We start from the raw sequence: 57,303 nt of genomic DNA, 5'->3' as shown, positions 1-57,303 counted from the left end.
TTGCTGCGTTTTGTCCGGCCATCCACGGCGCTGCCTTTTTCCTTGGCGGCCGTATGCGGCTTGATGCCGAGGGCCTTCAGTGCCTGCTGGTGATCTGCCACGTCATAACCTTTGTCTTCGGCCAGGGTGCTGCCTGGGTTCAATGTGCGCTGGGCCATTGTTTCCGCAGCCTCCCGCTCGGCTGTACCGGTGGCCTTTGTGGTTTCCACATCCACCACCAGCCCGTTGCGGTTTTCCATGATGATGTGCGACAAATGCCGGAGCTTGGCTTCAGCAAACTTCGCTTTCTTGTACAGGCGTGCATCCGGATCGGTCTTCGACTCGTGCGTGGTATTGCTGCGCTTTTCGCCTTTGAAATCCACTTCGGCATTGCGACCATCGCCTGCACTGTCACCATCTTGGTCGTCCGAGCCATCCTTGCGCACAAAGCTTTTGTGCGAGGCCCAGGCTTCGATCATCGTGCCGTCCACGCTGAAATGCTCGTCCGAGGTCAGTCCTGCCCAGTCGGCCAACACCAGCACCCGCCTGAAGAAATCCCGCAACAGGGTTTGCTCCAGCAAGCGGTCGCGGTTGGCACAGAACACCGTACGTTCCCACACCCGGTCATCCACACCCAGCCCGACAAACCAGCGAAACAGCAGGTTGTAATCCAGTTGCTCCATCAACTGCCGTTCACTGCGGATGCTGTACAGCACTTGCAACAGCAGCGCACGCAGCAAGCGCTCGGGGGGAATCGACGGGCGACCAATCCGGGAATAGCGCCGGTCAAACTCGGTACTCATCGACACCAGAATCGCATCCACCGCGATCTTCAATTTGCGAAGCGGATGAGCCGCAGGAATCCGGTCCTCCAGATCCACATAGCTGAACATCGCCCCTTGAACAAAATCACTGCCGCGCATCGTCGTAAACAGAAAGTTGGGTTGCTCGAATTATCTCAGCCTATGCCAGGCCGCGTTTTGATTGGGGTCGTGCCTTTTTCACCACCCTGTTAAACAATAAGGAAACGAACAAAATGGATTGCAGCCGCAAACATACCGATGCAGCCGCAATCCTTCATATTAAAAATAATCAAATTCGTCGGCACTGACTATGCGGACTGGCTTTTTTCCTGCGCCGCACGCATTTCAGCCACTTTTTTACCAAAAATAAGTTGGCAAATGAGCAATGTGCCGAAGCTTGCACCTAGAACCGGCAAGGCAGGCAAACCAGCGGCACCCTTAATCAGCATTGAGCCGGAAGCAATCAGCAAGATAAATACCATCTTGCGGAAAACAGGTGTAGGAAGACGCTTATGCACCATTTGCCCAACCAGAGATCCCAAGATCATTGTTGGAATAGCAAAGATAACCAATTTCACCGTAGAAACCGTCAGAATTCCACTGGTAGCCAATCCGCCAATAATTGTGATGTTATTCGCAGTAAAGAAGGCATTCAGTGTTCCGCGAAATGCTGCTGGACCCAAATTACGCAACATGCCATAAATCACAACAGGTGGGCCATTGGTGGAAAATGCCGCACCCAATGCACCAGCAATAGCACCCATCGGAGCAGCGACCCAGCGTTTATCGTAAACTGGCAGGCGTGGGATGAAAAGGCTATAGAAAGAATAGACGATCAAAAATATACCCAACCCCATTTTCATAATACTGTCTGGCAAGTTGGATAGCGCATAGATGCCAACAGGCACACCAAGAAATGAAAATGCAATTAAGACTGCAGCCGATTTCCAATCCGTATCTTTACGAGACAGCCATGTAGCATACAAAGCTGTTGCCGTACCAACAATGACTGACATTGGAGCAGCCATTTTCACCGGCAATAGCATGGATACCAACGGCATAGTTGTAAGACCGCCACCAAACCCAGCACAAATACCCACAAAAGTGTACATAAACATCAAACCAACAACAGTAATGATTGTTGTTGAATCCAGAGCTACCCCGTCAGGGGTTGAAATATCAAAGAACGACATTGCCAATACTCCTTAATTTAATGTCAAGCCGGCATCAACAATAAAATCTTGCCCAGTGCAGCCATTAGATTCATCAGATCCGAGGAAAAGCGCCAGACGTGCGCAATGCGTGCCATCCAGGCGGAATTTCAGCGCCTGCATCTCGATGAATTGATTTACTTGGGCCGGATCCATCTTGGCCCACATGGCATCCTGCTTCGGGGTGCGGATCGCCCCCGGGACCAGGCTATTGACGCGGATATTACGTGCGCCCAGTTCCTGCGCCAGCGTACGGGTAAAACCGTGAATCGCGGCTTTCGAGAGCGAATACATCACCCGGCCCGGGCGACCGCGCATCCAGTTAATCGAACCCATGTTGATGATGCAGCCACCACCTTTCTTGGCCATGCCGTCAATCACGGCCTGGATGGCGAAGATCTGGTGGCGGAGGTTCACGTTGACACGGTTCTCAAAGTACTCTTCGGTGATGTCCTCAATCTTGTGGTGGTCATCACTGCCCGCATTGTTGACAAGAATGTCGACTGTTCCGAGTTTTGCTTCGATCTGCTTGAAGCAATCCTTGAATTCCGCCAACTTGGTAACGTCGCAAGGCAGGAATAGGCAACCCAACTCGCTGGCCAGCTTTTCGCCGGCATCGCGATTGAAGTCCATGAATGCCACTTTGGATCCCTGGCTGACAAATGCACGAACCAGCTCTTCACCAATTCCGGATGCACCCCCCGTTATTGCGACCACTTTGTCCGTCAGTGATGCGTACTTCACGTTTTCTAGGTAGTTCAATTTACACCTCCTCTTGATTCGAAATGCTTCTGATCCCGCCAAATTCAGGAACTGGTCTTTTATTTATAAATTGATGTTTTGCTTGACCAGCTTGAAGGTAGCGCAGAAATCTTCCGCACCAATACCTGCCGCCATGCCTTGGTCATATATCTTCTTCACTTGCTCTACACCCGGTAGATTGAGGTGTTTTTCCTGCATCATGCTATGCATGATGTTCACGTCTTTTGCCATGTTCTCCAGCGAGAAGGCCGGTTTGAAATCGGCATTGATCAGACTGTTGATTTTGCTGGTCAGATAAAAATTACTGCCGCCGCCGTAGGAAATGGCTTCGTTGAAACTAGACTTGTCGATGCCATAAGCCTCAGCAGCAGCCAGCATTTCGTTGACACTATTCTGGATACTTGCAACCAGCACGTTGTGAAGCATCTTCATGACTAGTCCTCGGCCGTTCTCTCCGAGGTAAATCTGGTTGCAGCCCATCATCGCGAGAATTGGGCGTACTTTTTCATGGGCCTCGCGGCTACCACCGACATAGATACCCAGTTCAGCCTTGATGGCCGCCGGAACCGACTTCACCACTGGGGCATCAAGCATTTCCGCGCCCTTGGCCCGCACCTGCTCAGCCAGCGAACTGGAAACGCCGGGATCAATCGTCGACATGTCGATGGTGATCTGCCCCGCATGCAGATGCGGCAGCATTTCTGCATAGACCGCGCGCACATGTTCGGATTTCGGCACCATGGTAATCACGACGTCGGTCACCTGCGCGATCTCGGCAATCGACGAAGCAGCTTTGGCGCCCGCATCCACGATCTTGGCCACAGCATCCTTGTTGAGGTCGTAAACCCAGACTTCACCATCAAACTTGGCAACGATGTTCTTGGACATGGCTTCGCCCATAAGGCCCAGTCCAATGAAGCCGATCTTTTTCATGTCAGTTCTCTTTGAAGGTTGGTTTGTGCATACCGGCTACTTGGGTACGCAGGGTAAAAATCGCGCCAGAAAGCGGACGCTCGGAGATTTCTTCTGCAGACATGTTTTCACGCGTAGTGGTGATGAACAGCGTTTTCATGTCGTCACCGCCGAAACAGACCATCGTCGGGCAGCGCACTGGCAGACGGTGTTCTTCGAGGATTTCGCCGGTGGGCGATATCCTCACTATGCGATGGCCGTCGAACAGTGCCGACCAGTAGCAACCCTCAATATCCATCGCAGCCCCATCAGGACGACCATTGCCTTGAGGGAAGCGCTTGAACACTTCGCGCACACCCGGTTCACCGTTTTCCGAGTCGAGTGGGGTGCGGTACAACACATGGTTCGGCGTATCAGTGGTGTACATCCAGCGCTTGTCCGGACTGAAGGCAAGACCGTTGGCGCCGAGGATGTCGCACTGGAGGACCTTGACCTTCAACGCGGCATCGACGCGGCAGAGCATTGCGCCATTGAAATCGCGCGGCCCCCAGTAGGTGCCAGCATAGAAACGGCCATCCTGGTCCACGCCACCATCGTTAAAGCGGGCGATGGCCGGATTGCTCGGGTTGTCGCACACCTTCTTTTCGATCTGGCCGGCTGCATCGGCGAGATAAATACCGCTGCGCATAGCCAGAATGAAGCCGCCCTTCTCGCGCAGAGCAAAACAGCCGACTTCTTCATCGAAACTCAGGGATTGGTGTTCCACAGTTTTTGGCTGATACCAGTGAACTTCTTTCCTGATGATGTCGGTCCAGTACAAGCGACCGGTTTTTTCGCACCAGGTCGGGCATTCGGGCAGGATGCCGATGTAATCGAACAGGATTTCAGGCTTATTCATAATGAGATGCCTTGATAGTCATGGTGACAGACATGGTTTCACCCGGGCCAACGCGCTTCATCGCGCCATTACTGGAGTCGATGGTCAGATCATTGATAGCGTTATTGACGTTAGTGACCGGTTCGATGGCAACGAAATTCTTTTCGATGCCAGGTACGAAGAACACAGCGTTGTATGCATCCGGCGAGCTGATTTCGGCTTTGATCTTGTCATCTGGCCAGCAGATTTCGGATTGGCGATTCCAGCCAGCGAAGCAGTTATCGACCGAACCAGCTACCGGGGAGCGCATTTCCCGGTAGTCCCAATGAGCCGGTACATTTTCAATGGCAACAGGCAAGCTATTCACGTCGTTGATCAGCACTTTTTCCGCAGAGAAACGCACCAGTGCACGGTCAGCTCGGGCGAAATAGGGATGGAACCCCAACCCGACCGGCACATCCTGCTTGGCGAGATTGGTGTAGCTCAGTGTGATGCTGACGGCATCATCCGCAAGTTCGAATACCTGGCGGGCGAGGTAGGGCCAGGGCCAATGGTGGGCGGCATCGCCACTGGCATCGTGCTGCAATTTCAGCACGATGCGGCTTTCCGATTCGTCCTCGACTTGCCAAGCGCACTGCCAGCCGTTGCCGTGAATCGAGTGCGGGTGCTCGCCGAAGTTTTTGGCGAGTTCATATGTCTGGCCGTCGAACTCGAACCGACCATATGCAATCCGGTTGGAATATGGCGCCAACGGAAAGCTGCCAGCCAAGTTCACGCGCTGTTCACCTTGCTCCGGAAGCGGACGCAGGATGTCCACACCGCGGAACTTTAGTGCCGCTACTGCGCCGCCCAATTCCGGGGCCAGGGAGAGCGAGATGTCTCCCCGGGTTTTGTGGACAAGCGTGGTCATCAGTACACCTCGCCGCCTGAAACGGTGATTTTCTGGCCACGAATGGCTGCCAGTTGTTCCTTGGCACGCGCCATCAGCATGCTCATATCAGAACCAATTGCCACGAAGTTGAAACCCCACTCCTGGTATTTGTTCACCAACTCCGGGTTGCCGCCAACGATGCCGCACGGCTTACCCAATGCGCGGCACTTGTCGATGCCTTCCTTGATCTTGGCCTGCACCTCGGGATGCGACGGATTGCCGATATGACCCATTGCACAGGAAAGGTCGCCCGGGCCGATAAACAGACCAGTTACGCCTTCAATCGCGGCGATTTCTTCCATATTGTCGATTGCCGTCGGTGTTTCCAGCTGCAGGATCAGGCACAGCTCTTCGCGTGCTTCTCGCACAAAGTCTGTATTGATGCCGTACTGACTGGCGCGGTGAACTGCTGCGAATCCGCGTTTGCCGAACGGTGGGTAATAGGCGGCATCGACAGCTTTACGTGCATCGGCGGCATTCTCAATGAATGGAATCATCAGACTCATAGCACCGCCATCAAGGGCCTTTTTGATCAGCACTACGTCATTCCAAGCCAGGCGATAAAGCGGTGTGACACCAGCCTCAGCCGAGCGAATAGCGCGGTCAATGCGAATAACATCTGGTGCTTCCATCGGCACATGTTCTTGATCAAGCACCAAGAAGTCATAGCCAACACGGGCGATAGCTTCAGCAACGACTTCACTGCCAGTCATAAACCAGGTACCGAGCTGCGTGTTGCCGTTTTCAATGGCGTGTTTGAAAGTGTTCATCAGTTAAATCCTCAGTAAATTGCTGGCTCGGGCATATCGCCACCCGCCTGCAGAAAATCGAAATCACACCCTTCATCTGCTTGGGTGACATGCTGTTGATAAAGGGCTGAGAAAGAACGCTCGTATTTGCGATGGGTTGGCTTCAGGTTCTGTCTGCGGATCGCAAGTTCTTCTTCGGAGACCCGCATGTTCAGTGTGCCGGCCTCAATGTCGAGTTCGATGATGTCACCGGTCTGTACCAGTGCCAGTGGCCCACCGGCAGCCGATTCAGGCGCAACATGAAGCACACACGCGCCATAGTGGGTGCCGGACATGCGGGCGTCCGAGATGCGTACCATGTCGGTTACGCCCTGTTGCAGCAGTTTCTTCGGAATCGGCAGGTTGCCCCACTCCGGCATGCCGGGCGCACCAATCGGGCCGGCATTACGCAGAATGATGACGGAGTCCTTGGTGACATCCAGATCCGGGTCGTCGATCTTGTCGGATAGTTCTTGCGGGTGGTCGAACACGATGGCCGGGCCGCTGTGCTTGTGCAGTCCAGGTTTCGCAGCCGAGGATTTCATCACCGCACCATTCGGGCAGAGGTTGCCGCGCAACACAGCGAGCGCACAGCCTTGTGACAGCGGAATTACCGGGTTATCCATGCCACGAATCACGTTGTCGTCATAGCAGGTGGCATTTTCAATCCAGGCAGAAACCGGCTGGTTGGTGATGCCGACGACTTCCGTATTCAGGAACGGTTCCACCTTCTTCATCAGGGCCATCAAGCCACCGGCAAAGTAGAATTCTTCCATCAGCCGGTCACCGGACGGGAACAGGTTGGCGAGTACAGGCACTTTGCGAGCGATGGCGGCCATGTCGTCGAGCGTGATCTTGATCTTGGCGCGATTGGCCATCGCGATCAGGTGAATCGCGGCGTTGGTCGAGCCACCGAGCGCCATATAGGCAACGATGCCGTTGAGGAAGTTTTCCCGCGTCAACCACTTCGACGGCTTGTGGTCGTACCAAACCATATCGACGATGGTTTTGCCACATTGCGCTGCCATCTGGGTATGGCGCGAATCAGCCGCCGGAGTCGAGCTTGCGCCCGGTAGCATGAAGCCGATGGCATCCGCAATCGAGGTCATTGTCGAGGCGGTACCCATGGTGTTGCAGGTGCCGATCGAGCGGGTCATTGCACCTTCAAGCTCGATCCAGTCGTGTTCCTTGATCGTGCCGATGCGCAGTTGGTCCCAGTACTTCTTGGTATGCGTGCCGGCACCGGTGGTGTGGCCGTGCCACTTTCCGCTGGACATCGGGCCTGCCGGAAGGAAGATCGTCGGGATATCCATGCTCAGCGCCCCCATCAACAGCGCTGGCGTTGACTTGTCGCACCCCCCCATCAGGACGGCACCATCGATCGGATGCTGACGGAGCAGCTCCTCGGTTTCCATGGCCAAAAAGTTGCGGTAAAGCATGGTGGTCGGCTTGACCATAACTTCACCCACAGACAGCGCCGGCAATTCGACCGGGTAGCCACCGGCGGCCCAGACCGCACGCTTCACCGCTTCGGCGCGTTCGCGCAGATGAATGTGGCAGGCACTGAGTTCGCTCCAGGTGTTGATGATGCCAATAACGGGCTTGCTCATGAATTCATCACGCCCCAAACCCATCTGCTGGGTGCGTTGGCGGTGGGCAAAGGCACGGATCGTGTTCGGCGCATACCAGCGCTGGCTGCGCAGTTCCGATATATCCATCCTCTTCAAATTGGTACTGTCGAACATGTTTTTATCCTGCGATCTGGTTGTCGAGAAGTTGAGTGAACTTTACGATCGTAGCGCTACGATTGCAACACCGTATATCTGCAAATTATTGATGCTAATCAAACCAGCCTAACTTTGATTTAGTAGTGAAAACAGGTACTCTACTGCACAATCATAAACAAAATTCATTCAATGTATTGTTTATAATCAGTATTTTTAAACATAAAACAGTGAGACAAAATGATTTCGCAGTGAACGAAACACACTTAAATGATTTTCACACATTCGCAGCGTTACAATAAATATCAAACAATTGGTGTAATGTTTGTCACAAGGGATTCAAATGAACCACTTCCGCATGTGTGCGGAAGGTGCACTCCACTTGGGTGTATCATTGCGAACTGACTTGCTGCAGCCCACCGCGCAGTACGATTGTGGTTAATCGTTATTCGATTCAGGCTCATTGCATATGCGACAAAGATTCAAACAAACCGTCAAACTGGACGATGTGGCCGCACTGGCCAAGGTGTCGCCGTCAACGGTATCCCTGTATGTACGCCACCCGGATAAGGTGTCATCCAAGACTGCGGCCAGAATCAAGCAGGCCATTGAGGAACTTGGTTATGTACACAACAAGATTGCAAGCCAGTTCACCGGCGGACGCCGCCTATCGATGGCTGTAGTAGTGCCATCCGTCTCAAACATCATTTTTGGTGAAGCTATTCAGCGGATTGAGGACATCGTCAGCGCTGCGGGGTTTCAGTTATTGATTGCCTCACACAACCACAGTCTTGAAAAAGAAGAAAACCAGGTGCGCTCGATTCTAGAGTGGTCGCCAGCCGCCATTGCAATTGCCGGCCCAGAGCACACGGAGGCTACGGTCAAGATGCTGCTCAATAGCGGCATACCAGTGGTACAGATGTGGCAGGTGGAAGGTGGGATTTTTCCGGCACAGGTTGGGATTAATCATTACGAGGCCGGTTATCAGGCAACTTGCTATCTACACGAATCCGGTTGCAAAAAAATCGCTTTTTTCACAACACGCTTCAAAGATGACGTTCGAGCACGCAAACGCTACAGCGGCTATCTCAAAGCTGTTGAGGAAAAAGGTATGGGGCCTATTGTGGTAGACGTGCCGCGTGATGGCGATGTCTACGAAGAAACACGCCCGCTATTACTGAAAACAATGGTAAAGGAACGCGGTCTGGATGGCATCCTAGCATCCAGCGATGCCATAGGTGCGGCATTGCTAATGGAGGCTGCAGACAAGGGGATTGCCGTACCGGATAAACTGAGCGTGCTGGGTTTTGGTGATTTCCCCGTTAGTTCGCACCTACAGCCTGTATCGCTCTCCACAATCAGCATCAATGCTGATGTGATTGCTGAAACCACAGCGAGAATGATGATTCGGATGAGTCAGGATATGGATTACGTCGGCGAAGCAGTAAATGTCGGGTTTGAAATCATCCCCCGCGGAAGTACTCGCCTAGTTGTTTGATCGGTCGAGCGCGTACCCACAAAATTTCGGACACCCCCGCATGCAGGCTGTGCCTTTGTTGCAATAGTTCCGTCAAGCGATCGGCCAACGGCTGCAAGGCAAATCCGATCCTGCCAATCCACTCACTCAGGGTGCTACGAGCCAGCGTGACATCCTGACGCGCCGCAATCTGTTCTAGGTTCTGTTGACGTTTTGCCGTGGCGGTAGAATTTGCCGCTTTGCGCAGATGGACAGAACGAAGCTGAGTGATGACGAGTGGGAGCGGCTACTGAAACTGCTACGTCAGGTTGGAGGCATCCACGTTGGCTCACCACTCGTTTGCCGGATATATGTTGAGTCCGTGCTGTGGATATTACGCACCGGTGCGCAATGGCGGGCGCTGAATCAACGCTACCAGCGCGATGATCGCCGCAAGGATATGAAGAACGTACCTGCTCCGATGCCAAACGCAGCTGCAAACCCAGCACGCCATCCGTGGGTTGCACTACACGTCATGATTAGCAGGGAATCCGGCTCAAGCGCGATGTTGAGTAACAAGCTGGAGACGATGAAAAGCGCTAAGTCTTGCGTTCCAAACATGGGCTTTATTATGTTCCAACGAAGCAAGTGCCCCGAGCATCAATCCCCTAAAAATACCAAGAGATGACTTCTAGTCACTTTATTTCTTGACCTGCTCAGCTTCATACCATTGCTGCAAAATCTTGCTGACAACCCAAGATAAGCTACGTTCCTGTTCTTGCGCCTTTTTCTGCAAAGCTTCGCCTATCTCTTTCGGAACCCTGCACGATACCTGCGTTGTAGAGCCATCCTTAGCTTGTGCCATACCTCACCACCGTTTCAGCTCAAAGTCACTTGAAGTATATCTAATTAAAAAAAAATCAACAAAAACTTGACGCACTTTCATCAAGTGACTAAAGTGAATAAAGACGGCGGGCATTGTGCCAGCTCAGGACAAAATAAGTACCGGGAGGAACAAATTATGCAGAACCCAAGCAAACCACAAAGACGATGTGTCAGATCAGACAAATACGATCAATGCATTAACTATAAAAATGAAGGTGGCCAACCAGCCCTTGTATCAATCGCACAGCAAGAATACTACGTTCACAACGGCTCAATCCTCTTGCCCTGCGCATCATACCGGATCGGCATTTCCTCAATCGAACCGTTCTGGTCTTGGCTGCGCACCTTCTTCGGCTTGGGCGCTTCAGGGAGGTATTCCACCAATGCCGAGATGTCGCACCTGAAATACCGGCACAGCGCATCCAGATTGTCGGTCACCGTGCTGTACCCGCGCTTGCCGGCAATCTTCGACAAGGTCATGCGGTTGATGCCGCACGCATCTGCCACTTCGGTCAGAGTGATGTGGCGACCTTCTCGAAACTCCTTGTCTGCTATGAGTTCCTTGACCCGGAATCTGAGCATCTTTCCCTCGGTGCGTTTGCGACTATAACGCGATGATACTTTATTTGTGTGATCGATTAAATTTTTTAGCAGTATGCGATTGTTTTTATCATCATTTGATTATTTTGTTATAGGAGATTCACCATGAACGCTACCCCTTCCCTTTCTCTCGACCAGGCTGCTGAACTCCTGCAGGCCTCTCCGGATTACCACGTGCTGCGCCGGCTGCAACCGCGTGAGGTGTTTACAGCGGTTCCGCTGGACCAACCGCTGCTGCGGGGTCTGGTGCTGGATTGCGAAACGACCGGCAAGAACCATCGCAAGCATCGTATCCATCAATTGGGTCTGATCCTGTTCGAGTACACCCCCGATGGTCAGGTGGTACGCGTGCTGGATCGTTATCTGGGCGAGGAAGATCCCGAGGCGCCGTTGCCGCAGCGTGCGCCTGAGCCGGGGGGATTCATCTACCCGTATTTCGATGAAGCACGGGTGCTGCAGATGCTGGACGGGGTGTCGATCGTCATTGCGCACCATGCCGGCTTTGATCGTCCTTTCGTGGAGAAACGCTTTCCGGCATTCAGCAAGGTGGCATGGGGATGTTCCTGGAAGGACGTCGATTGGTACCGCGCTGGCATGGAGTGCGGCAAGTTGGCCTATCTGGCTGCGGAGTTCGGTTTCTTCTATACCGCACACGATGCTGATCAGGACTGTGAGGCGTTGCTGGAGATCCTGTCACGCGCCTTGCCGGATCATGGCCAGACGGTACTCAAGGCAGTGCTGGAACGGGCGGCGTCACCGATGGTGCGGATATGGGCGACCGGGGCCACGGGCTGTGGCGGGTTGTTGGCGGACCATGACTATCACTGGGGGCGTCATAGCAAGTGCCATTACAAGGAAGTCCCCCTTGCCGCGCAGGAAGCGGAACTGGCGTGGTTGCGGCGCACGGTGTATCTGGGGCGCAGCCGTTCGAGTTTCATCATCCTTGAAACCCTGCCCGCCAACGTGCGCTATGCCGATCGCCGCTATCGCGGTCAGCAACGGCCGTTGGTGACTGACGCACCAGCTTCTGTGTCGGAGGTGCGTCATGTTGCTCGATAAAGCCACGACGATCGGCCAATATTCCGAGCCGGAAGCACTGCTGATGGAATGGGAACATGCCGCCGCGGCCGCCGCAGCGCTTGAAGACGACGAGTCGCTGGTGACGGTGTACCCGGAAGAAGAGAATCCGCCCGGTTTCGATCTGCTTGCGTGCTGGCTGTTGACGCAATGCCGCCTGATGGATACCGATGAACCGGGTGGCATGTTGCTGCAGGTGTGTGTGCCGGATGAGGTGTATCAACCCTGTGATCTGCGCGTCCTAGCAGCGGCCGCCGGTTGTCGGCTGCACTTGGCCGAGTGGATGTTGCCGGAGACCAGAGGTAGCGACATTGAATTGATGGTGCTACCGCGTTCGCGCCAGCAGGCCGCTACGCTACTCCGGGCAGCAGGGCAACCCTCGGGGCGGCGGATCTGGTTATGGCTGACGGAAGACACCCAGCCGTTACTGGAGTCCGGCTATCTGCCACAGACGTGCTTCGATCTGACCACGCCGGCCTGGCGCTGGGCGCTGGTGCGCTATGTCTGGCAGCAGTACTGCCTGAAGCTGTGGCAGCGTGAGGTCTGGCTGGCGGAACCGGTACTGGCCGAGTTGTGCAGTTTGCCGCTGCCGAGTTTGCGCCCCGCCTTGTATCTGTTGCTCGCGCAGGGGCTGGCCGAGGGGGATCCGGAAGCACTGGTCTCGCTGGCGAATCTGGGACCCATGAACTTCCTGAAGGAAGCCGAGCGTTTGCCGCAGGCGACGGCTGCCGTACAGGACTGGGTGATCGAGACATTGCAGACACGCCTGGCGAGCCAGTCGCTGTATTTCGCGAGCAATCTGGGCGATCACGAACTGGTGGTGTTATGCGAGCAGGCGCAGATCAATTTCGAGATCGTCTGCAAACACACCCTGGACGGGATCTTTCTGGAAAGTCGCTGCGAAACCAGTTTGCCGGCCGAGTGGCTGGGTGTGCTGGTGGGGCTGGCGAATCGCTGGAATGGTCGGGGTGGTCCGGCGGTTGTGATTGAGCAAGATGAGGATGGCGGTTTGCAGATCCTGTTGCGCCAGCGGCTGGATTTCCCGCCGGAGGCGTCCCTGAGTTGGGCCAAAACCTATCTGTTGCGCAGTCTCGACCACATCTGTGGCTTCTGGGTGGTGGAGATTGGTCTGTTGCAGCGAGGTCAGTCATGCCGTCACTGAGCGAACGGCTGGCGGGCCAGACCGCCACCCTGCTGCCCCTGCTGCCCCTGCTGCCGCGCCATGTCGCTGCGGCGGCACGGGGGCGGCTACGGCAGCGTCTGCCCACCTTCGACCCACCAGAGGAAACCTCGCCGGCAGTGGCGGCAGCACCGTGCCGGCAAGTGCAGTTGGTTGATGCCGTGGCGCTGCAGCAGCGGCTGGGCAGTGAGCGTGGGCGTGATCGGGTCGGTCTGGTCGAGCAATTGAGCGGGCTGGCCCAACCCAAAGAGTTGCGAATCCCCAATCATGATCATTGGCAGCAATTGCAAACGTTACAGCAGCAGCTTCCGCATATGGCGGCCGTGCTGACCTCGTTGCTGAATCGGATCAAGTTGCAAGTCGCGACACAGCAGCCACTCAAGCTTTCCCCCACTCTGCTACTGGGTCCGCCCGGTAATGGCAAGAGTCATCTCATGCACTGTCTGGCCGAGATCCTGGCCTTGCCGACGCTGGAAATCCAGTTGGGTGGCAATGCAGACAATCTGGCCCTGATTGGCACTTCCCGCCACTGGGGATCCGCCGCGCCCGGAAAACTGGCGCTGTTTCTGGCGCAAAGTACGATTGCCAATCCCCTGGTACTGCTGGAAGAGATCGACAAGAGCGCCTTGGGCAATCATGGCTGGACGCTCGATATCTTGCTGGTGCTGCTCGAACCGGAAAACGCCCGGCGCTTTGAAGACAAGTTTGTCGAAGTGCCGATGGATTTGCGTTATTGCACCTTCCTCGCCACCGCCAACAGCAGTGCAGAACTGCCTGCGCCACTGCGGAACCGTTTCCAGTCCTATCCGATCAGCGCGCCACAGCGCCAGGCATGGCCGCAGATCTTGCAGCAGCTGTACACCCAACTGCGGCGGCAGGAGGGGCGCGACCAGTTGTTTCAGGCCGAGCTGCCCGAGGCGGTGCAGGCTGCGTTTCTGGCCCACTGTCCGAACATTCGCGAACTGCGCAAGCGGCTGGAAACGGGCTTTGATGCAGCGCTGGCTCGCTTCGATTCGCCGGACGCCTTATTGCAGCACAAGGGCAATCTGTTGCCGCAGCCACCGGAAATAGAGGTGGATGAAGACAAGCCGCGCATAGGCTTTTTTTAAGGGGGCGTCAAATTGTAGGCCGAGGGTGTGAAGTAGATCACACATACAGGAATTGACCGGCCTTCAATTTGCCGACTGCTGATACATCGTGATTACATACTTTCACCAAGCAACTTGAAAGGAATAAAGCGATGTCATGTAAACAAACGCAACTGAAGACTTTGCTGGACGGGCTGGATCGTCTTAACCGCTTGTCACAAGAACATGCCGACCATGGCATCCGATGGCATGAACAGGCTACATCTCATGAGTCAGATCACTTCACGGTCTGCATGGATGCGATGGAGCGCATTCAACGTTTAGCGGGGCAGCGGCGTGCTAGTCGCAGCATGGCGGAATTAATCGTCAGCCACCTGAAACAACCTGCTGCCGCAGAGCCGAGCCTGCTCGCAACAACACAATCCACCAATTCGGAAAAACAGGAGTAAACCATGAAAAGCGTTCAGCCTCTCATTGCAGCCATTTATGCACGTAAATCGACGGATGATTCTGACAAGGCCGCTGCCAATACTTCGGTGACACGTCAAATCGACCATGCCAAAGCCTATGCCGAATCGCAAGGCTGGGTTGTGCCCGAACACCTGATTTTTTTCGATGAGAAAACTTCAGGTGCGGAATTCATCCATCGTCCAGGTCTCAAAAAATTGCTCGCTGCCACCGAACAGTTTCAGATCTTGGTGGTATCAGAACTCTCGCGCTTGGGCCGGGAGGCTTTTGCAACGCTGGAAGTGATGTACTCCCTCAAAGAAGTCGGTATTTCGGTCCATTCTTACCTGAGCAGGCAAGAGGAAAAAATTTCTAGCAATATGGATGCGCTGATTCTGTTCGTCAAATCCATTCTTGCAGCAGAAGAGCGCGAAAATGCCAGCAAGCGCTCACGGGATGCACTGATTCGCCTGGCCATGCAAGGGGTGGTCACCGGGGGACGGGTCTATGGCTATGAGAACATTCAGATCAACAATCTTTCGGCGCTCGGCTTCTCTGTCCGCGCCTTTACCGATCACAAAATTTACCCTGATCAAGCAGAAGTGGTGCGCGGGATCTTTGCGATGTATCTGGCAGGATATGGTTATGACTCGATCGCCAAAACATTGAATGGTGTCGCCCAGGATACTTATGTCAATTGTCTGACTCGCTATTTTGGCGGCAAAAAACCCCAGGCACCGAGTAAAGCGCTTTGGGCACCCAGTGGCATCCGGGAGATGCTACGCAATGAGCGCTATGTGGGAAAAGTTGTTTATGGGAAATATCGCAACACCTATAAAAACAAGCGCGCGAAGCTTCGCGTACTCCAGAATGATTCCGAATGGATTCGGGTGGAACGACCCGACTTGCGTATTGTGGATGCCAAACTTTGGGAGGAGGTTCAGAAACGTCTTGAAGCGGAAGCGCAGGCCTATAGTAAACAGAGCGCGGGGCGGATTGATAAGCAACGGCAATCCAATTATATGCTCTCGGGCCTCATGGTTTGCGAATGCGGCAGCCGCATGGTCGTCGTACGCGGCAGTTATGGCAGTGGTAGTACGCGCAGGTCTGTAATGTCCTATATGTGCGGTGGGTACAAAACATTCGGGGAGGTTAGATGTAGCAACTCGCTGCGCAAGCCGATCGAGCTTTTTGAGGATCAAGTTGTGCAGGCGCTTCAGTCGGAGTTCTTGTCACCTTACGCTATCAACATGCTGGTTGAGGAAGTGAGCAATCTGCTGAAAGAAGAAAGCGCACCTCGGCAACAAACCATGGAAAACTTGCAGAGTGAAGTAAACAAGCTTGCTCGGCAAATCGAGAATTTATGGACGATGGCAGCCGAAGGCGCTGAAAACACGCCGACTGGGTTGGGCCAGCAAATCAAACAACGCGAAGATCGCAAAACCGTACTGGAAAGACAAATCGCGGAATTGAGTCAGGAGAAAACGCTGGCGCCGAAGGATGTCGAGAAATTGGTTGGGCAGATTAGTACGTCCTTGCACAACATCAAGGCGCTACTCGCACAAGGGGGTGATCAAGGCAGAAAAGTAATTCGGGATTTCTTGGGAGGGCTGCCGATCAAGTGCCAGCCATTCAATGAAGATGGAAAAAAAGGCTATCGCCTTGTTTTGCCATTTTCATTCAAGACTTTTATTTCTGACCCAACCATCCAAAGGTTGGCGTCCCCACGGGGATTCGAACCCCGGTTATCGCCGTGAAAGGGCGGTGTCCTAGGCCTCTAGACGATGGGGACTGAGGCAAGTGGCGCGGCCGAAGAGATTCGAACTCCTGACCCTCTGGTTCGTAGCCAGATACTCTATCCAACTGAGCTACGGCCGCGCTGATTTACTACTTTTTTCCAAATTTACCGTCGCCGGTAAAACCTGGCGGAGACGGAGGGATTCGAACCCTCGATAGAGGTTTTGGCCCCTATGCTCCCTTAGCAGGGGAGTGATTTCAGCCACTCATCCACGTCTCCGTCAAGGGAAGCGGGATCATACGTTGATCATCCCGCAGCGTCAAGCCGGAAACAGGAAATTTATTGGCTGATTACGATGCCTGCTCCAGACCAAATGCCTTGTGCAGTACACGCACTGCCAATTCGAGATATTTCTCTTCCACCACCACGGAAATCTTGATCTCGGAAGTAGAAATCATCTGGATATTGATGCCTTCTTCAGCCAGTGTACGGAACATGGTGGCTGCGACACCAACGTGCGAACGCATACCCACGCCAACGATCGATACCTTGCAAATCTTGTCGTCGCCTTGAATGGTGCGCGCGCCGATATGCGCCTGCACGCCTTCAAGCACCTTGATCGCGCGAGCCAGGTCGTTCTTCGGCACCGTAAACGAGAAGTCGGTCGTGCCATCCTGGCCTACGTTCTGGATGATCATGTCGACATCGACATTGGCATCAGCCACCGGCCCCAGAATCTGGTAGGCGATACCGGGCTTGTCCGGTACACCCATCACATTGATGCGGGCTTCGTCACGATTGAAGGCGATGCCGGAGATGACGGGCTTTTCCATGTTGCTGTCTTCCTCGAAGGTAATCAGGGTGCCCTCGCCTTCTTCCTGGAAGCTGGAGAGCACACGCAATTTCACATTGTATTTGCCGGCGAATTCAACCGAGCGGATCTGCAGCACCTTGGAGCCCAGGCTGGCCATTTCCAGCATTTCTTCAAAGGTGATGGTCTTGAGTTTGCGCGCTTCAGGTACCACGCGCGGATCGGTGGTATAGACACCATCGACATCGGTATAGATCTGGCATTCATCTGCCTTGAGCGCAGCGGCCAGGGCAACACCGGTGGTATCGGATCCCCCACGGCCCAGCGTGGTGATACTGCCTTCGGCATCAACCCCCTGGAAACCGGCGACGATGACCACTTTGCCTGCGGCCAGATCGGCACGCATGTTTTCATCGTCAATCGACTGGATGCGAGCCTTGGTGAAGGCACTGTCGGTCAGGATCTTGACCTGGCCACCGGTATAGCTGACGGCATCGACACCAACTTCCTTGAGTGCCATGGCCAACAGACCGATGGTGACCTGCTCTCCGGTCGAAATGATCACGTCGAGTTCACGCGGATCTGGATTTGTCTGGATTTCCTTGGCTAGGGCGATCAGGCGGTTGGTTTCGCCGGACATCGCGGAAACCACCACAACCAGATCGTGGCCCTGTGCCTTGAATTTCGCCACGCGGCGTGCCACGTTCTTGATCCGGTCAGGACTTCCGACCGAGGTACCGCCGTATTTCTGGACAATTAAAGCCATGATTCAACCTGCGGGTTGCAATAGAAATAAAAGGGAATTCTTTTGAGGCGGTTATTGTAATGAAAGCGCCCGACATTTTCGAGCCGCCTGTCATCGATTACTTCACCTCAGTCCGTAACAACGGGTACGCGCAGCGCCAAGGCACACATCAATTCATAACTGATGGTACCTGCGGCAGCCGCCACTTCATCAATAGACAGGTTGCAGCCCCAAAGTTCGACCGGACTGCCAACTTCGGCCTGCGCAATATCGGTTAAATCGATTGCAAGCATATCCATGGATACACGGCCGACCAGCCTGCTGCGCTGCCCGCAAACCCAGACAGGCGTACCGGTTGGCGCATGACGCGGGTAACCATCGGCATAACCGCATGCCACCACGCCGATACGCATTGGCTTGTCGGCACGAAAAGCCGCCCCGTAGCCTACGCTTGCGCCGGGATTGAGCGACTGCACGCCAATGATGCGCGAAGTCAACGACATTGCTGCCTTGAGCCCCAGATCATTGGCGGTACGATCTGCAAACGGTGATGAGCCATACAGGGTAATACCGGGCCGCACCCACTCAGCATGCGTTTGCGGGTAATCAAACAACGCTGCCGAATTGGCCAGCGAAACTGGCAGATTCAAACCGGCCGTCGCCGCACGGAAGCGTTCCAGCTGCCAATCGACGCCCTTGTCCGGCTCATCGGCCGTGGCAAAGTGCGCCATCAAGGTGACAGACAGCACGTTATTGCATTCAGACAGGCGCGACACCAGTTCATGCGCCCTTTCCGCCTCGAAGCCCAACCGGCTCATGCCGGTATTAAGCTTCAGACACACCCGCAGCGGATGCGGCAACCTGGCGGATTCCAGCCACTGCAACTGCTGCTCGCTGTGTACCGCGATACGAAAATCGTACTGGGCACAGATTTCCAGCTCTACCGGCTCGAACACCCCCTCGAGCAACAGGATAGGCTGATCGAATCCCAGTTCACGCAATACCTGTGCTTGCTCGATTTCGAGCAGGGCGAAACCGTCAGCCTTGGCCAGCGCCTGCGCCGTGCGCACCAGTCCGTGACCATAGGCATTGGCCTTGATCACGGCGTAGGCTTGGCTATTAGGCGCCAGCGCCTTGAGCAAACGGTAATTGTGCAGCAGGGACTGGGTGTGAATGGTTGCCAGGATGGGACGTGCCATGATGAGGTAGCGGGCTGGTAAACACAGACGGTCGATTATAGATCATTGCAGTGCAACATTGGGACCGGTTCCGGTAGTGACAATACCATCCTTACACATTCGTGGTATAAAACGCACTCGGCTTAACCGGAAGTATGCCTTCCCATGAATTTTGGTTTCTTCATCATTCTCGGCTCGCAGTTCCTGTCTGCCTTGGCCGACAATGCCCTGTTCATCGCCGCCATTGCCCTGCTGAAGGTACAGGCCGCGCCAGAATGGCACTTATCCTTGCTGCTATGGAGCTTCACCACCTCCTACGTCGTGCTGGCCCCCTTTGCCGGTTCATTCGCCGATTCCATGCACAAGGGACGCGCAATGATGATCTGCAATGGCATCAAGCTGGCTGGCTGTCTGGGCATGTTGATCGGGGTACCACCGATCATTGCCTATGCCGTGGTGGGATTCGGCGCAGCGGCCTACTCGCCGGCCAAATACGGCATCATCACCGAATATCTGCCGCACGAAAAACTGGTTGCCGCCAATGGCTGGCTTGAGGGCGCCACCGTGGGCGCCATCATTTTCGGGACACTGCTCGGCGGCTTTTTGTGCGGGAACTGGATTCACGCCTTCCTCAACACCCACCATATCGGCACCTTTGTCCTTGGCAATCATATATCGCCACCGGAATTCGCCATCGGTGCCATTATCGTCATCTACCTGCTGGCGGCATGGCTCAATGTGTATATCCCGAAACTCAACGTACGACTCAAGGCCCTGCACCTCAAGCCGATGCACCTGGCGCGCGAATTCTGGTGGTGCGTAAAACGCCTGTGGCGCGATCCGCAAGGCGGCCTGTCGCTCGGCGTCACCACGTTGTTCTGGGGGGCGGGTGCAACCATGCGGCTGGTAGTGATCAACTGGGCGATCATCTGGCTGAGCTACTCGATGGAGCAGGCAACGCGGCTCGTTGCGATCGTAGCATTTGGCGTTGCCTTCGGCGCGGTGATTGCCGGCCGCTGGATCCCCCTGAAAAAGGCATTCTCGGTATTGCCGGCCGGCATCGCCATGGGCGTAGGCATCGTGGGCATGCTGTTCGTCCATGAAACCTGGATAGCCGCCCTGATGATGTTTGTCGTGGGTGCTCTCTCCGGCTTCTTTGTTGTGCCGCTGAACGCAATGCTGCAACACCGCGGCTACATGCTGATGGGCGCAGGGCATTCGATTGCCGTACAGAACTTCAACGAAAATCTGGGCATCCTGGTCATGGTCGGCGCCCATGCATTGCTGGTCAAATTCCTGAGTGAAGACGTGCCAGCCGATGCGCCAGCTTCTGTCATCCAACAGTTTTCCAGCAGTGGCGTACCGCCCATGCACGCCATCATCACAGGGTTTGGCCTGCTCGTGGCACTGGTAATGGTTTACATCACACGTCGTTATCGTCAGGGTGAAAAACAGGGAATCATGCATGATTGATCATCGACTTGCCGCTCCGCTCGTGCTTTGTCTAACCCTGACGGCATGCGGGGGAAGCAAGCCCGAGTCGACGACATCTCCCCAGGCCAGCACTCCATCGGCGCATCCCCGCGCCGCCCGTGCACAAACCGTCAGCACCACCCTATCCAGAACCGAATCCATTCCATTGATCATGGCATCGCAGGGCAATGTGATTTCGCTCGACGAGGTGGATCTACGTCCGCAGAAAACCGGCACTGTCAGCCAGATTCATTTCCAGGAAGGCGATCAGGTAAAAAAAGGTCAGTTGCTGTTTTCTCTGGATGCGAGCGACGATGCTGCCAATCTGCAGAAAGCCGAGGCACGCGTGATCGGCAGCCGGACCCAACTCGAGATCGCCAAGCGTGACTGGCAGCGCGCACAGGATCTGGCCAGCAAGAATTTCATCTCTCCCGCCGGATTGGATACTACCCGCGCCAAACTGGATTCGGCCGAATCCACACTGGCACAGGATATCGCCACGCTTGAATCGGCCAAGGTTCTGCATTCCTACAACTTTGTCCGTGCACCGTTCGCCGGTCGCGCCGGACGCATCGATGTACGCACCGGCAGCCTGGTGCAGGCCAACACCACGACTGCACTGGTGAGAATCACGCGCCTGGACCCGATTGGTGTCAGCTTTACCTTGCCAGAACGCTTCCTGCCCATGCTGACCGATGCCAAGGCACGTGACAAAGTGCAGGTCCTCATCGACACCGGGGCAGGCCAGCCTTTGCGCGGGCAAATCACTTTCGTGGAAAACAGCATCGATCGTACCGCCGGCACCATTGGCATCAAGGCACAATTTGCCAACGGCCAGCACCAGCTCTGGCCCGGCCAATTTGTCTCGGTGAAGGTCAAAGCCGGCGAAATTGCCGATGCCGTCACGCTGCCGGCCCAGGCGATTCAAAACAACAGCAGCGGGCAATTTGTCTACGTAGTTGGCAACGACGACACCGTCAGCGCACAACCGGTACAGGTGGTGCAGGTCTATCAGGAACGTGCCATTGTTACCGGCATTACCGGCAATACCAAGGTGGTACTTGAAGGCGGCCAGAATCTGCGCCCGGGCGGCAAGGTGATCGAGGCTGCCTCGCGACCTGCAGACGGCAAGCGCGGCCAGCAAGCCAGCCGGGCCAGCGCCGCCGGCACACACTGACGGAACGCACATGATCCTGTCCGAACACAGCATCCGCCGGCCGGTTGCCACCGCTTTGCTCTGGCTGGCGGTGATCGTCGCCGGCACCGCAGCCTGGCTCAAGCTGCCGATCTCGGCACTGCCGTCTTTTAACCTGCCCAAGATCAGTGTATCGGCCAATTTGCCGGGCGCCAGCCCGGAAACCATGGCGGCATCCGTCGCCAATGTGCTGGAAAAACAGTTCTCAACCATCCCCGGCCTGACGATGATGACATCGTCCAGCTCGCTGGGCAGTACCAGCATCACGCTGGAATTCGACCCGGCGCGCGATATCGATGCCGCAGCGGTTGATGTGCAGGCAGCCTTGCTGCGCGCCAATCGCAGCCTGCCCGATGACATGAGCAATCCGCCGAGTTATCGCAAGATCAACCCGGCGGACGATTCGATCCTGAATGTCGGCATCACCTCTCCCTCGTTGTCGCCGTCGCAACTCAATGATTTTTCCGACAACCTGATCGCACCGACACTCTCGACCGTCAATGGCGTTGCACAAGTCACGATCAACGGCCAAAAGCGTTACGCGGTACGCATCCTGGTGGATGCCGAACGACTGGCCGCGCGCGATCTCACCATCAGCGAACTGGCCAGCGCCCTGCGCGCCACCAACTCCAATTCGCCGGTCGGCACCTTGCAAGGCAAGCGGCAGGTACTGATCATTGGCGCCAATGACCAGCTCAAGCGCGCCAGCGAATTTGCCAGCCAGATCATCACGGTAAAAAATGGCCAGCCTGTGCGTCTGGCAGATGTGGCCAGCGTGGAAGACAGTGTGGAGAACATCAAGTCGGTGAGCTGGGTGAATGGCGAACCGTCAATCGTGCTGCAGGTCTATCGCCAGCCCGATGCCAATACCGTGGCAGTGGTTGATGCTGTCAAGGAAGCGTTGCCGCGCATTCAGGCCCAGATGCCAGCCTCGGTCGAGATCAAGCTGCTCAACGACCGTTCGCTCTCGGTGCGCGAGGCCATCCATGATGTCAATCTGACCATGCTGCTGACCATCGCGCTGGTGATCATGGTAATCCTGCTGTTCCTGCGTCGACTCTCAGCCACACTGATTCCGTCTGTTTCGCTGCCCGTTTCTCTGCTCGGTACGTTCGCGCTGATGCTCTGGTTTGGCTACAGCCTGAACAATATTTCGCTGATGGGGCTGACCATCGCGGTTGGACTGGTGGTGGATGATGCCATCGTGGTACTGGAAAACATCGTGCGCCACGTTGAAAATGGCATCAAACCCTTCCAGGCCGCGATCCGGGGCGCACGTGAAGTCGGCTTCACCGTGATCTCGATCTCGATCTCGCTGATTGCCGTATTCATCCCGATCTTTTTCATGCCCGGCGAAACCGGTCTGCTGTTTCATGAATTCGCCGCGGTGGTTTCACTGGCCATTGCCGTTTCCGCGCTCGCGGCGCTGACCATCATCCCAATGTTGGCCGCACGCTTCGTGCGCCACCATGACGAGACCAAGCAAGCACCAGCCTGGAGCCGGGTATTCGAGCACGGTTTCAACCTGCTGCTGTCAGCCTATCGACACTCGCTGATTTATAGCGTGCGGCATCGCTGGATTGTCTGGTTGCTGGCTCTGGGCACCTGCATCCTCACCGTGTGGCTGTATCTGGGTATTCCCAAGGGTTTTTTCCCGGAAGAAGATATCGGCCAGATCAGCGCCAGAACCACTGCAGATCAGGACATTGCTTGGCCGGCAATGCGTGCCCTGCAGCGGCAGGCCATGGAACGTGTCCAGAAGAACCCGAATGTTGCCAATCTGGTGTCGTTTTCCAGCGGCAACAACCGTGGTTTCATGTTCATCACGCTCAAGCCACGCGCCGATCGCGCCTCGATGCCGGAAGTGATTGATACCCTGCGCAAATCAACAGCGGGCATTCCCGGCTTTTCCGTTACCTACAACCCGATCCAGAACCTGCGCATCTCCGGGCGGGGCTCTACCAGCCGTTATCAATTCACCCTGCAGTCGGTCAATATCGACGATCTCAATCTTTGGGCTGATCGCCTGATGCGGCGCATGCGCGAGGCCGAGCATGTCTTTGTCGATCTGAATACCGATGCCGAACGCACCGCGCTGCAAGCCAAACTGATCATTGACCGCCAGAAAGCTCAGGGCATGGGCATCGACATGCAATCGGTGCGCGATGCCCTCAACAATGCGTTTGGCGAACGCGAAGTCAGCACGATCTACCAGCCGCAGGATAATTTCCCAGTCCTGATGATGTTCTCGGACAGTTACCGTCAGGATGAAAACGGTATCAATCACCTGTATGTGCGCAGCAAGAGCGGGCAGCTGGTACCGCTGAGCGCTTTCACCACGGTCGAGCGTGCACGGATCAACAATGCCATCAACCACCAGGGGCAACTTCCATCGGTCACGCTGAGCTTTAACCTCGCAGGCAGTGCATCGCTCTCGGATGCGGCCGTGGAAATGAACAAGATCCGCCAGGAATTGCGCCTGCCGGCCCATGTCTTTGGCGACTTTGCCGGCGATGCGGCCATTTTCCTGAAATCGCAAAGCAGCCAGCTCTGGCTGATCCTGATTGCCATCGCCGTGATCTACGTGATCCTGGGTGTACTGTACGAGAGCTGGATCCATCCGGTCACCATCCTGGCCGGCATTCCCTCTGCCGCCGTCGGCGCGCTACTGGCGTTGAAAGTTCTGGATATGCAGCTCACCTTCATTGCCATGGTCGGCATTTTGCTGCTGATCGGCATCGTGAAGAAAAACGCGATCATGATGATCGACTTTGCCCTGGAAGCCGAACGAAAAGACAAGCGACCGCCGTATGACGCGATTATCGAGGCCAGTTTGCTGCGCTTCCGCCCGATCATGATGACCACGCTGGCTGCGATGATGGGCGCACTGCCAATTGCACTGGGCATTGGCGCCGGGGCCGAATTGCGCCAGCCGCTCGGCGTGGCGGTGGTGGGCGGGCTGATCTTTTCCCAGCTCGTGACGCTTTACATCACGCCATCGCTCTATCTTGGCTTTGACAGCCTGCAGCGGCGCTGGCTCAAACGCAGCCAAACCCACGCTCACTGAAGGTGAGTAGGAATCACCGCAATATCATCACGATTATCGGCCAGGATATTCAGCGTAACGCGGCGATTGCGCGCACGACCATCGGCCTTGTCGTTGGAATCCACCGGCCGCTGGTCGCTGTAACCAATCACCACCAGCCGCTGTGGTGCCACACCTGCTTCGACAAACAGGCGCACCACGCTGGCGGCACGGGCGCTGGACAGCTCCCAGTTGGACGGATAGAGACCGGAGCGGATCGGTGCGTTGTCGGTATGACCCTCGATCTGGATCAGGTTGTCGGAATCGCGCACCATCGCAGCCAATGCCCGCAACAGCTCGGAGGAGGATGACTGCAATTCGGCGCGTCCCAGATCAAACAGCACTGAATCATTGATCTCGACGGCGATACCGCGTTTGGAGTGGGTAACGCGCACCTTGCCCGTATCGATCAAGCTTCCCATCGACTGTTTGATATTGCCAGCCATGGACTGCATCTTGCGCGCCTTCTCGGCCTGCAGCAGGGAATCCTTGCCGGCAGACTCCGCTGCGGATGAAGCTGGCTGGATAATCTGCTTCGTCGGGGTTCCGGTCAGGGGCTGCGGGTTGCGCAGCGGATCAGGCGCATTGGGTGCCGTATTGGTGAAAGCGCTGACCAGCGATTCGGACAGCACGCGGTACTTGCCCTCATTCACGGACGAAATTGCATACATCACCACGAAGAATGCAAACAACAGCGTGATGAAGTCGGCATAGGAAACCAGCCAACGCTCGTGATTGTCGTGTTCCTGATGCCGGACCTTGCGCGCCATGGCTATCCTTTTCCGCCTATTTGAGCTGCAAACCCAGCTCGGCACCCAGGCGGGTTGCCGCTGCCACGCCTACCTGCCGCGCCACACGGTCAGCCCAGCTGGGCTGGGGGGTGAAATCAACGACATTCTCGACTTTCACGATCTCGCGCGCCACACGGTCGACCGATCCCAATTCATCGACCAGACCCAACTGCTGCGCAGTGGCACCGCTCCAGACCAGGCCGGAAAAAATATCGGGATTATCCGCCAGCTTCTTGCCACGTCCGGATTTCACCACATCGATGAACTGCCGATGCACTTCATTGAGCATGGCTTGCGCCTTGCTGCGCTGCTCCGGCTGCAACGGCGAGAAGGGGTCAAGGAAACCCTTGTTTTCACCGGCCGTCAACAAACGCCGCTCAATGCCGAATTTCTCCATGGTGCCGGTAAAACCGAATCCATCCATCAGCACCCCGATCGAGCCGACCATGCTTGCCTTGTCGGCAAAAATCTTGTCGGCGGCGACTGCCACGTAGTAGCAACCGGAGGCACAGACATCCTCGATCACCACATACAGCGGAATATCGGCATGCGCCTTGCGCAGGCGACGAATCTCGTCATTGATCATGCCAGCCTGTACCGGGCTACCGCCAGGACTGTTGGCACGCAGGATCACGGCTCGGGTATTGCCGTCTTCGTAGGCGGCTCGCAATCCTTCGACAATCTGACTGCTGTCGGTTTCACCGCCCGCAGCCAGGGTACCCTCCATATTGACCAGGGCAGTGTGCTCGCCGGCAGCAGCCTCATCCGTCCCGCCCTGCAACACGCCGGCCACCAGCAACAGGCCACCCAACAGCCAGACAAAGGTCAGCAACTTGAAAAATATGCCCCAGCGCCGGGCCGCACGTTGCTCGCGCAAACTGGCGGTCAGCAGATCATGCAACGCGCGCCGCTCCAGATCATCATGCATGGCGTTACACCTCCTTCAACCAGATTTGACCATCACGTTCCTCGACCGACAACGGTACGAGACCGGGCCCGCGGCAAGGACCACCCAGGCAGCGCCCGTCATCAGGCGAATAGTAGGCGCCATGCACCGAGCAAACCAGAAACTGGCCGGTCATATCAAAAACATGGCCGGGATTCTGATCGAGTTCGAGCGGGATATGCACGCATTCGTTGATATAGGCATGCACCCGCCCCTGATAGCGAATCACAAATGCCGGGGCTTCATCGCCATAGATGCGCGTCACGAACCGCTTTGCCAGGCCGCCATCAACCAGATCTTCCGATGCGCAGATTACACGTTCATTCATGCTGCATTCTCCAGCAACCAGCGAGTCAGGGAAGGAAAGTCATCGAAATGTGCAACCGGATTCAAGGGCAGCATGTCCTCGATCGGATGCGCACCATAACTCAACACAGCACCATGGGTACCGGCATTGCGCGCCAACTCCATGTCGTGCGTGGTATCGCCAATCATCAGGGTGCGATGCGGCGCGGTCAGGGTGTAATCCAGAATATATTCAAGCATGGCCGGATGCGGCTTGGAAAATGCCTCATCCGCGCAACGCGTGACCTCGAAATACTCGCCAATGCCGGTTTGCACCAGCATGCGGTTCAGCCCGGCACGTGCCTTGCCTGTGGCGATTGCCAGGGTATAACCGGCATCGCGCAATTGCGGCAACGCCTCTTCCACTCCCTCGAACAGCTCCAGCTTATGCTCGCCCGAGAAGAAATTGCGCTTGTAGGCATCCACCAGCGCAACGACCTGGGCGTCATCCGCTTCGGGGGCCAAGTAGTTCATGGCTTCCTTGAGGCCATAGCCAATCACGAAATTGCAATCGCGGTAAGAAGGCTCCGGCAGACCGACATCGCGAAAACCCGCCTGCAGGGAACGGGCGATGGTTGAAGTGGAATCCATCAGCGTGCCATCCCAGTCAAAAACCAGGAGATCAAAGCGACGGGCGAAATTTTCGGTGTCAGGCATCATGTTTGTGCTTCGTGGTCCAGAATATTCAGAAAGGCTTGCAGTTCATCGGGCAGTGGCGCTTCCAGTGCCAGCTTGTCGCCGGTCAAAGGGTGAATCAGGGTCAGGCGCCATGCATGCAGGAACATGCGGCGCAACCCGCGCTTTTGCAATGCCCGGTTGATGGCCGGCTCGCCATATTTATCATCGCCAAGGATGGCGTGGCCGGATGCCGCCAGATGCACGCGGATCTGGTGGGTACGGCCTGTTTTAAGTTCACACTCCAGCAGCGAGCAATCCGTCCAGACTTGCTGGCGATTGATAACCGTATGCGAAGACAGGCCATCCTCGCTCACCTTCACGCGGCGCTCGCCATCCGGCGTTTCATATTTGAGCAACTTCAGCTTCACATGGTTCCGCGCATGCGGCCACACGCCCTCGACCAGCGCCAGGTAGCGTTTGTCGATCTGGTGATTGTCGCGCAGCATTTCATGCAGTTTGGTCAGCGCTGAACGCTTCTTGGCCACCAGCAGAATGCCCGAGGTTTCCCGATCCAGCCGGTGCACCAGCTCCAGAAAACGCGCCTGAGGCCGCTGGGCGCGCAAGAGTTCGATCACGCCAAAACTCAGGCCGGAACCGCCATGCACGGCTAGGCCTGCCGGCTTGTTCAAGGCGATCAGGCCCTCGTCTTCATAGATGACGGGCACCTGAACATGCGCAGCGGCCGCCTCGGCCGTGGAGGTATCCGGTTTTTCCGCCAGGCGTACTGGCGGAATACGCAATACGTCACCGGCGGCCAGGCGGTAGGTGACATCCACCCGCCCCTTGTTCACCCGCACTTCACCACCGCGCACAATGCGATAGACATGGCTCTTGGGCACGCCCTTGAGCATGCGCAACAGGAAATTATCCAGGCGCTGTCCGGCCTCGTCGGCACTGATGGTCAGGAATGTGACGGATGCTTTGCTTGTCTCGCTCATATTGACATATACTCTGGTTCGCGTTGCACATGGTAAACCGCAACGCAGTACTGCGGTGAACACTTGCGATTTTCGTGCCGCAGTTCTGGCATCCGAACAGCCGACCATTGTGTCGTTACCTGCCCAGGGTGCCGCCGACGTTTTTCAAACGATCGGCCTATTGATCCCGATCTTTTGCCATCCCTGCTCTGCCAGGCGATAACCATTCCGCCGCAGGTTAGACCTGCCCCTGTCGGACCATGTGTCCCCCAGGCGCGAGCGCGGAAAGCGCCATGGCCCCAGTCAAGGCAAACCGGTCAGGGAAGCGGTTAATCTCGCTCACCGCAAAAAAGCAGCGATATTAATATGATTTGTATACATCGCGCACCGACGGTTATTTACATGTTCCGCCCCATCACAGCGGCGGGACTGGAAGTTTGGCACACACCCGTTCCACAACAAACGAGGAAATCTCAGCACCCGGCGCAACCTTTTCCCTGATCCTGGCCACGCAGCTGCCGCTCCAAACGGCTTTGTGCGCGCATTTCAAGCCCCGAACAGGCCAAAACCGCCCGGCGCAGAGCGCCGCTTCCTCCTGCCGTTGTCGTGCGCGCAGGAGTCAACATGAAACGTATGCTGTTCAATGCAACGCAGGCCGAAGAGCTGCGCGTTGCGATCGTGGACGGACAAAAGCTGATCGATCTGGATATCGAATCGGTCGGCAAGGAACAACGCAAGTCCAATATCTACAAGGGTGTCATCACCCGGGTCGAGCCTTCTCTCGAAGCCTGCTTCGTCGATTACGGCTGCGATCGTCACGGCTTTCTGCCATTCAAGGAAATTGCCCGCTCCTACCTCGGTGACGGAGAAGGCGGCGGCCGTGGCCGTGCGCTGGATGCCCTGCGCGAAGGCCAGGAGCTGATCGTCCAGGTCGAAAAGGACGAGCGCGGCAACAAAGGCGCTGCACTGACTACCTATATCAGTCTGGCTGGTCGCTACCTGGTTCTGATGCCGAACAATCCGCGCGGTGGTGGCGTTTCGCGCCGGATCGAAGGCGAAGAGCGTAACGAACTGCGCGCTGCCCTGGATCAACTTTCTCCGCCCCCTGGCACCAGCCTGATCGCCCGTACCGCCGCGATTGGCCGCAATGTCGAAGAGCTGCAGTGGGATCTGAACTATCTGCAGCAGCTCTGGGCCGCTATCGAAGGTGCTGCACATGCCCAGCATGGCGCATTCCTGATCTATCAGGAATCCAGCCTGGTCATTCGCGCCATTCGCGATTACTTCCAGCCCGAAATCGGTGAAATCCTGATCGACAAGGAAGACGTGTTTGAACAGGCACGCCAGTTCATGAGCCACGTCATGCCGGCCAATGTGAACCGCGTCAAGCTGTACAAGGACGACGTACCGCTGTTCTCGCGCTTCCAGATCGAACACCAGATCGAAACCGCTTATGCCCGTGAAGTCGGCTTGCCTTCCGGTGGCGCAATCGTTATCGATCGTACCGAAGCGCTGTGGTCGGTCGATGTAAACTCCGCCCGTGCAACCAAGGGTGGCGACATCGAAGAAACCGCACTGCGTACCAACCTGGAAGCGTCCGATGAAATCGCTCGCCAGTTGCGCCTGCGCGATATGGGTGGTTTGATCGTGATCGATTTCATCGACATGGAAAACCCGAAGAACCAGCGCGACGTGGAAAACCGCCTGCGCGATGCGCTGCATTATGACCGCGCCCGCGTCCAGACCGGCAAGATCAGCCGTTTTGGCCTGATGGAACTCTCGCGCCAGCGCCTGCAGCCGAGCCTGGAAGAAACCAGCCATATTGCCTGCCCGCGCTGCCACGGTACCGGCTTTATCCGCGGCATCGAATCCTCGGCCCTGCATATCCTGCGCATCATCCAGGAAGAGGCCATGAAGGAAAACACCGGGGCCATCCATGCCCAGGTACCGGTTGATGTCGCCACCTTCCTGCTCAACGAAAAGCGCGCCGAACTGTTCGCGGTGGAAGCACGACTCAAGGTCAACGTGGTGCTGATCCCGAACATGCACCTCGAAACGCCGAATTACTCGGTCACCCGTCTGCGTCACGACGACCTCAACCATATCGACGAAAACCTGCCGTCCTACCAGATGGTAGAAGCACCGGCCGAGGAAGGTTACCAGCCCAACAAGGGCAAGGAAGAGCAGGCCAAGCGCCAGGAGGCCGTGGTCAAGGGCATTACCCCGGCACAACCGGCTCCGGTCAGTGCGCGCGACACCAAGGCCGCAGAAGGTCCTTCGCTATGGCAGCGCATCCTGAATTTCTTCAAGAGCGAACCTGTTGAAGAGCAAAAGCCAGTGCGCCAGCAGCGTCGCCGTACCGAACGCGGCGAGCGCAACGACCGCAATCGTGGCGAACGTACCGAGCGCAATGACCGCTCGCGTACCGAGCGCAACGCCGATGAGCAACAGCAGCCACGTCGCGGCGGCAAGGCGCGCATCGAGGAAGATCAGGCCAAGCCGGCACGTAACGAGCGTGGCAACCGCGCACACGCGCAGCAAGAACGTACCGAGCGCCCGGAAAAGGCCGAGCGCCCCAACCGTGCTGAGCGCCAGCAACGCTCCGAGGAAGACAAGGCCGCTCGCGCCGAACGTCAGCAAGCCGAGGCCAAACAGTCGGTAGCCGTTGCAGCAACGGAAGCGCCGGAAGCCGTGGAAAGCAACAACGAATCGCGTCGTCGTCGTCGTCGCCGTTCCGACCGCCGTGACCGGGGTGAAGCACAAGCGGTTGCCGCCGAGGCGCAGCAAATCACTGAAAGCACGGTGACACAGCCGGTTGAAAGCAGCGCACAAGCCGAAGCAGCTACCACCAACCGTGAAATCAGCCAGCCCGAAGCCCCGGTTGTCGCGACTGAAGCTCCTGCCGCAGCAACAGAACTCGAGACCACGGTCGTTCAGCCTGCAGCACCGCAGCCTGCACCCGTTGCCGAGGAAGCCATCGCAGCAGCGCCTGTCGCCGCCGAGGTCGTTACAGTGGCTCAGGAAGCGATTGCGGCAGCCGCACCGGTTGAAACAGCGCCAACTCCGGTCAACGCAGAACCGGCTGTGGCTGCTGTGACGCCAGAAGTGGCCGTGTCCGCAGCACCTGCGGCCGAACCGGTTCAGGCGCAACTGGTACTGGAACCCGTCGCAGAAGCCAAACCGGCACTGGTCATCGAAACACCAGCACCTGTAGCCGAAACGGTTGTGACACCAGCCCAGCCCGCCATCGTGATCGGCACGCCGGAAGAAGCAGGACTGGAAATGGTCGCCACGCGTCAAGCAACGGAAGCACCACCCGCGCTGGAACTGCCTGCTGTGGCGCCACGCCGTCGTCGGCGTGATACACAAAAGGCCGCAGCCAATGCATCCACGCAAGAACCGCTGCAACTGGTGGAAACCAGTACCACGGCTACTGCGGCAGAAGTCGTTGTCACGACCGAAGCTCACCAGGCCCGAACCCGTCGCGACCGCACAACCGAAGCAGAAAAGGTTACGGAAGCGACTGAGCTGGTACAGGTCCAGACACGCGAATCCTGAATTTCGCCGCAGTAAACTCCATGCGAACCGCCAGCCCACAACTGGCGGTTTTTTCATGCATGCGATAACGGGCTACACTGGAACCATCCACGCACTGCAAGGAACAACGATCCATGAAGCTTGAAGATGTGTTTGAACAGACACACCGCTTGCCCTCCGTCCCGAAAGTTGTGCAGGAATTGATCACCAGTTTTGGCAAACCCGATACGGTCATATCGGATATTGCCGAGCGGATTGCCATGGATCAGGTACTGGCGGCCAAAACGCTGCGCCTGGCGAATTCGGCGCATATTGCTTCAAGCCATCGCATCAGTTCGCTCAATGAAGCAGCCATGCTGCTCGGCTTTTCCACCCTGCGCACGCTCGTCATCGCCACAGGTATCAGTGGCGCGTTTGTCACCACCCCCGGCTTTGATCGCAGGCAGTTCTGGCAAAACAGCCTGGATATCGCGGCCTGTGCCCGCTGGCTGGCACAGCAAATCCACGCAGATGCGGATGCTGCGTTTGCCTGTGGCCTGCTGCACAATATCGGCGAGTTGCTGATTCATGTGGTAGCGCCGGAATTGGCATTTCATATTGATCAGTCAGTCGCCAAAGGCGCCGACCGGAAAACCATCGAAAACAACAGCATCGGTTTTGACTACATCGAGGTGGGGGCCGAACTGGCGCGGCGCTGGAGTTTTCCGGAAACCATCCATCTGGCCATTCGTTATCAAAATGAACCGCTGCGCCATCCTGAATGTGCACCACTTGGCGCAATCCTGCATCTGGCCATCCAGCTTTGCCGTCTGCAAGCCGCCCAGTCACCCCTCCGCGCAGACGATCTGCCCGCCGCCGTACTGACTGCACTCAATCTGGATGGTCCAACCGTCATTGCCGGGCTGACCCAGACCCGAGCAGCACGCCATGAGATGGATATGCTGCTTAATGCCTGAGAACCTGTTTACGATCCTGCTGCGAAGCCGTGATCGGGGCTCATATGCTGCACAAAATCCTCATGTACTACTTGTACACTCCGGTTTTTGCGCTGCTCTTCACCCCGCTGACGGCTTCTCGCTACCGATCGTGAACAGGTTCTGAGAACTTATTCAGTCTCTGAGACTGACTGGCTTTGCCAATCAGGCATTTCACGCGTCAAGTTCTAGGGTTTTTCCTGACACGCAGCAGGAAGGCTATCGGTTATGATGCACATGCGCCGGGCTGCGGCGCCTGTCATGCCACCCACAACAATGCTACTCAGGAGCTTTCCATGATTCGTCGCCAGTTCGTTGCCGTTGCAGGCACCGCCCTTGCCGGCCTGCTGTTGGCCGCCTCTGCTCATGCTGCCAAGGTTTATCAGGTCGCCACCGATGCGGCCTACGCTCCGTTTGAATACCAGAACGAAAAGAAAGAAGTTGCTGGTTTTGATGTCGACGTACTGAAGGCGATTGCTGCCAAGGCCGGCATGGAAGTGAAATTCACCAATACGCCGTGGGAAGGCATCTTCGCCACGCTGGGTACGGGTGAGCGCGACATCGTGATCTCTGCGGTGACCATCACACCGGAACGTCGTCAATCGATGGATTTTTCCGAGCCATATTTTGAAGCCAAGCAGTTGATTGCTGTTGGCCAATCCAGCAAGGTTGCTGCATTTTCTGATCTGAAGTCCAAAAAGGTTGGCGTGCAGACTGGCACCACCGGCGATGAAGCCGTGCAGAAACTGCAAGGCAAGACCAGCCCGAACATCAAGCGCTATGAGAGCACCCCGCTGGCCCTCAAGGAACTGCTCAACGGTGGCGTGGAAGCCGTCGTCGCTGATAATGGCGTGGTGGTAAACTTCCTGGCCAACAACAAGGGTACCAAGCTCAAGATTATCGATGACAAGAGCTTCGAAAAAGAGTACTACGGCATTGCCGTGAAGAAGGGCAACAAGGAACTGCTCGACAAGATCAACAAGGGCCTGGCCGCCATCAAGGCTGATGGCACCTACGCCAAGATCTACAAGCAGTATTTCGGCGGATAAATCTGCTTGCAGCATGTCTGACAAAGCGCGATCCTTACACGGGATCGCGCTCTTATTTTTGATCAAGCCTATACACGACCATGGATTTCATCACTTTCTGGAAGCACATTCAGGAAACAGTGCCGCTTCTGGCAGGCTTTCGCCTCGAAATAGTCTGGGAATACCGCGAGTTATTCCTGGAAGGGATCAAGATGACCCTGACTGCCACGGTCATCGCCGTGGTGTTTGGTACGCTGATTGGTCTTTTCTGCGGCATGGCACGCCTGGCTGACGTCAAGCATGGTCCGTGGAAGTATCCGGTCATGTTTCTGGTGCGCTGGCCATCTACCGCTTATGTCACCTTTTTTCGTGGCACTCCGCTTTTCGTCCAGATCCTGCTGATCCATTTCGCAGCCATTCCGATCTTCATCCATCCGGACGAGGGGCTGCTGATCTCGGGAGAACTGGCCGCCACGCTGCGCCAGGACTATGGTGCGCTGACTTCCGGCCTGGTGGCACTGACACTGAACTCCGGCGCCTATATCACGGAAATCTTCCGGGCCGGCATCCAGTCGATTCACCGCGGACAATTCGAAGCCTCGCGCTCGCTCGGCATGGATTACTGGCAGACCATGCGTTTCGTGATCGTGCCGCAGGCATTCCGCCGCATGCTGCCGCCGCTTGGCAATGAAGCGATCATGCTGCTCAAGGACAGCTCGCTGGTTTCCGCCATCGGCCTGACCGAACTGGCCTTTGCCGCACGTACCGTTGCTGGTGCCTATTCGCGCTATTGGGAGCCGTACATCACGATTTCGCTGATCTATCTGGTCATGACCCTGGCCCTGGCAGCCGTGGTTGAACGCATGGAAAAGCGCTACAAGGAAGCTGGCGGCATACACTGACCCGCCATCAGACCAATAAAAAAACCGCACGTTCCTTCGTGCGGTTTTTTATTGCCTGACAGCCATCAGCGGGATAACTGGTATTTGCGCACTGCAGCGTTGTGCTCGTCTAGCGAACTGGAAAAATGCGAGCTGCCATCGCCTTTGGCAACAAAGTACAAGGCCTGCGTCGACGCCGGGCGAGTGGCCGCCGCCAGCGCAGCCTCGCCGACGAACGCGATCGGCGTCGGAGTCAGGCCACTGCGGGTGTAGGTGTTATAGGGCGTATCGGTTTCCAGATGAACCCGGCGCAGGTTGCCATCAAATTTCTCGCCCAAGCCATAGATCACGCTGGGATCGGTCTGCAGACGCATGCCAATTTTCAAGCGGTTGGCAAACACCCCTGCGATCTGGGCACGATCTTCCGGCTTGCCGGTTTCCTTTTCCACCAGCGAAGCCAGAATCAACGCCTGCTGCGGATCATTCAGGGGCAAGGCCGGATCGCGCTGCGCCCAGGCGGTATCGAGCTTGCGCTGCAGCAACCGGTGCGCACGCGCCAGCAATTGCAGCTCGGAACCACCCTTGCTCAGATAATAGGTATCAGGAAAGAACTGCCCCTCGACGCTGGCCACCGGCAAGCGCAAGGCGGCTGCCAGTTCCGCCTCGTTCAGACCGGTGGCATCGTGTACCAGATCGGGATTGGCTGCCAGCGCGGTTTTAAGCTGGCGCCAGCTCCAGCCTTCGATGATCTTCACGGCCACCATCGAGACATCGCCGGCCGTCAGCTTTTTCAACAACTGCTGCGCACTTGTCGCTTCGCTGATCTCGTAGCTGCCCGCCTTGATGCGCTTGTCGGCCAATTGCACACGCGCCAGTAAGGTAAATTGCTGTACATCATCGATAATACCCTGCTTGTGCAACTGGTTGGCCGCACTGGCAAAACTGCCTGATTCCACCACGAAATCCGTCGGCACCTGCACCGGCAATGGCCGGTTGGCATAGCCCCATAACCAGGCTGCCGCCCCAGCGACCAGCAACAATGCCAAGAGGCACAGCATGCCCACGATGCGTGCGAGCACGCCCCCACTTGCCTTACTTTTCAACTTGCGTCTTGCCACGTTTAACCTCGTAAAAACGCCGCACATTATCGAGTTCACGCGTGCGGTACATCGGTGGCAGGCTGTTCCAGACCAGCTTGCCGTAGTGTTTTTCCACCAGCCGGTTATCGGCGATCATCAGGATGCCGGTATCGGTTTCATCGCGGATCAGCCGCCCCGCCCCCTGTTTCAGGGTAATGGCCGCATATGGCAACTGGTATTCCATAAAGGCATTGCGTCCGGCTTTTTTCATCTGCTCGATGCGTGCCGACAGCACCGGATCATCCGGTGGCGCAAACGGCAGTTTATCGATGACCACGAGCGAGAGCTGCTGGCCTTTTACATCGATCCCTTCCCAGAAGGTCTGGCTGGCCACCAGCACCGCGTTGGGCGCGCGGCGGAAATTATCCAGCAATTCGGTGCGGCTGCCCTGCCCTTGCAGGAAGACCGGCCACTCCTGCCCGGCCTCCTTCAGCCTGGCCGTAATCAATTCATGCGCCTCGCGCATGGCGCGCAGCGAAGTGAACAGCATGAAGGCGTGGCCTTGCGTCAACTGCAACAGCGGCCAGACCGCATCGATCACCGCGCGCGTATATTCCGGCGCATTCGGTTCCGGCATGTTCTGTGGCACATACAGCGCCGCCTGTTGCTTGTAATCGAACGGACTATCCCACAACGCAGTCTGCGCATCCCACAACCCGAGCTCATGCTTGAAGTGCTCGAATTTGCCATTCACCGCCAGTGTGGCCGAGGCAAAAACCCAGGCACGCGGATGATAATTGACCTGCTTGCGAAAGATATCGGCGATATTCAACGGCGTGGCATGCAACAGGAAACCATGACCGGAGACATCGATCCAGTGCACCGCATCTTCATGATCGCCATCCTGCCAGCGTGTCAGTGCCGCCACCAACTCCTCGGCCCGCTGCTGGCACTTTTCCAGCGCCTCGGCGCGTTCAGCCTGTTTGGCCAGCAATTCGCGCAACACCTTCAGGCGTTCGATCACCTCAGTCAGTGCAGGTGCAAAGGCCGGGTAGGTATCGAGCTGGTGCGACGGCAAGCGCACTGAATCCGACTGGAACGCCAGCCTGGCATCCTTGACTGCCTTCTCCAGCACTTCGGCTGCCTGCGGCAACTGGATGAACTCCTTGGCCACCACAATCGCTTCGGCTCTGGCATCGCGCGCGAGTTCCACCAGCTGGCCGGAAGTCACCGTTTCGCCAAAGAACAGGCTGGCCACTTCGGGCAATTGGTGCGCTTCGTCAAAGATGACGGTATTGCAGGCAGGCAGCAACTCGCCTGCGCCTTCATCGCGCAGCCAGACATCGGCAAAGAACAGATGGTGATTCACCACCACAACATCGGCTTCCTGCGCTTCCTTGCGCGCCTTCAGGACAAAACAATCCTTGTGATTCGGGCAATCCTGGCCCAGACAATTGTCGCGCGTGGAAGTGACATAGCCCCAGATCGGCGCGTTTTCCGGCACACCCGGGCAGGCAGCCTTGTCGCCCGATTGCGTGGTTTTGGCGTAACGCTCGACCTTGTGCAGGTGCGTCACGTCTTCCTTGTTCAGAAAACGCCCCTCATGGCGGGCACGCTCAAGATGGTAATGGCAGACATAATTACTGCGCCCCTTGAGTAGGGCGATAGTGACCGGAACCTTCAGCACATCGCGCACGGTGGGGATGTCGCGTTGGAATAGCTGATCCTGCAGTGTCTTGGTACCGGTCGAAACGATCACCTTGCCGCCTGAAAGCAGCGCCGGGACCAGATAGGCAAAGGTCTTGCCGGTACCGGTACCAGCCTCGGCCACCAATTGCCCTTGCGCCGCGATGGCATCTGCCACGGCCTGCGCCATTTCCAGCTGCTGGGGGCGCAATTTGTAGCCAGGGAAAGCAGCGGCGAACAAGCCATCATCGCCAAAAACATCTTCAAGGGTCATGGACAGGATTCTGTTGGAAGATAGACACTTTTTATGCAGACAAAGCCAAGGTTCGCAACATTGTTCGCAATGACGTGATTCTATCTTATCCGGATGGTGCCAGTTGCCTGGCACGAAACTTGATTGATTACACAAACCCCTACACGGATCGGTTGCTTTCGAAGCGAAAGATGCGCACAGTTGATACTGTGCCAATTACGAAACGAACAAGACTCGGCAGGAGAGCACGGTGAACGCCAGTACAAACGACCTCAGCGGCGATGCACTCAACACGCAAAGATTGCAGATGCTGCGGGATATCGCTGAAGAACTTGCAGGTGAAATCGTTTTCCCCACCTGCCTTGATCTTTCGATGCAGATTCGGGCCTGCCTGCGTGAAGGCCAGGCCTCGTCGGCACGTTTGCAATCACTACTGGTCCTGGAACCATTGATCAGCGCAAGGTTGGTACAACTGGCCAACACAACCGCCCACAATCCGGAAAAAATCGAGCTCCGCGATGTTCCGGCCGCCTGCCAGCGGCTTGGCATCGATGTCGTGCGCAACCTGGCACTCGGCATCACCAGTAACCAGATCCAGCATGCTCGCGCAATGACCGGTTTTGAGGAACTGGCGCGCAAACTGTGGCAGCACAGCAGGATCAGCGCCAGTGCCTGTGCGATCATCGCCCGTCACATGACGCGCATTCCGGCCGAAGAGGCTATGTTCGCAGGCTTGATCCACGATATGGGCGCGTTTTACATGCTGTACCGGGCCGCGCAATACGATGAATTGCGCCACCGGCCGGATACGGTCAAATACCTGATCATGCAATGGCACGAAAGCATTGGCGCATCCTTGCTCAATGCTCTGGAATTGCCGGAATCCGTGGTGGAAGCCGTCGCCGACCACGATGTGCCGCGGCCATGCCCAGTGAAGCCGCGCAATCTGCGCGAGGTGGTGTATCTCGGAAATATGCTCGCTGGAGGCGCCTTTGAGTGGCAACACCAGGATATCAGGCAGGAAACCATTGACCGTCATTCACCGATACCAGCCTACCTGGCATTGCAGGAAGAAATACAGGCCCACGCCAACAGCCTCGCCAGTGTGCTGATTGCGGCCCAACCCGGCTGAGTAGACTGGGTAGGCTCTTATCCCGACTGACCGGTTCGGCGCTGCAATAAAACCACCGACTCTCTCGCGCGCAACTGTCCACAGCCGCCTTCGACATCCTGGCCAGCCGAATTGCGCAAGCGGGTGAGAATGCCATGCTTATTCAGCCAGCGCGCAATCGCCGCCGCCTTCTCTCCGGCAGGACGGCGAAAAGGCAAATCGGCGATGGTGTTGTAGGGAATCATGTTCATCATCGCGTACTTGCCGCGCAGCAGACGCACGATGTTTTCCAGTTCTTCCTCGCTGTCGTTCACGCCTTCGAGCAAGGTCCATTGATACTGGACCGGATAGGCCACGCGGCGCGCATAGTCCTCGGCCAGTTCAACCAGCTCCTGCGGTGCAATGCGGGGGGCATTGGGCAACAGTCGCTCACGCAAATCGGCTCGCGTGGAGTGCAGAGACAGTGCCAGGGCAGGCTTGACCACCCCTAGCGGCAAACGCTCAAACGCGCGCCTGTCCCCCACCGTGGAAAAAACCAGATTCTTGTGGCCGATCGCGCCTGCCGTTCCCAAGATTTCGATCGCTTCAAGCACGTTGCCCAGATTGTGCGAGGGCTCGCCCATGCCCATGAACACCACTTTCTTCACCGGCCGCCGCTGTCGTGCAAGCACCACCTGCGCCAGGATCTCGGCACTGCCCAACTGACGCAGCAAACCTTCACGTCCGGTCATGCAAAAGGCACAGCCAACGGCACATCCTACCTGGGTCGACACGCACAATCCGTCGCGCGGCAGCAATACGCTCTCGATCGTCTGGCCATCAGCCAGTTGCAGCAACAGCCGCAAGGAACCGTCATCGCTCGGGTGCTCGGAACGTACCCGGGCCAGGCCACCCAGCTCCGCCGCCAGCTGCGGCAGGTCCGCGCGGATTTCCTGCGGAAAGAAATCCTGGGCCTGGCGACGGCGTGCACCGCTATCGAGCGGCCGCGCCTGCAACCAGGCACGCAGCACCCGCTGTTCATGGCACGCCTTGGCACCGCGATCACGCAAAAATTGTTGGATATGTTCAATACGCATGGCGCGCGCAATATAGCACTGCGGCAGGTGGGCAGGATAGGCTTGCCGATGAAGATGGCGGCCTCACTCCGCTTCGCCCAATACGCCAAACTCGATGGGGACCTTGGTGTAGAACAGGCGCACGTTTTCTTGCTTGAGCCGTGCAAACAACCGATCCACCTCTTCCGGGGTTACCGCCATCACCACCTCGACAGGCTGATCCGTCAACTCAAAAAATCGGGCCGAGTGAATGCGGTGATTTCGCCCGAACCCTTCTTCGGCCGGAAACAACGTCGCACCCGTCAATCCCAATTCCTTGGCCAGCCACACCAGCCACTCGCCGACCGGCATGCCATGCATGCGCCTGTCTTGCTGGGTAAAAAAGGTCAATTGATAGCCATTCATGCTCGCACTCCCGTACCCGGTCAGCCAGTTTTCAATCTAGATCATGGAATAAGGCTGTTTCTGGCTGCATTGCCAATCAGCCTGCTGGGGCTCACTGCCCGCGCAACACATGCATCGTGAAGAGGCCCAGCAAAGTCATCAACAACGAACCAAGCACATGGGCAGAAATGGCCAAGCCAGCCCAAGTCAGGCGGCCTTGCTGAATCAAGGTCGACACCTCGGCAGAAAACGTGGAAAAAGTGGTCAAGCCTCCCAGAAATCCGGTAATGATGAACAACCGCCATTCTGGCGCCAGTCCAGTATTTGCAGAGAAAAACGCCAACGCCAGACCAATCAGATAACCACCGAGCAGATTGGCCAGCAAGGTTCCCGGCGGTATGGCTGGATACAAAGCATTGAGCGCGGTTCCCAGCAACCAGCGCAACACGGCCCCGAGCGAAGCACCCAGGCTTATGGCAATAACGGAACGAATCACTGTTCTCCTCATTCGGTTTTTTAATAGCCTGCCAACTCCTGACCGGCCGAATCAATATTCACGCAAGATAATCCGGGGTTCGATGCATTTTCCCCCAGAAAGCGCATGCGGATATCGGCCAGACGGCCTTCACTTTTGCAATGAATGCGCCGTCAGCCACTGTATCAGCATCCCTTCAGGCATGGGTTCGGCAAACATGAAGCCCTGTACACGGGTATAACCGATCTGCTCCAGGCAATTGAGCTCTGCCTGCGTTTCCACCCCTTCCGCGATCAACTGCATTTTCATGCTTGATGCCATGTCAAACACCGCCTTGGACAATGACAAGTCACCTTCAGACATCATCACGATAAACGAGCGATCCAGCTTTATCGTATCAAACGGCAGGTCACGCAAGCGAGCGAGGGACGAATAACCGGTACCGAAGTCATCAAGATGCAGACTGACTCCGGCATCGGCCAACTGGCGCATCGTATGCTCTACCTGCTCCGGATAAAGCAGCATGGCACTTTCGGTCATTTCGACGGCCAGCGCGGAAGGAGGCAGGGCATGTACTTCCAGTATTTTCAGCAGCGCAGGGGCAAGTTGCCGGTCTGAAAACTGCAGCGGCGAAATATTCACCTGCAACTTCAGATCAGGATCGCGCTCACGGAACTTCTCCAGCGCCGAAAGCCCTTTCTGCAACAACTTCCCGGACAACTGGTGAATCAAGCCAAGATCCTCAGCCAAGCGAATGAAATCAGCGGGCGGGACAAACCGGCCATCCCATTGCCAGCGCGCGAGCATCTCAACAGCAAAAACCCTGTCGTTGCTGACATCCATGACCGGCTGGAAATAGGGCTCGATCAAGTCTTCCTGGACTGCCCGCCGCAGTGCCTGCTCCTGCCTCATCTGTTCGGATGCAATGCCACTCATATCTTTTTCATAGCGGCAAATGCAGGATTTCCCGTTATTCTTGGCTGCATACATCGCCAGATCGGCGCGTCGCATCAGCTCCTTGCCATCGGCATTGCCGTCCCACTGCGCAATCCCGATCGATCCGGAAATATCCAGCAAGTGGGTTCCATAATGGATCGGCGTGCTCAGTTGTTGCAACAAGCGCTCCGCCATCCTTTCCGCTTGCACTGCATCCGTATTCGGCATCAACACCGCAAACTCATCCCCGCCCATGCGGAACAGCAAATCCTGCTTGCGCATGATCTGGCGCATGCGCTGCGCGACTTCCTGCAAAAGGGCATCGCCTGCCGCATGCCCGAGACTGTCATTCACAAGCTTGAAACCATCCAGATCCATCAGCAGCATGCTCAGACTGGCGCCCGGCTGGCAGGACGTGATCTGCAAGCCGATTTCCTGCTCAAGGCCGCGACGGTTTCCCAGCGTGGTCAGTGCATCGGTTACGCTGAGTGCATGCAGATTTTTCTGTGCTGCCTGAACCTCGTCCATCAAGCCATTGAATGCTCTGGCCAGAGCATCCAGCTCGTTATTGCCTTTGATCGGCCAGTACACCCGCTCGCCTTGCGTTCGTCGCCAAGCGAGGTCGGCAAAGACTTCAATCCGCCTGACCACCAACCGCTCCAATAAACGCTGCAAAACCCACGCAGCAACAAACATCACAAACAGAATGGCCGAAACAAAAACGCCGATCACAAAATAGCGCGGCCCCCAATCAACTTCCTGCTTGATCTGCAACCAAGCATCTGGCACCGACCACGCCTCGACAGGTTTTGCCGCAATCAACTCAGTCTTGTAAAAAGGAGCTGATTCTTTTTCCGTGGGTCGTGCCGCGACGATATGCAACTCACTGTCAGCAAGCTTCTGTAAATAGGTTAAATACTCGCCATCGAGGTAGCGACCAAACACCATGAGGCCATCGCTTCTGTTTTCCTGACTATCAAAGATTCGCGATACTCCCATCAGCACAGGACGACCATCGATAAAGGTCAAGTAGGAATGAGGCGCCGCCGCCTCTCCATCCTCTGTCGTTGCATCCCACTCTGGAAGCTTTGGAAAAGTCGCCTTCAGTGCCTCCGACTGGATTGCAGGCGTGGCCTTTTGATCCGCGATGGCGGGATCGATTTGGGAGGAAAAAATCAACCTGTTTGGAGAGCGAATGATGGCAACAAAATCGAGCCTCATCACGGTCAACGATTGTTGCGTGAAGTTGTCCGTTTCAAATTTGCGTTGCGGCTTGTAGACGTATTGGTACGCATCTGTCCAGACTGCGTAATCACGTACAGCGCGTTTCAGCGATACGTGCTCGCTACCGAGCAGGAGATCAGCCTTGCTCAGCAAGGCATTGACATGCTCGGCATCGGTCTTCTGGTAAAGCCAACCGATCACACCGATACTGCTTCCTGCTACAAACAACCCCAAAATCAAAACAAAAACGCTTAGCCGGGCCACAATCTGTTTGTGCAGGCTTGACGCAGTCACCAACTTGCGAGGCCACATAAAAATCATTTATCTATCCAGTCAGAAACAGATCACGAAAAAATCACGTACCGCTACTTTCGGGATGATAGTGCGCAAAAAGGCTGTCCGGCGGCATCGGCCTTGCGTACAAATAACCTTGCACGACATGGCATCCGAGTGTTTCCAAAAACTCCTGCTGCGCTGCAGTTTCAACTCCCTCTGCGATCAGGTCCATCCTGATCGAATGCGCCATTGCCACCACCGCGGCAATCACCGCCTCGGATTTTATTTCGCCGATCCGGGAAACAAAGAAACGATCAATCTTGAGGACATTGATCGGACACTCGATCAGACGCTGCAAGGAAGAGTGCTCCATACCGAAATCGTCGATCGCGATATGGCATCCATGCTGTCGGAGTTCTCGCAGGTGCTCCACCGCCACATCATATTGGCGAATCAGGGCACTTTCCGTTATCTCGATCTCAAGCCGTTCGGGTGGCAGACCAGAATCGTTCAAGACTTGCAGGACATTACCCGAGAAAAGCGGCTGTGCCAGATCTGCACTTGAGACATTCACTGCTATCCGGCCGAAGTCGAACCCCTGTTCCAGCCATTTCATGCCTTGGCGGCAAACCTCGGTCAATACCCATTGATCGATATCGGGAAGGATGTTGGAAAGTTCAGCCACATCGAGAAAAGCGCCCGGCAACAACAGGTTGCGATGAGGATGCTGCCAGCGCAGCAGTGCTTCAACGCCGACCAGCCTGGATCCTTTGAAGTCATAGCGCGGCTGGTAAAACAGGCGGAACTGCTTATCCGCCAACGCCACCCGCAATTCACGCTCCAGGATCGAACGCTCGCGAATGATGCGGAACATGTCGTCTTCAAAAAAGCGATAGCAGTCCCCGCCCTCTTTTTTCGCCTGATACATGGCAACATCGGCCTGCTGCAGCAAGGTTTCCGCATTGGCATTGCCAGCAGATAGCAACGAAATTCCTATGCTGGTGCCAATTGCCAGATGATTACCTGCCACACTTACAGGCTGCGACAAACGATCGAGGATCGATTGCGCAACCCGCGCTGCATAATGGGGCTCGTCGATATGCGTCACGATGAGTGCAAATTCATCCCCCCCCAGGCGGGCCACCGTATCCACAGACCGAACCGACGCCTGAATTTCCTGGGCAATTGTGCACAACAATTTGTCGCCAACAGTATGCCCAAGCGTATCGTTGATTTTCTTGAACCCATCCAGATCAAAATACAGCACGGCAATCATGCGGTTGTGGTGTTGCGCCTGCTCGATAGCAATGTCGAGGTTTTTCCTGAACAAATCACGATTGGCCAAACCGGTAAGCGGATCATGCTCAGCCGTATGGCGGGCTTGTTGCTCGGCAAGGCGGCGCTCGGAAATTTCCTGTTGCAGAAGTGTATTGGCCTGCAGCAGCTCGTCCGTGCGCTCGCGGACCAGATCCTCCAGATGACTTTTGATCGTCAGCAGTTCCTTTTCTGAGCGCTGACGTTCTTCCACCTCATCCTCTAGCCGCTCCATTTTTTGTGAAATGTCATCGGCCATCCTGTCAAAGGAGGTGGCGAGCTCGCCCATCTCGTCGCGTACGGGCTGATTGAAGCGAAAATCCAGATTGCCATGCCTGAAGCTGGCGATCCCCTTGATGAGTCTCGTAATTTTTCTGGTCAAATAGGAGGCCATCCAGATCGCGATCAAAATGACAGCAACCATCATGATCACGGTTGAAATGGTCAAATCCATGGCAGCCTGCTTCATGCGGCCATGCACGGAACCTATCGCTTCCGCACTCATGGCATCCATCTCACGACTGGATTTTTGAATAAGCTGGTCTATTTTTGCCTTGGTTGCATTGGCGGGAGCATGAAACTCATCAACATTGGCACCAATTGTGACAATTCCGAAACCACGCGGACTCTTGCCGTATTGCCCGGTGTAATAGGGAATGGCGGCGGCAGTAGTCAACTTCCACAATCCGCTCCACAAAATCACGAATGAACCAGATCCCCCTTGGCTGGTAAGGTCGAACCAGCCGGTGCACTGCGGTGCAAAATTGAGATAGCGGCAATCCAGGCCCAGCAGTCCCTGCTTGACCTGTTCTTTCGAAAATTTCTTGTCCAGCCCTTGGTTACTGAATGTCGGGACATCGCGGATGAATTCGCCATAAGGTTTGCCGCTCTGTTGCCATTGCGCATACAGCGTATCTTCCAGCCAGCCCGGCACCGGTTCTCCCGTCTTGGGATCGTAGCCGTAAATCGAATGGTGTCGTGGGTGGGCAATATTGCGTCCCAGATGATCCCAGATAAACGCATAGTTCCCGGCGGCAGCATCCGGAATATCCGAATATCGCTCGAAGGTCGGCACCTGATGGTCGACGAACTCCATCAAATGATCATGATCTAGCGCCATGGTCACATACCCCACAATGCGGCCATCGCGCACATAGGGTGTTGCCCAGCGGATCAGCCCCTTGAACCTTTTTCCCAAAGGATTTTCCTTGCCAGCATAGGCCGAATCCTGAGGCTGATAATCGATACCGGCCTTCTTGGCTGATTCTGGCGTATAGGTACTGATAACACGTGAGCCAACATAAGCACCTATGACATCAGAAACATAAATCTCCCCCGGCTTCAGTGCCATCAGATGCCGAAAATAGTCTTCTGCACGGACATAGGTATTGCGCTTTGATGCAATATTTCTGAGTTCAGAAGAAACCTGATCCGAACTCGTCGCTTTGATCTGCTCCTGACCCTTCAGATCGATAAAACTCACCTCCAGATAAAGCGGGCGACTTTCAACCTGATCGAATTTTTCAGGGGCACGGTAATGCAATTGACGGGCGTTATCGCTTAGCTGGAACCGGACCGGATCATCTTGCTTTTTCTGCGCAACAGGCTGCCAGCTACGTTGGTCAGGTGCCAGCTGCCACTGCCCATGGCGAACCAATTGACCTTGCTGGCTATTGAGAAATTTTCTGTAGGTTCCGGCATCCGGATCCAGCGAAGCGAGCAAGCGCAAATCCGCATCGCGTGCATATAGAAATGACGCGACGCGGTTAGCGGTATCCGTTGTCATGCGCTCGATCTCTTCACGCGCACGAATATCCAAGGCCTGACTGGATTCCGACGTTGCTATCGAACCGATAGTGGCCACGGTTTGGTGCGCCAATGCGGAGAAACGGGCGGCTTGCTGCAAAAAAAGTTGCCCAAGCGCATTGGCCTGATTCCAGGCGATCCAAGCCAGCAAAAGCAGAGGTAACACCTTGATGACAACAAACAGCAGGATCAATCGCGTCCTGATGCTGAATTGTCTGCTTGCCAGCCGCGACTTTGCCCGGCTTATCCATCCCGAAGGCTCAATTCTCATAAGAGCAACTCGAAAGCTTTCTACAAAGACACACCAGAATAGACGAGATATCCAGTATTTCTACGGACATTCTCTACGCTGTTGCGTGTATTGAGAATCCCCTGATCTTTTGGGCAAGCTGCTGCAACCGGGTCAATCGGTTGACAGCAACCTGCATCGTGGCCCAATCCTGCAGGTTGGGCATCAATCACACCACAAGAATCAATGCAGGCGGAATTTCGAGGCAGCCTCGTGCAACTCCTTAGCCAAGGCATCCAGGCCTTGCAACTGGTCATGCGCGGAATGCACGGCTGCATCCGACGCTTCCACCATTTGGGCAATCTTTTCGATATTGACAGCAATGCTGTTACTGGCCTGGCTTTGTTCGTGGGCCGAATTGGCGACTTCGCGGGTTTTCTCCAGACTACGCTCGGAGCTGGCATGAATCTGGCGCAAGGCATCGGCGGCTTGCTCGGCCAACCCCACGCCATGCGAAACCTGCTGCTTGACGTCATCCATACGCTCAGCTGCAAGATCCGTATCCTGCTGCACTGCGTGAATGGTGCGGGTGATATCCTGCGTGGCACCAGCCGTACGTTCAGCCAGCTTGCGCACCTCGTCAGCCACCACGGCGAAACCCCGGCCTTGCTCGCCGGCGCGCGCAGCTTCGATCGCTGCATTGAGCGCCAGCAGATTGGTCTGATCGGCAATTTCCTTGATCACGGCACTCATGCTGTCGATTTCGCGCGAGCGCTCAACCAGGCCGCGTACCAGTTCGGTCGCAGCACTGACATTGTCAGCAATACGGCGGATTTCTTCGGCTGCATTATTGGCCTGAATTTCGCCCGAGGAAGACAGTTCTACCGAAGCCTTGGCATTGGCTTCGGTTTCATGCGCGTTATCGGAAATGTGGTTGATGCTCACTGTCATTTCCTCAACGGCGGCGGCTGTCGAAGAAGTGGCTTCCGCCGTTTCACGAGCACCCTTGCTGACGTTATCCATCTGGTCGGTCAGCTCTTCTGCAGAATTGGCCAATTGCAAAGATGCCACATTGAAGTGCTCAACCATGGTGCGCAAGCCATCCTGCATTGATTTGATCGAGCCCAGCAGGCTGGTGGTACTACCTTCTACCTGGATCGCGCTGGCCAGATTGCCGTGAGCAATTTCAGTAGCAATTTCTGCCGCATACTGCGGCTCGCCACCCAGTTGCGCGAGAATCCGCTTCGACATACTCAATGCCAGCACAGCCACAATGGCCAGCAACACCCCGGCACAGGCAAGCAGAACCATGGCCTGGTTCCAAAATGCCTCTTCAATATCGTTCAGGAAAAATCCGGTTCCAATCACCCAATTCCACGGGTCAAATGCGATGAGACCGTTGAGCTTGGGTGAATCCGTTTTTTCGCCAGGCCGGGGCGTAAGTATATTCACATAGGCCATGCTCGACTTGGCCAAGGCTTCGGTATAGACATCGGACAAGGTACGGCCATCTTTTTGCTTGGCGCCAAGGTCTTTTTGCCCTGCTGGCTTGCTGGGATGCGTGACGATGATGTGATCGCGCGTACGGATAAAGAAATAATCGTTTTCGGTGCGCAGATTGTTGACCGCATTTTTGACGAGGTTCTGCGCCTCTTCGCGACTCAGCGAACCTGCCTTTTCCTGTTCGTGGTAATACTTGGCAACACTGACCGACATATCCAGCAAAGTCTTGATCTGAACCTGTTTTTCCTCGACCAGCTGCTGCTTCAGGGTATACAGGGCAATGCCGGAAATCGTCACCAGGCCGATCAGAGCAGCCACGATGATCATCCAGATTCTGGCTTTGAGTTTCATGGGAGCGCTCCAGTAAGAATTCTGTTTTTCAAAACAGGGCACGCCAGACCGACCGCCGCACCCTGATGGTGCCATCCTCATTATAGGAATAGGTAAACAGACTGCATGACAAATGGAATGTTAAGTCTGACAGACTTAACTATCGAGGAAGTGGCAAGCAAACGCCTTCACGGGCAGCGTGGTGACCCGTGCAAATACTGCCGGAGAATTGAATGGAAGTACTCACCATATTCTCACTACACATGCACCATAATCTGGCAGCACTGTCTGCAAAAAAGACATGAGCGGAAAGCAAGGACACATGACTGTATTGGCTGTCGCTCAGCTCCACAGACTTTCACGTCAAGCCTCACAACCACAAGAGCAGCAGGAAGATCAAGAACGACCATGGTCGGCAGGAAAATTTTCTTGTAGAAACGAAAAAAGCACCTTTCGGTGCATTTTTCATGTGTGACTGGCGTCCCCACGGGGATTCGAACCCCGGTTATCGCCGTGAAAGGGCGGTGTCCTAGGCCTCTAGACGATGGGGACTTCGGCCTTTGAAAATCAATGCCGCATCAGGATGCGGCATTTATTTTTATCTTTGGTGGAGGTAAACGGGATCGAACCGATGACCTCTTGCATGCCATGCAAGCGCTCTCCCAGCTGAGCTATACCCCCGAAGAGGTGCGCATTATGTCGAGGTTCACGCCCCCCGTCAACACCTTTGCGCACTATTTTTCCGAATGCGTTTTGCATGATCAGATAATAATCCCGCCGCCCAGGCATACTTGGCCGTCGTATAGAACCATGGATTGGCCCGGCGTAACCGCCCACTGCGGCTCGTCGAACTTCAGCTCGCAGCGGCCGTTGTCCAGATAGACGATTTCACACGCCGCATCGGCCTGGCGGTACCGGGTCTTGGCGGTATAGCGACCAGCTTGGGGCGCCTCACCCAGCACCCAGCTCAGGTCCTGTGCGATGAGCGTGGGCTTCAGCAACAGTGGATGATCATGCCCTTGCACCACTATCAGCTCGTTCTTGGCCATATCCTTGCCCGCGACGAACCACGGCTCGCCCGGCCCGCCGATGTTGAGGCCCTGGCGCTGGCCAATGGTGTAGTACATCAGCCCCATGTGCTCGCCCACGGCCTTGCCTTCCGGCGTTTTCATCAATCCCGGTACCTTGGGAAGGTAGCGGTTGAGGAACTCACGGAATGGACGCTCGCCGATAAAACAGATACCGGTACTGTCCTTTTTCTTCGCATTGGGCAGACCGATTTTTTCCGCAATGCGGCGCACTTCGGGCTTGTCGATCTTCCCCAGCGGAAACACGGCATGCGATACCTGTTTCTGCGAGAGCCGATAGAGGAAGTAACTCTGGTCCTTGTTGGTATCGTGCCCGCGCAAGAGTTCGGTGCGGCCATCAGCGCGCAGGCGGTTGTCGGCGTAATGACCGGTGGCCATTTTCACGCCACCCAGCTTCATGGCGTAATCCAGGAAGCATTTGAACTTGATTTCGCTGTTGCACAGGATATCGGGGTTGGGCGTACGACCGGCCGAATACTCGGCCAGGAAGTAACTGAAGACGCGATCCTTGTATTCGGCGGCGAAGTTCACCAGTTCGATATCGATGCCGAGCAGGTCCGCCACAGCAATGGCGTCCATGCTGTCTTCCTTGATCGAGCAGTATTCGTCGGTATTGTCGTCTTCCCAGTTCTGCATGAAGACGCCGACCACCTCATAGCCCTGCTCTTTCAGCAGATATGCCGTCACCGACGAATCCACGCCGCCGGAAAGCCCTACTACGATTTTTTCAGCCACGGTCAAAATCCCGGATCAGGTCGAGCGGGTAACGCTTGCCCGCCAGATAGTCGTCGATGCAGCCCAGCAACAGCGGGCTGCGGTGCTGCGAGCGCCGGGCTACGATTTCGTCGTAAGTCAGCCACACCGGGCGCTCTATGCCTTCATCCAGCTGGTAACCGGGCTCTTCACCGATAACCTCGGCGGCAAAGGCAAAGCGCAGGTAGGTCATGTGCGCACGCTCGGGCGGGGTCCAGTAATAGATGCCAACGAGCGCAGTCGGGCGGATATGGTGGCCGGTTTCTTCCAGCCCTTCACGGATGCAGGCGGCCTCGATGCTTTCGTTCTGCTCGACATGGCCGGCAGGCTGGTTGAGTTTGAGCTCGCCGTTGATGCGCTCTTCCACCAGCAGGAACTTGCCGTCGCGCTCGATCAAGGCCGCGACGGTGGTATTGGGTTTCCACATAAGAACAAGACTTTCAGGCAAAAGCGGATTTTACACCGTGCCTGCCGGTGCATGGCATGCGGCAGGCAGGTGGCAAATCAGTCTTTCTGTTCCGCCACATACGGCTCGTGCAGGTGAACCGGCTGAACTGCTTTCTTGCGCATGCGGATGTTGAGCATTTCCACGCCGACAGAAAACGCCATGGCGAAATAGATATAGCCCTTGGGTACGTGGTTGCCAAAGCCTTCCAGCAACAGGGTAACGCCCACCACGATCAGGAACGACAAGGCCAGCATCTTGATGGTGGGATGCGCCGAGACAAAGCGGCCGATATGCGGCGCAAACACCATCATCAGACCAACCGATGCAATCACTGCGGCAATCATGACACCCACTTCGCTGACCATGCCGACTGCGGTAATGATCGAATCGAGCGAGAACACGATGTCGATCACGATGATCTGGGCAATGATGGCACCAAACGTGGCCTTGACTGCACTGGATTCATGCCCTTCTTCACCCTCCATCAACTGATGCACTTCACCCACGCTTTTCCAGATGAGGAACAGGCCACCCGCGATCAGGATCAGATCGCGCCCGGAAAACCCGACCAGTGCTTTCACGCCATCAAGCACAGGGGCGGCACCCAGCCCTACGCCCAGCGAACCATCCTGTGTATAGAGGGAGAAAATCGGCTCAACCAAACCAACGATCCAGGACAGAACCAGCAACAGCGCAATGCGCATGAACATGGCCAGGAATAACCCCAGGCGCCGGGCGAATTCACGCTTCTCGGCCGGCAGCTTGTCGACCAGGATCGAGATGAAAATCACGTTGTCGATACCCAGCACCAATTCCAGGCTGGTCAGGGTAAGAAAGGCGATCCAGGCCGCAGGGCTGGTCAATAATTCCATCATGGTGGTTTCCGATACAAAAGGTTGTTGGGCAAAATTTCAATGGCGAGACGGATTACGTTTCTGCACAAAATCACCGGCATAGATCTGGGTAAACCCGGCCGGATCAATATGTCGCCGCAGTGCAGCGTGGACTTCAGCGCGCGTGAGTGTGCGCATTTTTTCTTCGAGCGCCAAGATGCGTTGCCAATCCTGCCCATAGAAGAGATCAGCGGCCATCATCCACGCCAGATTGGCATCCTGCGCCCGGTTCAATTGCGCCGCCTGCAAGATGGCTTGCTTGGCATTGCTTACCTCATCATCCGTAAAGCCTTCGCGCCAGGCGCGTTGCATTTCCTCGGAGAAGGCAGCCTCCACGCGTTGCCTATATTGCGGCGCATAGATCGCGTAAACGGACAGGCTGCCAAGATTCTCCTGCCGGCTGGCCGACAGTGCTGCCCATACACTATAGGAAATTCCTTCCTGCTGCCGCAGGCGGTTGGCCAGACGCGAGCTGATGAAACCGCCACCCAGAATATGGCTGGCCACCCGCAAGGCCGGGTAATCCGGGTGATCTTCACCTACCGGAATGCGTAGCGCAGCGCGGAATACGGCATTCTGTTTTTCCGGCGTTTCAAGGACTTGCTTCAACGGAGGAACCGTGCGGAAGGGATGATCGAGCCGCTGGTAGGGCTCGCTGTTTTGCCAATCACCAAACAGCTCCGTCACCAACCCGGTCAAGCCTGGCACATCAAAATCACCCACTGCCGCGAACTGGGCATGACTGGCCGCGTAAAAACGCGCGTGAAAACGCTGCAAATCACTGCGCCGAACCCGCTTCAGCCCCTGCAACTGCTCATCGAAGGTCTGGACATAACGGATGTCATCCGCCTGCCAATCGTTGAAGTGGCGCGCCAGTACCATATCGGAAACGCTTTCAGGTTCGATTCGCGCAGCCTCGATAGCGGAACGGCTTTGCTTTTGCAGTTGCTCCAGCTCCGCAGCCGGGAAGGCGGGCTCGCGCAGGATCTCGCGCAACAGGCGCAGTGTTGGCGCCAGACTGTCACGGCGTGCTTCGACATTCACCGTCACCTGCTGACCCAACCCGCCGATACTGATCTGGCTGCCCAGGCTATCCAGTTGGCGCGTGATGGCTGCGCGGCTGGTGCGCTGTGTGCCACGCAGCAACATGGCCGCCGTCGTCTCGGCAATATCGCCCTTGCCCAGCAGGGTTTGTGCCGTGCCAAAATTGAGCATCAATACAGCGCGCACGGTTTCGCCACGGGTTTTCTTGGGCAGCAAAGCCAGTTGCATCCCGTTGGCCAACTGATGCTGTTGCATCCGGGCTGCGATATTGGCCGGCGAGGGATCAAAGGCTTCGCCATTCTGCATGGCCGCATTGCCCCGATAATCCTGCAGCAATGCCTGCACATCCGGCGCTGCCGGTATGGTTACGCTGCGCGCAGCCTCGACAGGCGCAAATTCTCCGAGCGTGCGGTTATCCGGACGGAAATATTGCTGTGCCACGCGATTGACCTCGGCGGCATCAATCCGTGCAAGATGATCGCGTTGCCAGAAATACAGTCGCCAGTCACCCAGGGCAATCGCACCCGACAACGCCATGGCCAGCCGGCCGGTATCGCTTACCGTCTGCTCGTACCCGACCTGCAGTGCACGCTTGGCCACGCTGACTTCCTCATCGGTCACCGGTTGCGCAGCAATATCCTCGATCCGCGCCAGCAGTGCCGTGCGCGCAGCTTCCACATTGGCATCACTGGCCATGCGTACACTGAACACGGCATAGCCGGGATCGAACAATTTGGCGCTCCAGCCGCTGACCGCCGTGCCCAAGCCGGTTTCCACCAGCGACTTGTGCAACCGTCCGTCCGGGGTATCGGCCAGTATCTGCATCAGCAACTCCAGTGTCACGGCGTCGGGATGCGCACCGGCAGGGGTGTGGTAAACCAGTTGCAGCAGGCGGCCTTCGCCTCGCCGCTCCAGCCTCACGCTGCGCGCCCCCTCCTGTGGCGGCTCGACCGTATACAGTGCCGGCAGAGCTCGTTGCGGCTTGGGGATCGCGCCGAAGGTCTGTTCGATCAGCATAAGCGTGCGCGGCAGATCGATCTTGCCGGCCACGGTCAGCACGGCATTGTCCGGCTGGTAGTAAGTGCGATAGAACGCCTGCAAATTGGCAATGCGTACGTTTTCCACATCCGAGCGCGCACCGATGATGCTGCGGCCATAGGCATGCCATTGATAGGCACTGGCCAGCACTTTTTCACGCAGAACCGAGGCCGGGCTGTTCTGTCCGCGCTCCATTTCATTGCGTACCACGGTCATTTCCGAACGCAGATCGGCTTCCGAAACAAAGGAATTGACCATGCGATCGGCTTCCATGCCCAAGGCCCAGGCCAGATTGTCATCGCTTGCAGCAAAGGTTTCGAAATACTGGGTTCTATCGTAGGTCGTCAAGCCGTTGGGGCGCATGCCGCGCCGGGAAAGCTCCAGATTGATATCCGGATAGAGGGCAGATCCCTTGAACAGCAGATGCTCCAGCAGGTGTGCCATGCCGGTTTCGCCATAGCCCTCATGCCGCGATCCCACCAGATAGGTCACGTTGACGGTCATGGTCGGTCGCGACGGATCCGGCGCCAGCAGCACCTTCAGGCCGTTATCCAGCCGGCATTCGCTGACTCCCTCGATTTCGGTGATTTTGATCGGCACTGCCAGTACGCTGGCGGCAAGAAAGAACAGGGACAGCGCCAAACCATAGCGCAAGCGTTTCATCAGTAACACCTTCCAGCACACGATCGGTTCTGCTTCTGTGGCGAAAAAAGGGGAAAAGTTCAGGCTATTGATCCGGCCTTGTAATGTTTCAACTCGTCGCCCCGGCGAAAGCCGGGACCCAGGCAGTCCACCTGCGCAGACACTTCTTGAAAGCCTGAATGGGCCTGAGTTATAGAATTTCGACTTCCATGCCACAGGCAATTTCACCCGCCTGCTCAACCAGCAGATTCTGGCCGAACAGCACACCGGCCGCCGTCTTGCGGAATTTAGCCAGCGTACGCAGCGGTTCCTGATCCGCTGTTTTTTCTCCGCTGTCGGGGTCGACCGTGGTGAACACACAGCGCTCGCACGGTTTTTCGATCCGCAGCACCGTCGAGCCGATGCGGATTCTTTTCCAGCCATCCTCGGCAAACGGTTCGGCACCGGTCACCACCAAGTTCGGGCGGAAGCGGGACATGGAAAGTTCGCGTCCGATGCGGCGGTTGAGTTCATCCAGCGAACCCTGGCCAATCAACAACAGCGGGTAAGCATCGGCAAAACTGAGCGCCTGCTCGGGCTGGCTGCGCATGCGGCGATTCGATTGATCACCGCAGTACAGCAGGCGCACGGGTTTGCCGAGGAACCCCGACAGCCAGGCATCGGCGGTATCGGCACCGCCCCAGGCTGCGAAATCATCCTTCCAGACCGATGCCGCAGCCGGATCGGCAAACTGCGCACACGCCACGGTCAAATCGGCCCGGCCCGGCGCGCTCAAGGTCAGTGCCTCATTGCTGACACTGGCCGTCACCCGAACCAGCACCGGATCGGTACGTCCGGTCACCATGCGGCCGCTGGCATCAGCCACCATCCAGGCGCGATCGGCTGGCAGGCCCTGCGAGGTAACGGTGCTTGCCACCAAGGTTTCGCCATGGGTGGACTTGATCGGATAACGATAAATGTCAGTCAGTACGGGCATGACGATCTCCTGTTGGCAAAGCAAAGTTTACCAGCAGAAGATGGGTCACGAATCAGCTACGGAAATGCAGCAAGGTGGTATGACGATAGACCGAGCCGGGACGCAGCCAGCAATCGGGCTGCGGCCACTCGGGATGATTCGGGCTGTCGGGCAGGCATTCCGGCTCCAGCGCCAGCCCTTGCCAGGCCTCATACACGCCACCATCGCGTGCTGGCGTGCCGGCCAGTGCATTGCCGCTGTAAAACTGCAAGGCCGGTTCAGTGGTATAGAGATCCATGTGCAGGTGTTTGTCGGCCGAACTCAGGCTGGCCGCCGGCACCTGCATGGCACTACACTGCGCATCCAGCAGAAAGGCATGATCGTAGCCTTGCGTGATCTGCTGCTGCGCATCGCGCCCGAAATCCTGTGCGACCTGCTTGGGTTTGGTGAAGTCGAATCCGCTGCCTGTCACCGGCAGCAAATCCCCGGTCGGGATCAGGCTGTCATCAATGGGCGCAAACCGATCGGCATGAATCCGCAGGGTATGCTGGCGAATATCGGAGCGCTGGCCATCCAGATTGAAATAGGCATGATTGGTCAGGCAGACCGGACTTGGCGCATCGACCTGCGCAGTGAATTCCTGGCTGATGCGGCAGTCATCCAGCAGCCGGTAGGTCACTTCGGCACTCAGATTGCCGGGGAAACCCTGATCGCCATGCGGCGAGTTGATCACCAGCGTGACATGGGTTTGCCCCAGATCCAGAATGCGCCAGCGCCGCTTGTCAAAACCTTGCGGGCCGCCATGCAACTGGTGCGGCCCCTGGTTGGCACGCAAGCGCCATACCTCATCCGCGCGGGCAATCTGCGCACGTCCGATCCGATTGGCATAGCGACCGATCGTGGCGTTCAGATAAGCCGTCTGCCGGAAATAATCGGGGATATGCGCACAGCCAAGCAGCACCTCGCGGCGTGACTTGCCGGCAACCGGCACCCGTAGAGACAGCCAGGTTGCGCCCCAATCCATCAGCGACAACTCCACCCCGCAATCATGCACCAGCGTCAGCAACGTGGCAGGGTGACCGTCAGGACAAAGTACCGGGCTGCTATCCATGCAACATCCTTTTGAATTATCTGATCTAGTTTTGACTTCCGAAAAAATCAACCACCGTTTCAGGCATCAGCGCTTCCACGCACTGGCCGGGCTTTTTCTCGCTGCTGCGCCGGAACATGCTGGGGCTGGCGCCGACGCGCTTGCGGAATACGCGCGAAAAATACATCTGGTCATCATAGCCCACCATGCTGGCCACACGTGCTATCGGTGAACAGGTACTTTCCAGCAAATGCTTGGCCAGAATGATGCGCTGGTCCTCGCGCCAACGCAGGATATTCACACCCATCTGCTCGCGGAACAGGTGCGCCAGCCGCGATGGTGACAGGCAGACGTGGCGCGCCACGTCATCCAGATTCACTTCTTCAGCCAGATTGCGCGACAGGAACTGGCACGCCTCTTCGATACGCGGATCGATCGGCCGGCTGTTGTTCTCGGGGGTTTCCTCGAAACAGCGGATCAGCAACCGCTCCAGCAGGTTGATCGCCAGATCTTCGGAAGAGCGGCGGCCTTCCTTGTGTACCTGCTCGATCTGCTGGAACAGGTTGTCGAATTCACTGATCAGGCTTTTGTCTTTCAGGTTGAGCCGGCCCACCTTGTTGATCTGGTTGCGCCATTTCAGCCAGTTGGC

The 57,303-nt window shown here is 56.4% G+C and carries 47 protein-coding genes, 5 tRNA genes and 1 pseudogene; 15 read left to right on the top strand and 38 right to left on the bottom strand.

The window, feature by feature from the left end:
- From AC0KVQ_RS11275 to AC0KVQ_RS11240, 8 genes are all read right to left on the bottom strand, one after another.
- Positions 1 to 902 (bottom strand): IS5 family transposase (locus AC0KVQ_RS11275; RefSeq protein ID WP_473421258.1); only part of this gene is annotated, 902 nt, incomplete at its 3' end.
- A gap of 188 nt (positions 903 to 1,090) precedes the next feature.
- A complete protein-coding gene (locus AC0KVQ_RS11270) occupies positions 1,091 to 1,975 on the bottom strand; it encodes a sulfite exporter TauE/SafE family protein (protein WP_473421257.1) in 885 nt (294 codons plus the stop codon).
- Between the two features lie 12 nt (positions 1,976 to 1,987).
- Positions 1,988 to 2,755 carry an SDR family NAD(P)-dependent oxidoreductase gene (locus AC0KVQ_RS11265; protein WP_473421256.1) on the bottom strand — a complete coding sequence of 256 codons (768 nt, stop codon included), beginning with the start codon at positions 2,753 to 2,755 and terminating at the stop codon, positions 1,988 to 1,990.
- Positions 2,756 to 2,818: 63 nt separating this feature from the next.
- Positions 2,819 to 3,688, bottom strand: coding sequence for an NAD(P)-dependent oxidoreductase (locus AC0KVQ_RS11260; protein ID WP_473421255.1), 870 nt, complete (start codon positions 3,686 to 3,688; stop codon positions 2,819 to 2,821).
- A gap of 1 nt (position 3,689) precedes the next feature.
- On the bottom strand, positions 3,690 to 4,565 hold the full coding sequence (locus AC0KVQ_RS11255) for an SMP-30/gluconolactonase/LRE family protein (protein WP_473421254.1): 876 nt from the start codon (positions 4,563 to 4,565) through the stop codon (positions 3,690 to 3,692).
- The gene (locus tag AC0KVQ_RS11250) at positions 4,558 to 5,454 is read right to left on the bottom strand and encodes an aldose 1-epimerase (RefSeq protein ID WP_473421253.1); all 897 of its coding nucleotides are present in this window, start codon (positions 5,452 to 5,454) and stop codon (positions 4,558 to 4,560) included. Before AC0KVQ_RS11250 ends, AC0KVQ_RS11255 begins: the two co-directional genes overlap by 8 nt.
- A complete protein-coding gene (locus AC0KVQ_RS11245) occupies positions 5,454 to 6,245 on the bottom strand; it encodes an HpcH/HpaI aldolase family protein (protein WP_473421252.1) in 792 nt (263 codons plus the stop codon). Before AC0KVQ_RS11245 ends, AC0KVQ_RS11250 begins: the two co-directional genes overlap by 1 nt.
- Before the next feature lie 11 nt (positions 6,246 to 6,256).
- Positions 6,257 to 8,008: an IlvD/Edd family dehydratase gene (locus AC0KVQ_RS11240; RefSeq protein WP_473421251.1), complete on the bottom strand. Its 1,752-nt coding sequence runs from the start codon at positions 8,006 to 8,008 to the stop codon at positions 6,257 to 6,259.
- A gap of 448 nt (positions 8,009 to 8,456) precedes the next feature.
- On the opposite strand from AC0KVQ_RS11240, the gene AC0KVQ_RS11235 reads away from it, so the two are divergent.
- A complete protein-coding gene (locus tag AC0KVQ_RS11235; protein WP_473421250.1) occupies positions 8,457 to 9,485 on the top strand; it encodes a LacI family DNA-binding transcriptional regulator in 1,029 nt (342 codons plus the stop codon).
- Here AC0KVQ_RS11235 and AC0KVQ_RS11230 read toward each other — a convergent pair.
- Positions 9,475 to 9,663: pseudogene (locus AC0KVQ_RS11230) on the bottom strand (IS66 family transposase); the annotation flags it as partial. The gene AC0KVQ_RS11235 and the pseudogene AC0KVQ_RS11230 overlap by 11 nt on opposite strands.
- Positions 9,664 to 9,711: 48 nt before the next feature.
- Between AC0KVQ_RS11230 and AC0KVQ_RS11225 the strand changes: the two are divergent.
- Positions 9,712 to 10,131, top strand: a complete 420-nt coding sequence (locus AC0KVQ_RS11225; RefSeq protein ID WP_473421249.1) for a transposase — start codon at positions 9,712 to 9,714, stop codon at positions 10,129 to 10,131.
- Positions 10,132 to 10,143: 12 nt separating this feature from the next.
- Here AC0KVQ_RS11225 and AC0KVQ_RS11220 read toward each other — a convergent pair whose 3' ends face one another.
- Complete coding sequence (locus AC0KVQ_RS11220; protein WP_473421248.1) at positions 10,144 to 10,308, bottom strand: ribbon-helix-helix domain-containing protein; 165 nt, start codon at positions 10,306 to 10,308, stop codon at positions 10,144 to 10,146.
- 281 nt (positions 10,309 to 10,589) lie between these two features.
- A complete protein-coding gene (locus AC0KVQ_RS11215; RefSeq protein ID WP_473421247.1) occupies positions 10,590 to 10,910 on the bottom strand; it encodes a helix-turn-helix domain-containing protein in 321 nt (106 codons plus the stop codon).
- Positions 10,911 to 11,033: 123 nt separating this feature from the next.
- Between AC0KVQ_RS11215 and AC0KVQ_RS11210 the strand changes: the two genes are divergently transcribed.
- The 5 genes from AC0KVQ_RS11210 (at position 11,034) to AC0KVQ_RS11190 (ending at position 16,477) form a co-directional block, all read left to right on the top strand.
- A complete protein-coding gene (locus AC0KVQ_RS11210; RefSeq protein WP_473421246.1) occupies positions 11,034 to 11,987 on the top strand; it encodes a 3'-5' exonuclease in 954 nt (317 codons plus the stop codon).
- A complete protein-coding gene (locus AC0KVQ_RS11205) occupies positions 11,974 to 13,167 on the top strand; it encodes a hypothetical protein (protein ID WP_473421245.1) in 1,194 nt (397 codons plus the stop codon). Before AC0KVQ_RS11210 ends, AC0KVQ_RS11205 begins: the two co-directional genes overlap by 14 nt.
- Positions 13,155 to 14,294, top strand: a complete 1,140-nt coding sequence (locus AC0KVQ_RS11200) for an AAA family ATPase (protein ID WP_473421244.1) — start codon at positions 13,155 to 13,157, stop codon at positions 14,292 to 14,294. The genes AC0KVQ_RS11205 and AC0KVQ_RS11200 overlap by 13 nt, the downstream gene beginning before the upstream one ends.
- 131 nt (positions 14,295 to 14,425) lie before the next feature.
- Positions 14,426 to 14,722: a hypothetical protein gene (locus tag AC0KVQ_RS11195; protein ID WP_473421243.1), complete on the top strand. Its 297-nt coding sequence runs from the start codon at positions 14,426 to 14,428 to the stop codon at positions 14,720 to 14,722.
- 3 nt (positions 14,723 to 14,725) lie between these two features.
- Positions 14,726 to 16,477: a recombinase family protein gene (locus AC0KVQ_RS11190; RefSeq protein ID WP_473421259.1), complete on the top strand. Its 1,752-nt coding sequence runs from the start codon at positions 14,726 to 14,728 to the stop codon at positions 16,475 to 16,477.
- Here AC0KVQ_RS11190 and AC0KVQ_RS11185 read toward each other — a convergent pair.
- The 5 genes from AC0KVQ_RS11185 to alr form a co-directional block, all read right to left on the bottom strand.
- Positions 16,437 to 16,512 (bottom strand) — tRNA-Glu (locus tag AC0KVQ_RS11185). The two genes, AC0KVQ_RS11190 and AC0KVQ_RS11185, sit on opposite strands and share 41 nt — an antisense overlap.
- Positions 16,513 to 16,521: 9 nt before the next feature.
- Positions 16,522 to 16,598: transfer RNA gene (locus AC0KVQ_RS11180), tRNA-Arg, on the bottom strand.
- A 45-nt stretch (positions 16,599 to 16,643) separates the two neighbouring features.
- Positions 16,644 to 16,737, bottom strand: a tRNA-Ser gene (locus AC0KVQ_RS11175).
- A gap of 71 nt (positions 16,738 to 16,808) precedes the next feature.
- Positions 16,809 to 18,035 (bottom strand): aspartate kinase, encoded by a 1,227-nt coding sequence (locus AC0KVQ_RS11170; protein WP_473421242.1) that lies wholly within the window; start codon positions 18,033 to 18,035, stop codon positions 16,809 to 16,811.
- Positions 18,036 to 18,142: 107 nt separating this feature from the next.
- Positions 18,143 to 19,213 (bottom strand): alanine racemase, encoded by a 1,071-nt coding sequence (gene alr, locus AC0KVQ_RS11165; protein WP_473421241.1) that lies wholly within the window; start codon positions 19,211 to 19,213, stop codon positions 18,143 to 18,145.
- A gap of 144 nt (positions 19,214 to 19,357) precedes the next feature.
- Between alr and lplT the strand changes: the two genes are divergently transcribed.
- Genes lplT through AC0KVQ_RS11150 form a run of 3 tightly spaced genes read left to right on the top strand, consistent with a single transcriptional unit; the run spans position 19,358 to position 24,927 of the window.
- Positions 19,358 to 20,665, top strand: coding sequence for a lysophospholipid transporter LplT (gene lplT / locus AC0KVQ_RS11160; RefSeq protein ID WP_473421240.1), 1,308 nt, complete (start codon positions 19,358 to 19,360; stop codon positions 20,663 to 20,665).
- Entirely contained in the window at positions 20,658 to 21,842 is a 1,185-nt protein-coding gene (locus AC0KVQ_RS11155; protein ID WP_473421239.1) for an efflux RND transporter periplasmic adaptor subunit, read from the top strand. The genes lplT and AC0KVQ_RS11155 overlap by 8 nt, the downstream gene beginning before the upstream one ends.
- 10 nt (positions 21,843 to 21,852) lie before the next feature.
- Positions 21,853 to 24,927 carry an efflux RND transporter permease subunit gene (locus AC0KVQ_RS11150; protein WP_473421238.1) on the top strand — a complete coding sequence of 1,025 codons (3,075 nt, stop codon included), beginning with the start codon at positions 21,853 to 21,855 and terminating at the stop codon, positions 24,925 to 24,927.
- Here the strand turns inward: AC0KVQ_RS11150 and motD are convergent.
- The 5 genes from motD to rluC are packed head-to-tail and all read right to left on the bottom strand — an operon-like array spanning position 24,921 to position 28,643.
- Positions 24,921 to 25,715: a flagellar motor protein MotD gene (gene motD, locus AC0KVQ_RS11145; protein WP_473421237.1), complete on the bottom strand. Its 795-nt coding sequence runs from the start codon at positions 25,713 to 25,715 to the stop codon at positions 24,921 to 24,923. The genes AC0KVQ_RS11150 and motD overlap by 7 nt on opposite strands.
- A 16-nt stretch (positions 25,716 to 25,731) precedes the next feature.
- Complete coding sequence (locus tag AC0KVQ_RS11140) at positions 25,732 to 26,664, bottom strand: S49 family peptidase (RefSeq protein ID WP_473421236.1); 933 nt, start codon at positions 26,662 to 26,664, stop codon at positions 25,732 to 25,734.
- Between the two features lie 4 nt (positions 26,665 to 26,668).
- Entirely contained in the window at positions 26,669 to 27,010 is a 342-nt protein-coding gene (locus AC0KVQ_RS11135) for a Rieske (2Fe-2S) protein (protein ID WP_473421235.1), read from the bottom strand.
- Positions 27,007 to 27,687 carry an HAD-IA family hydrolase gene (locus AC0KVQ_RS11130; protein ID WP_473421234.1) on the bottom strand — a complete coding sequence of 227 codons (681 nt, stop codon included), beginning with the start codon at positions 27,685 to 27,687 and terminating at the stop codon, positions 27,007 to 27,009. The genes AC0KVQ_RS11135 and AC0KVQ_RS11130 overlap by 4 nt, the downstream gene beginning before the upstream one ends.
- Complete coding sequence (gene rluC / locus AC0KVQ_RS11125) at positions 27,684 to 28,643, bottom strand: 23S rRNA pseudouridine(955/2504/2580) synthase RluC (RefSeq protein ID WP_473421233.1); 960 nt, start codon at positions 28,641 to 28,643, stop codon at positions 27,684 to 27,686. Before rluC ends, AC0KVQ_RS11130 begins: the two co-directional genes overlap by 4 nt.
- Positions 28,644 to 29,246: 603 nt before the next feature.
- On the opposite strand from rluC, the gene AC0KVQ_RS11120 reads away from it, so the two are divergent.
- From AC0KVQ_RS11120 to AC0KVQ_RS11105, 4 genes are all read left to right on the top strand, one after another.
- Positions 29,247 to 32,180, top strand: coding sequence for an Rne/Rng family ribonuclease (locus AC0KVQ_RS11120; protein WP_473421232.1), 2,934 nt, complete (start codon positions 29,247 to 29,249; stop codon positions 32,178 to 32,180).
- A 113-nt stretch (positions 32,181 to 32,293) separates the two neighbouring features.
- Entirely contained in the window at positions 32,294 to 33,115 is an 822-nt protein-coding gene (locus AC0KVQ_RS11115; protein ID WP_473421231.1) for an HDOD domain-containing protein, read from the top strand.
- A gap of 314 nt (positions 33,116 to 33,429) precedes the next feature.
- Positions 33,430 to 34,182, top strand: a complete 753-nt coding sequence (locus tag AC0KVQ_RS11110) for a basic amino acid ABC transporter substrate-binding protein (RefSeq protein ID WP_473421230.1) — start codon at positions 33,430 to 33,432, stop codon at positions 34,180 to 34,182.
- Positions 34,183 to 34,262: 80 nt separating this feature from the next.
- A complete protein-coding gene (locus AC0KVQ_RS11105; protein WP_473421229.1) occupies positions 34,263 to 35,063 on the top strand; it encodes an amino acid ABC transporter permease in 801 nt (266 codons plus the stop codon).
- A 65-nt stretch (positions 35,064 to 35,128) separates the two neighbouring features.
- Here the strand turns inward: AC0KVQ_RS11105 and mltG are convergent, their stop codons facing one another.
- Together mltG and AC0KVQ_RS11095 are read right to left on the bottom strand one after the other, a co-directional pair.
- On the bottom strand, positions 35,129 to 36,121 hold the full coding sequence (gene mltG / locus AC0KVQ_RS11100) for an endolytic transglycosylase MltG (protein WP_473421228.1): 993 nt from the start codon (positions 36,119 to 36,121) through the stop codon (positions 35,129 to 35,131).
- 13 nt (positions 36,122 to 36,134) lie between these two features.
- Positions 36,135 to 38,081 carry an ATP-dependent DNA helicase gene (locus AC0KVQ_RS11095; protein ID WP_473421227.1) on the bottom strand — a complete coding sequence of 649 codons (1,947 nt, stop codon included), beginning with the start codon at positions 38,079 to 38,081 and terminating at the stop codon, positions 36,135 to 36,137.
- Positions 38,082 to 38,310: 229 nt separating this feature from the next.
- Between AC0KVQ_RS11095 and AC0KVQ_RS11090 the strand changes: the two genes are divergently transcribed.
- The gene (locus AC0KVQ_RS11090; RefSeq protein ID WP_473421226.1) at positions 38,311 to 39,192 is read left to right on the top strand and encodes an HDOD domain-containing protein; all 882 of its coding nucleotides are present in this window, start codon (positions 38,311 to 38,313) and stop codon (positions 39,190 to 39,192) included.
- Positions 39,193 to 39,209: 17 nt separating this feature from the next.
- Here the strand turns inward: AC0KVQ_RS11090 and AC0KVQ_RS11085 are convergent, their stop codons facing one another.
- The 15 genes from AC0KVQ_RS11085 to araC form a co-directional block, all read right to left on the bottom strand.
- Positions 39,210 to 40,247 carry an RNA methyltransferase gene (locus AC0KVQ_RS11085; RefSeq protein ID WP_473421225.1) on the bottom strand — a complete coding sequence of 346 codons (1,038 nt, stop codon included), beginning with the start codon at positions 40,245 to 40,247 and terminating at the stop codon, positions 39,210 to 39,212.
- Positions 40,248 to 40,310: 63 nt separating this feature from the next.
- Positions 40,311 to 40,631 (bottom strand): DUF190 domain-containing protein, encoded by a 321-nt coding sequence (locus AC0KVQ_RS11080; RefSeq protein WP_473421224.1) that lies wholly within the window; start codon positions 40,629 to 40,631, stop codon positions 40,311 to 40,313.
- A 91-nt stretch (positions 40,632 to 40,722) separates the two neighbouring features.
- Positions 40,723 to 41,106: a fluoride efflux transporter CrcB gene (gene crcB, locus AC0KVQ_RS11075; RefSeq protein ID WP_473421223.1), complete on the bottom strand. Its 384-nt coding sequence runs from the start codon at positions 41,104 to 41,106 to the stop codon at positions 40,723 to 40,725.
- Positions 41,107 to 41,235: 129 nt separating this feature from the next.
- Positions 41,236 to 43,446 (bottom strand): putative bifunctional diguanylate cyclase/phosphodiesterase, encoded by a 2,211-nt coding sequence (locus tag AC0KVQ_RS11070; RefSeq protein ID WP_473421222.1) that lies wholly within the window; start codon positions 43,444 to 43,446, stop codon positions 41,236 to 41,238.
- A gap of 154 nt (positions 43,447 to 43,600) precedes the next feature.
- Entirely contained in the window at positions 43,601 to 46,834 is a 3,234-nt protein-coding gene (locus AC0KVQ_RS11065; RefSeq protein ID WP_473421221.1) for a putative bifunctional diguanylate cyclase/phosphodiesterase, read from the bottom strand.
- A 279-nt stretch (positions 46,835 to 47,113) separates the two neighbouring features.
- Positions 47,114 to 48,724, bottom strand: a complete 1,611-nt coding sequence (locus tag AC0KVQ_RS11060) for a methyl-accepting chemotaxis protein (protein WP_473421220.1) — start codon at positions 48,722 to 48,724, stop codon at positions 47,114 to 47,116.
- Positions 48,725 to 49,179: 455 nt separating this feature from the next.
- A tRNA-Glu gene (locus AC0KVQ_RS11055) sits at positions 49,180 to 49,255 on the bottom strand.
- Between the two features lie 53 nt (positions 49,256 to 49,308).
- A tRNA-Ala gene (locus AC0KVQ_RS11050) sits at positions 49,309 to 49,384 on the bottom strand.
- Positions 49,385 to 49,464: 80 nt separating this feature from the next.
- The gene (mnmA, locus tag AC0KVQ_RS11045; RefSeq protein ID WP_473421219.1) at positions 49,465 to 50,526 is read right to left on the bottom strand and encodes a tRNA 2-thiouridine(34) synthase MnmA; all 1,062 of its coding nucleotides are present in this window, start codon (positions 50,524 to 50,526) and stop codon (positions 49,465 to 49,467) included.
- A complete protein-coding gene (locus AC0KVQ_RS11040; protein ID WP_473421218.1) occupies positions 50,519 to 50,971 on the bottom strand; it encodes an NUDIX hydrolase in 453 nt (150 codons plus the stop codon). Before AC0KVQ_RS11040 ends, mnmA begins: the two co-directional genes overlap by 8 nt.
- A 77-nt stretch (positions 50,972 to 51,048) precedes the next feature.
- Positions 51,049 to 51,867 (bottom strand): TerC family protein, encoded by an 819-nt coding sequence (locus tag AC0KVQ_RS11035; RefSeq protein WP_473421217.1) that lies wholly within the window; start codon positions 51,865 to 51,867, stop codon positions 51,049 to 51,051.
- 36 nt (positions 51,868 to 51,903) lie between these two features.
- On the bottom strand, positions 51,904 to 54,630 hold the full coding sequence (locus AC0KVQ_RS11030) for a M16 family metallopeptidase (protein ID WP_473421216.1): 2,727 nt from the start codon (positions 54,628 to 54,630) through the stop codon (positions 51,904 to 51,906).
- Positions 54,631 to 54,799: 169 nt separating this feature from the next.
- Positions 54,800 to 55,585 (bottom strand): MOSC domain-containing protein, encoded by a 786-nt coding sequence (locus AC0KVQ_RS11025; protein ID WP_473421215.1) that lies wholly within the window; start codon positions 55,583 to 55,585, stop codon positions 54,800 to 54,802.
- Between the two features lie 52 nt (positions 55,586 to 55,637).
- Positions 55,638 to 56,675, bottom strand: coding sequence for a galactose-1-epimerase (galM, locus tag AC0KVQ_RS11020; protein WP_473421214.1), 1,038 nt, complete (start codon positions 56,673 to 56,675; stop codon positions 55,638 to 55,640).
- Positions 56,676 to 56,700: 25 nt separating this feature from the next.
- Positions 56,701 to 57,303, bottom strand: a 603-nt coding sequence (gene araC / locus AC0KVQ_RS11015) for an arabinose operon transcriptional regulator AraC (RefSeq protein WP_473421213.1), incomplete at its 5' end; no start/stop codon positions are given.

It is taken from the genome of Formivibrio sp. oc-25, assembly GCF_055810895.1.
Note: the sequence above shows the minus strand (reverse complement) of the source record. Positions and strands in the feature narration are given on the sequence as shown.

What these genes read in the sequence shown, in the direction of transcription:
- alr (WP_473421241.1), bottom strand. Translation starts at nt 19,213, where the DNA reads ATGGCACGTCCCATCCTGGCAACCATTCACACCCAGTCCCTGCTGCAC.
- rluC (WP_473421233.1), bottom strand. Translation starts at nt 28,643, where the DNA reads ATGAGCGAGACAAGCAAAGCATCCGTCACATTCCTGACCATCAGTGCC.
- AC0KVQ_RS11095 (WP_473421227.1), bottom strand. Translation starts at nt 38,081, where the DNA reads ATGACCCTTGAAGATGTTTTTGGCGATGATGGCTTGTTCGCCGCTGCT.
- AC0KVQ_RS11195 (WP_473421243.1), top strand. Translation starts at nt 14,426, where the DNA reads ATGTCATGTAAACAAACGCAACTGAAGACTTTGCTGGACGGGCTGGAT.
- AC0KVQ_RS11135 (WP_473421235.1), bottom strand. Translation starts at nt 27,010, where the DNA reads ATGAATGAACGTGTAATCTGCGCATCGGAAGATCTGGTTGATGGCGGC.
- galM (WP_473421214.1), bottom strand. Translation starts at nt 56,675, where the DNA reads ATGGATAGCAGCCCGGTACTTTGTCCTGACGGTCACCCTGCCACGTTG.
- AC0KVQ_RS11150 (WP_473421238.1), top strand. Translation starts at nt 21,853, where the DNA reads ATGATCCTGTCCGAACACAGCATCCGCCGGCCGGTTGCCACCGCTTTG.
- AC0KVQ_RS11215 (WP_473421247.1), bottom strand. Translation starts at nt 10,910, where the DNA reads ATGCTCAGATTCCGGGTCAAGGAACTCATAGCAGACAAGGAGTTTCGA.
- motD (WP_473421237.1), bottom strand. Translation starts at nt 25,715, where the DNA reads ATGGCGCGCAAGGTCCGGCATCAGGAACACGACAATCACGAGCGTTGG.
- AC0KVQ_RS11025 (WP_473421215.1), bottom strand. Translation starts at nt 55,585, where the DNA reads ATGCCCGTACTGACTGACATTTATCGTTATCCGATCAAGTCCACCCAT.
- AC0KVQ_RS11255 (WP_473421254.1), bottom strand. Translation starts at nt 4,565, where the DNA reads ATGAATAAGCCTGAAATCCTGTTCGATTACATCGGCATCCTGCCCGAA.
- AC0KVQ_RS11080 (WP_473421224.1), bottom strand. Translation starts at nt 40,631, where the DNA reads ATGAATGGCTATCAATTGACCTTTTTTACCCAGCAAGACAGGCGCATG.
- AC0KVQ_RS11270 (WP_473421257.1), bottom strand. Translation starts at nt 1,975, where the DNA reads ATGTCGTTCTTTGATATTTCAACCCCTGACGGGGTAGCTCTGGATTCA.
- AC0KVQ_RS11220 (WP_473421248.1), bottom strand. Translation starts at nt 10,308, where the DNA reads ATGGCACAAGCTAAGGATGGCTCTACAACGCAGGTATCGTGCAGGGTT.
- AC0KVQ_RS11235 (WP_473421250.1), top strand. Translation starts at nt 8,457, where the DNA reads ATGCGACAAAGATTCAAACAAACCGTCAAACTGGACGATGTGGCCGCA.
- AC0KVQ_RS11200 (WP_473421244.1), top strand. Translation starts at nt 13,155, where the DNA reads ATGCCGTCACTGAGCGAACGGCTGGCGGGCCAGACCGCCACCCTGCTG.
- AC0KVQ_RS11110 (WP_473421230.1), top strand. Translation starts at nt 33,430, where the DNA reads ATGATTCGTCGCCAGTTCGTTGCCGTTGCAGGCACCGCCCTTGCCGGC.
- AC0KVQ_RS11060 (WP_473421220.1), bottom strand. Translation starts at nt 48,724, where the DNA reads ATGAAACTCAAAGCCAGAATCTGGATGATCATCGTGGCTGCTCTGATC.
- AC0KVQ_RS11120 (WP_473421232.1), top strand. Translation starts at nt 29,247, where the DNA reads ATGAAACGTATGCTGTTCAATGCAACGCAGGCCGAAGAGCTGCGCGTT.
- AC0KVQ_RS11030 (WP_473421216.1), bottom strand. Translation starts at nt 54,630, where the DNA reads ATGAAACGCTTGCGCTATGGTTTGGCGCTGTCCCTGTTCTTTCTTGCC.
- AC0KVQ_RS11040 (WP_473421218.1), bottom strand. Translation starts at nt 50,971, where the DNA reads ATGTGGAAACCCAATACCACCGTCGCGGCCTTGATCGAGCGCGACGGC.
- AC0KVQ_RS11225 (WP_473421249.1), top strand. Translation starts at nt 9,712, where the DNA reads ATGGACAGAACGAAGCTGAGTGATGACGAGTGGGAGCGGCTACTGAAA.
- AC0KVQ_RS11130 (WP_473421234.1), bottom strand. Translation starts at nt 27,687, where the DNA reads ATGATGCCTGACACCGAAAATTTCGCCCGTCGCTTTGATCTCCTGGTT.
- AC0KVQ_RS11260 (WP_473421255.1), bottom strand. Translation starts at nt 3,688, where the DNA reads ATGAAAAAGATCGGCTTCATTGGACTGGGCCTTATGGGCGAAGCCATG.
- AC0KVQ_RS11250 (WP_473421253.1), bottom strand. Translation starts at nt 5,454, where the DNA reads ATGACCACGCTTGTCCACAAAACCCGGGGAGACATCTCGCTCTCCCTG.
- AC0KVQ_RS11170 (WP_473421242.1), bottom strand. Translation starts at nt 18,035, where the DNA reads ATGGCTTTAATTGTCCAGAAATACGGCGGTACCTCGGTCGGAAGTCCT.
- AC0KVQ_RS11205 (WP_473421245.1), top strand. Translation starts at nt 11,974, where the DNA reads ATGTTGCTCGATAAAGCCACGACGATCGGCCAATATTCCGAGCCGGAA.
- AC0KVQ_RS11190 (WP_473421259.1), top strand. Translation starts at nt 14,726, where the DNA reads ATGAAAAGCGTTCAGCCTCTCATTGCAGCCATTTATGCACGTAAATCG.
- AC0KVQ_RS11140 (WP_473421236.1), bottom strand. Translation starts at nt 26,664, where the DNA reads ATGCATGATGATCTGGAGCGGCGCGCGTTGCATGATCTGCTGACCGCC.
- AC0KVQ_RS11210 (WP_473421246.1), top strand. Translation starts at nt 11,034, where the DNA reads ATGAACGCTACCCCTTCCCTTTCTCTCGACCAGGCTGCTGAACTCCTG.
- AC0KVQ_RS11115 (WP_473421231.1), top strand. Translation starts at nt 32,294, where the DNA reads ATGAAGCTTGAAGATGTGTTTGAACAGACACACCGCTTGCCCTCCGTC.
- AC0KVQ_RS11155 (WP_473421239.1), top strand. Translation starts at nt 20,658, where the DNA reads ATGATTGATCATCGACTTGCCGCTCCGCTCGTGCTTTGTCTAACCCTG.
- AC0KVQ_RS11035 (WP_473421217.1), bottom strand. Translation starts at nt 51,867, where the DNA reads ATGATGGAATTATTGACCAGCCCTGCGGCCTGGATCGCCTTTCTTACC.
- lplT (WP_473421240.1), top strand. Translation starts at nt 19,358, where the DNA reads ATGAATTTTGGTTTCTTCATCATTCTCGGCTCGCAGTTCCTGTCTGCC.
- AC0KVQ_RS11240 (WP_473421251.1), bottom strand. Translation starts at nt 8,008, where the DNA reads ATGTTCGACAGTACCAATTTGAAGAGGATGGATATATCGGAACTGCGC.
- AC0KVQ_RS11085 (WP_473421225.1), bottom strand. Translation starts at nt 40,247, where the DNA reads ATGCGTATTGAACATATCCAACAATTTTTGCGTGATCGCGGTGCCAAG.
- AC0KVQ_RS11245 (WP_473421252.1), bottom strand. Translation starts at nt 6,245, where the DNA reads ATGAACACTTTCAAACACGCCATTGAAAACGGCAACACGCAGCTCGGT.
- AC0KVQ_RS11105 (WP_473421229.1), top strand. Translation starts at nt 34,263, where the DNA reads ATGGATTTCATCACTTTCTGGAAGCACATTCAGGAAACAGTGCCGCTT.